Source organism: uncultured Abyssibacter sp. (genome assembly GCF_964000955.1).
Taxonomy (GTDB): domain Bacteria; phylum Pseudomonadota; class Gammaproteobacteria; order Nevskiales; family OUC007; genus Abyssibacter.
Window position 1 is genome coordinate 1 of sequence record NZ_CAXFCL010000218.1, and the last position, 45,737, is coordinate 45,737.

The window sequence follows — 45,737 nt, forward strand, 5'->3', positions numbered from 1 at the left end:
CATGTCCCAGGTCGGCAGCAACGCGCAGGGAATGAAGCGACCCGGGTGCGATCCGCACCACTCGTCGATGTGCCAGTCGTTGTAGGCGCGCATGTGCTTGAGCGCCAGCGCCTTGTCGGGTGCCTTGTGGAAACGCCCGCCGTCAAAACCGGGGAAGCTGCCGAAGTTCAGCGACGCGGCGATGCCATTGACATTCATGTCGTCGACCCGGGCGCTGTGATCGTAAACGCCCTTGCGGAGCTGATCGAAGGAGGTCGGCTCCATGCCGTATTCCTCCGGCGGGCGCCCGACAACGGCGTTCAGCCCCACCGATGGCATTTTCATGCCCTGGTATTCCCAGTAGTTGGTGCCGCTTTCGGTTGTCATCAGGGTCGGTGCGGTGGCGAGGTCTTCGCCAGACAGGTGTTGCTTGAACATGTCCGGCGGCTCGCTGATGTGATCGTCGACGCTGATGATCACCATGTCATTCATCTTCATGGGTCTCTCCTTCTACGCTACGCGGCTTGGATCGGAAAACCGCAAAGTGATTGTGTTCCCGGGCCGCTCACGGGGCGTACCGGGGTTCTTCGAGCGGCTGAGCCGCAATCCGGGTGAAATCCCGGATCTCGCCGACGCGTCGGGCGCGCCGGGCGCGATCGGGCTGAAAGGTGAAACAGGTCGGCGGCATCCTGGAGGCATCGGACTGCTGCTCCATCGGCCGGGTCCGGCCATGCGCGATCATGTTGCCCCAGCGCAGCAGCCGCGCCGGCTCACGCAGCGACGGCTCCTGCGCGTCGATCCAGCGTCCAAGCTTGTCCAGGCGGGTGCCGGCGATGTCCTCGGGCGTGCGGATGTGAAACCCCGCCTCGCTCCAGGCGAGCAAGGCTTCGCCGTCACGACGGATTTCCGCGTGGCGGGCGCCATCGTCCCCGGGATCGGACACCAGAATGTCGTAAACCACCGGCCTGTCGTCGAAGGCATGGGCTGCGCCGAGCACGGCCAAGTCGTAGAGATGCGTGCAGTGCGTGGTCTTGTCGCCATGCCGGGCGAAGTCCGCGAGTGGCACACCGGCGAAGGCCTGTTGCAGGGCGTCGACCGCGCCCGGGCAGGTCGTCCACGGCGCGCGGATCATCTCCGCGTTCACCTGATGGGCAACGCCGCCGGCGTGATGCACGGTCACCGCCATGCAGTGGTAGTCATCTTCCACCGCGGTACGCACGCAGCCGGGCTCCGGCTCGACGCGGAAGCGGCGGCGGAATCCCGGCCTGTCATCCACGGCAGCCATGGGCTCAGTCGTTTGCCAGCAGCAACGCGGTGGCCAGCGGCCCGCCGCCGGAGGTCGCCACGGCAACCCTGGGATTGTTCGAAACCTGTCGTTCGCCGCCCAGACCGCGTAGCTGAGTCACCGCCTCGTGCGCGAAGCCGAAACCATGAAGCCGGCCTCCCGCGATCTGTCCACCCCCGGTGTTCATCGGCAACTCGCCATCCAGGGCGATGCGGTGGCCGCCCTCGATGAAGCGGCCGCCCTCGCCGCGTTCACAGAACCCGAGCCCTTCCAGCCAGGTGATGGCCTGAAAGCTGAACCCGTCGTAGAACTGCACGGTATCCACATCGGCGGGCGTGTAGTCGGTCTGCTTCCAGAGGTCCTCGCCAGTCGGGTAGCAGGACATCCACTCGGCCTGATCCCAGCTGTGGCGTTCCACCGTGCCGGCGAAGGCCGCGATGCGGATCGGCGTGCAGGTCACCTCGTCCACGGCGTCGCCGGCCGAGACGATCAGCACGGTGGACGCGTCGGTGAAGCGATCGCAGTCGTAGAGACAAAGTGGCGTGGAGACCATGCGCGCGGACATGTATTCGTCCAGGGTCAACGGCTTGCGCACCAACGCACGGGGGTTGCGTACCCCGTTGGCACGGTCGTTGAGCGCGATCTGCGCCAGTTGCTCACGGGTCAGGCCATAGCGCTTCACGTGGCGCATGGCGTACTGCGCCGTCCAGTTCGCCGGCGACATCGCATTGAAGGGCGCGAACCACTGCGAATTGCCGTCCACCGTCTTCTTGCGCATCGGCGGGTATTCATCCGGCCGGGACAGTGCCGCGGCCTCGTACACGGTCCGAAAACACAGCACATGGCGCGCCGCGCCGGTCTTCACCGCCATGGCCGCGGCGACGACCGCGCCGAGCTGCGAGGAGATCTCGCCGCCGCCCGCATGCCAGGTCGCCCGGATGCCCAGGGCGTCGATCAACTCGTCCGCACCCACCGGCGAAAAGCCGAGAAAAACCGGTACGCGACCAGGATAGGTCGACACGCCGTCGATCTGGTCGATGCTCAGCCCGGCCTCGTCCAGCGCCTCGCGGACCGCGTCCAGCGTCAGCAGCAGCGGATGGCGTTCCAGCCGGACGCCAACCTCCGACTGACCGATGCCGGTGATATAGGCTTCGGCCATCTCAATCCACCTTCTCGAACAGCGGGTAGTGAATCTCGCCCTGCTGCTCGAAGCTCACGCGAACCTTGTCGCCGATGTCCACGGCATCGGGCTCGCAGCCGATGATGTTGGTCGTCAGGTACACGCCGGGCGCACCGTCGATGGTCACGCGGGCGATCACGAAGGGAACCTCCATGTTCGGCGCCCAGGGCTGGTAGTTCACGGTGAAGGTATCGACCACACCGGTCCCGGCCACGGCTTCCGGCGCCACCCGGTCGGACAGGCAATGCCGGCACACCGGTCGCGGCGGATGAATGAATTCCTTGCAGTCCTGACAACGCATCAGGCGCAGTTCACCGTCGGCTCCACCCGTCCAGAACGGGCGGTTGACGGCATCCAGCTTGGGAACGGGGCGGGTCATGCGGAGCTAGGCCTCCCGGCGCGGATACGATGCGACCTGCGCCATGCGCACAGGCTTTCGGGTGGATCGGATCAGTCGTCGTCCTCGACGATGGTGATGATGCGTTCGGGGCAGGCTCGCGCACCGCGTCGGGCGAGTTTCTCCTCGCCGCCCGGCACATCGATCTCCTCCACCGCGATGTAGCCATCTTCGTCCAACGGGAACAGTTCGGCTGACACCGCCGCGCAGCGCGCATTGCCCACGCAGGCAGCCTTTTCAATTCGGATTTTCATGTCTCACTCCGGTGTTTGAAGCCGAATTTTTCAGCGGCTGGATCTGAGTACCAGCCTGGGCTCGTTTATCGCATATCTCGCACTGCCATACAACAGTGGTGTTCATTAAAGGGCGCGAACCCGTTGCTTGACGCACTAGTCAACAATGGTGACTATAAACGTCCAACAGGCTGTTCCAAGCAGCCGAAAACGACAACGGGACGAGGAGACGAAACGCCCGTGGCGCTCTATACGACCATTCACCTGCACAACGTGACGGCGGGCCAGGATGACGCCTACGCGCAGTGGTTCGATGGCCCGCATCGCGACGGGCTCTCGCGGCTGCGTGGCTTCAGGGGAGCCGACCGCTACGAGGTCACGCCCGAGCAGATCATGCCGGACATCCCGCAGCCCTGGCGGTTCATGAGCGTCTACGACTTCGACCTGCCCGACCCGGCGATCGACGTGCCGGCGCTGGGACCGCTGATCGCCGAGGCCCGCGACACCGGACTGACCGCTGACGACACCACCGAGCGGCTCTACACCTATCGCCTGTTCACCGACTGGAAAATGAGCCCGAACTGGGACGACACCCAGCCGTTCTCCGGGATCAGCCTGATCCTCGGCAACTACGTGATCGGTCGCTACGACGAGTACCAGCAGTGGTACGAGGACGTGCACAGCAACGAGGTGATCAACGTGCCGGGCCATGTCGGCATGAAGCGCGGCGAGCTGTCGGAGCATCAGATCGCGCCGAAGCACTACTGCCCGGGCGACCAGCTGATTCTCTGCGCGCAGCAGAGCGACGACCTCATGTTCACGCTCCGGGATTTCAGCGCCCGCGCCCGCGGCGTCAGTCCCAGTGGCGTGGCGATGCAGCCGCGCAAGGAACAGGCGGGCTCGTTCGCCCGCACCGTGCACTACTTCAGGAAGGTCAGCGGCTCCGACTTCTGGCCGGGCGGCATCGCCTATGCCGGCGATTTGTCGGTTTACCCGCCGCAGGACTGAAGGCCGACCAGCAGGAGGGATTCCGTGTCATCAAGAGTCATCGTGATCACCGGCGCAGGCGTCGGACTGGGCCGCGCGCTGGCGCGACGCTTCGTCGCCGATGGCGAACAGGTCGTGCTGCTGGGCCGCACGGCCGCCAAGGTCGAGGCGGTCGCGGAGGAACTGGGCGAGGCGGCCATGGCGATCGGCTGCGATGTCGCTTCACCGGAATCGGTCAACGCGGCCTTCGCGCTCATCGCCGAACGGCATGGTCGCATCGACGACCTGATCAACAATGCCGCGATCTACGAGCCATTCACGGTCGCGGAAGCGGCTGACGAACAGATTCTGAACATCGTCAACACCAACCTGTCCGGCGCGATCTTCTGCGCCCGCGCCGCCATCGGGCTGCTGAACGCCGGCGGACACATCATCAACGTGAGCAGCGAGTCGGTGGGCATGACGTTCCCGATGCTCAACATCTATGCCGCCGCCAAGGCCGGGCTGGAACGCTTCGGCGAGGGACTGCGCCACGAACTGGAGCCCGACGGCATCCGCGTCACCAATGTCCGCGCCGGCCAGATGTACGAGGAAGGCAAGACCTGGGACATCGACCCGGGCGTCGCCGGACGCTTCATGCAGGCCACCATGGCCGTGGGCCTGAACCTGCGCGAACGTCCGATCTCGCACTACAACTCGGTGACCGACGTGTTCCGCAACCTGCTGGACCTGCCGCCCGACGTGCAGGTCGGCACGATGCACATCGGCGCACGCCGGCCGGCATGAGTACCGGGGCCATGGACGAGCAGGTCGACTTCATCATCGTCGGCAGCGGCGCCGGCTCGATGGCCGCCGCGCTGGTACTGCGCGACGCCGGCAAGCGGGTGCTGATCCTGGAAAAATCCGACCTGGTCGGCGGCACCACCGCCACCTCCGGCGGCGTCATGTGGATTCCGAACAACCGCTTCATGCGGGAGGACGGGATTCCCGATGGCACCGACCAGGCGATCGCCTATCTGGACGCCGTGGTCGGCGATCATGACGACCGCCCGGGCGCCAGCGCCGAACGACGCAAGGCCTACGTCGAACAGTCGCCCCAACTGCTCGACTTTCTGGTCGATCACGGCCTGGCGTTCCGACGTATTCCGTCCTGGCCGGACTACTACGATGCGCCGGGCGCCTCGGTGCCGGGCCGGGCCGTGGTGTCGACGCTGTTCGATATCAAGCAGCTCGGCGAATGGATGGACAAGCTGCGTCCCGGCTTTCTGCCCCTGCCCGCCAATCTGGACGAGGCCATGCAGCTGCCGCTGCTCAAGCGCAGCTGGGCCGCCAAGGGCGTGCTGCTGCGCATCCTCTGGCGCGTCATCGTCGACAAGTTCACCGGCCGCAAGCGCGCGACAGCCGGCCACGCCCTGCAAGGCCAGATGCTGAACGCCGCGCTCAAGGCCGGCGCCGACATCCGACTCAACACCCCGGTCCGGGAACTGATCGTTGAAGACGACCGCGTCAGCGGCGTGGTCGTCGCCACCGCCTCGGGCGACCGCCGCATCGGCGCCGGGCTGGGCGTGCTGATCAATGCCGGCGGGGTTTCCCGCAATCAGGCTCTGCTGGACAAGCACATGCCCGGCATCCAGGCCGACTGGTCCAGCGTTCAGCTCAACGATACCGGCGAGATGATCGAGGAAGGCGCCCGCATCGGCGGAGCGCTTGCGCAGATGGCGGACCGCCTGGGCATGCCCAGTGCCATGCCACCCGGCGTTGACGTGACCGCGATCAAGCCGGGCCTGCAGAACGACATGTGCAAGCCGCACGCGATCGTGGTCGACCAGACCGGCACCCGCTACGCCCGCGAGTCCTGCTCGCATGTGGAGTTCACCCGCCTGATGGTGGAACGCGACCGCGACGTGCCTGCCGTGCCGAGCTGGATGGTCTTCGACAGCCAGTACCTGGGCAAATACATGCTGGCCGGCAGCATGCCCGGACCCAAGAAGCCGCCGGAGTGGTTTGACCAGAAATTCCTGGTCCAGGGCGAGACCCTGGACGAACTGGCCACGGCCTGTGACATGGAACCGGCCACGCTGAACGCCACGGTGGACCGCTTCAACGGCTTCGTCCGCCAGGGGCATGACGACGACTTCCAGCGCGGTGACGCGCCCTACGATCAATGGGTTGGCGATCCGCTCCACGACCCGTCGAAAACGCTGGGCAGCCTCGAGCAGAGACCGTTCTTCGCGGTGCCGTTCTACCCGGGCGACGTCGGCACCTTCGGCGGCCTCGTCACCGATGCCAGCGCGCGGGTGCTCCGCGGCGATGGCTCGGTCATCAACGGGCTCTACGCGACGGGCACCTCGACGGCCTCGGTCATGGGAGCCGTCGAACCCGGCCCGGGCGGCAGCATCGGCCCCTCCATGACCTGGGGTTATGTCGCGGCACGACACGCTCTGAAAAACACCACCTGATCGCCTGCCAGGCGACCCCGAATCACCGGCGACGCAGCCGCCAAACGACAGAGGATTCAGACATGGACACGCTTCCCGAGGGCAAGCTCTACATCAACGGCGACGTCCGCCCCGCTGGCGGCCACGCGACCTACGACAACATCAATCCATGGACCGGCAAGGTCGTGGGCCAGGCCGCCGATGCCACCGCCGAGGATGTGGATCTGGCGATCCAGGCGGCGCGTACCGCCTTTGATGACACCGACTGGTCGCAGGACCCGGCCGCGCGGCTGGAACTGCTCAAGACGTACCGTGACCTGATGGTCGCCAACCGCGACAAGCTGGTCCAGATCGCACGACTGGAGGCCGGCGCGGCGATCGGTGCCGCGGCACGGGCGCAGATCGACGGTGCCCTCAACGGCATGAATGATTTGCTGAACTGTTTCTCCGACGTCACCTGGTCCGAGGATCGCGGCGTCAAGAACGAATACGGCTTCGACACCAAACGCCTGGTGCTGCGTGAGGCGGTTGGCGTCGTCGGCGCGATCACGCCCTGGAACGTGCCGCTTTACGTCAACGTCGGCAAGGTGATCGCCGCCCTGCTCGCCGGCTGCACCGTGGTGCTGAAGCCGGCGCCGGACACGCCGCTGATGGGCGCGATCATGGGCGAGCTGGCGGCGGAGGCCGGTTTCCCGCCCGGCGTGTTCAACGTCGTCACGTCACGCCATGCGGCCATGGCCGGCGAAATGCTGACCCGCGACGAGCGCGTCGACCTGATTTCCTTCACCGGCTCCACCGCGGTGGGCAAGCTGATCATGGAAAACGGCGCGCCGACCCTCAAGCGCGTGTTCCTGGAACTGGGCGGCAAGTCGGCCTACATCGTGCTGGACGACGCCCCCGAGTTCGCCCGCGTGGTCATGGGCTCCATGGTCGTGTTCCACGCCGGCCAGGGTTGCGCCTATCCGACCCGGCTGCTGGTGCCCAGAAGCCGCTACGAGGAAGCGGTGCAGGCCTTGCAGATGGCCTACGCCGGCTTCGCCGACAAGTGGGGCCATTTCGATGAACCGACCTGCATGATGGGTCCGCTGATCTCCAAACGGCAGATGGACCGGGTGCTGAACTACATCGAGATCGGTCAGCAGGAAGGCGCCCGGCTGCTCGCCGGCGGCAAGGCCCGTCCCGACATGGGCGACGGCTATTTTGTCGAACCGACCTGCTTTGTCGACGTCAGCAACGACATGCGCATCGCCCAGGAGGAAATCTTCGGGCCGGTGCTGGTCGTGATTCCCTACGAGGACGACGACGACGCGGTGCGCATCGCCAACGACAGCATCTACGGGCTGGGTGGAGCGGTGTTCGGTGACACGCAGCGTGCCCTGGGCGTGGTCAAGCGCATCCGGGCCGGCGCGCTGAGCGTCAACGGCGGCATGAGCATCACCGGCGACCTGCCGTTCGGCGGCTACAAGCAAAGCGGCATGGGCCGCGAATGGGGTCGCGAGGGCATCGAGGAGTTCACCGAGATCAAGGCCATCGGCATCCGCGCCTCCTGAGCGCCCGCGATGTTTCCACGCATCTTCCTCTTGGTCATGGCCGCGGGCTGGACGCCATTCGGCGTCTACTGCCTGCTGTTTCCGGAAGCGCTGGCCGGCATCTCCGGCGTTCAGGCATCCGGCACGATGGCGATCACGGAGCTGCGTGCGATGTACGGCGGCGTGCAGACCGCCATCGGCTTGTCGGCCCTGCTCGGCGGCCTGCGCGTCATCCGCATGGACCAGGCCCTGCTGGTGCAGGTGGTCGCATTGGGAGGCCTGGGCATCGCCCGGCTGGGCACCGCCGTCGTATCCGGCGACTGGAGTGCCTACACGCTGGGCGCGCTGGGCTTCGAATGGGTCACGCTGCTGCTGTCACTCGCCGCCCTGCGAAGGGTGGCGCAAACCGCCTGAATCGACGCCGAGGCGATCAGGCCGCCGTCAGCTCGCCGAGCCGGGCCACGGCGGCATTGCGCAACTCCGCGGTCTTGACCTTCTCGTTGCCGGTCAGCGCGAAGTCCTCCTCGGCGAAGAACAGCACCTTGCGCGGCACCTTGAAGCTGGCCAGGCGTTCCTTGAGATAAGCGACCACCGCCGCCTCGTCCAGCGTCTCGCCGTCCACCGGCACGATGCAGGACACGACCATCTCGCTGAGCGTGGGATGCGGCACGCCGACGGTCTGCGCGCGCTTCACGCCGGGATAGGTCGCGATCACCGTGTCGACCTCCTCCGGGGAGACATTGGCGCCGCCGGTCTTGATGATGTCGTTGAGGCGGCCTTCCCAGAACAGCCGACCTTCGGCGTCGACGTAGCCACCGTCTCCGGTGCGGAAGTAGCCCTCGTCGTCAAAGGTTTCCTCCACGGTCTTGCCCAGGTAGCCCAGCATCATCGTCGGGCCCTTGATGCACAACTCGCCGCGCTCACCAACGGGCATTGGCGCGCCGGTGCGCGGATCGACGATCTTCATCAGATTGCCCGGCAGCGCACCGCCAAAGCTGCCGGCGTAGCGTTCGGCGGGTGTGTCCGAATCGAACGACGTGCTGATCGTCATCGTCTCGGTGTTGCCGTAGGAATTGGGGAGCTGCCAGTCGCTGTCCACCGTCGGGTGCTCCATCATCAGCTCGCCCTTGGTGATGTAGCGCAGGCTGGACAGGTCGGTCTCCGCCCAGTTCGGCGCGGCCTGCAACCGGGCCCATTGATGCGGCCGGCCGTTGACCAGCGTCACCCGTTCGGCCTCCATCAGCCGCAATGCGGATTCCGCCTCGAAGGTCGCCTGCAGAATCACCGCGCCGCCGGTGGACAACGCGGTGCCGACGATCATCGTCACGTTGCCCGACCAGAAGAAACCGTTTCCGGTCCAGCTACGCGCGGGTTCGCGCACGCAAAGCACTCGCGGCCAGCGCCACCACTGGATGGTGAATGCCCGCTGCGCATGCAGAATGCCCTTGGGCAGGCTGGTCGTGCCGGACGAAAAGAACAACCCGCCGATGTCGCCCGGCGACACGCTGTCGGCCCGGGCCTCGACCAGCGCGGTCGGCACGTCCGCCCCGGTCGGGACAAAGGCCTCCCAGGTCTCGATCGCGCCGGTCGGCGGCGGTGAATGTTCACCGGCATGCGTCGCCGGGCGCAGTTCGACCAGCCGTTCGAGATAGGGAAAGCTGGTCGACCGCAGCGCGCCCGGCGCCGCGTCGGCGATCGCCGGCTCCAGCTCCCGGAGCATCGCGGCGAAATCCTTTTTCAGCACCTGACGATCGAACAGCAGCACCGAGATGTTCGACACCGTCAGCAGATGCTTCAGCTCGTCGGTCGTCGAGAAGGTGCTCAGCGCCACCGAACAACCGCCGGCCATGGCTGTGCCGAACAACGCGGCCAGATATTCCGGGCGGTTGACCATCAGGATGCCGACGCGGCTGTCCTTGCCAACACCGGCGGCGATCAGCGCCTTCGCCACGGCCAGGGACTGCTCCCACAGCTCCCGATACGTCCACCGTACGACGCCGTCCGGGCCGTGCATCACCACGGCCTCGCGGTCGGCGTATCGCCCGGTGACCTCCCGCAGATAGCCGGGGATGGTCAGCGCGCCCTGGCCTGGCTCGTCCTCCAGCGGGATGCCGCGGACGATGGACAATTCCGTTGCCTGCATGGCGCGGGCGTCAGTAAGGCAGCTCGACGTCGGCGGTGCCCTTGAGGATGACCTCGCCGGTCTGCGTCGTCATCGCCACCTGCACGCGGACCACCGGCACGCCGAACGGCGACTTGTCGATCTTCTCCACGATCTCGCCGTCGACATAAGTGACATCACCCTCGAAGGCCGGGCTGCGGAACTGCGTCTTCGAATGCCAGACGAAGCCGTTGTGGCCGGCCCAGTAGGCGACATAGTCGACATGCCAGGCGTTCATCGACGCACCGTAGCCGTACATGCCACCCATGCCGATGTTGGAGGCCTTCTCCAGATTCAGGTGACCACTGGACGGACCGTGGTAGAGCCCGTCGCCCATCCGCGGGTCGATCTTGCGGGCGTCGTGATCGTAGGTCATGTCCTCGGCGAAGCCGGCGTCTTCCTTGGCCGGATCGTAGGCATCCTCCGGCACGTTCCAGCGCCAGGTGCCCCAGATGTTCTGACGGAAGGCGCGGTACTCGGTCACGAAGGTGGTGATCGTATGCGGGCCGATGACGCGACGCGGCAGCTTGTCGCCGACCTTCACGTCACCGTAGGCGGGCGAATGACCCTCGCGATTGGACAGAATCCACTCGTAGCGGAGCTTGTGAATCTCGGCCAGTTCATCCTTGTCCCAGCGTTTGGGCGAGGCCTTCTCCTTGCCGTAGACAGCCCGCTTGTTCGCCTCCTCGCGCAGGTAGCGAATCGCCGTCGCGCGCTCCCGCGCCACCAGCACACCATTCTGGTTGCGATGCTCGGTGTCACCGCGGGTGAACACCGTGGGACCGGCGAAGCTGGTGTCCTTGACGTCGTAACCGTCGAAGCGACGCTTCTGGAACAGCTTGTCTCCGGGACGGACCGGCGCGCCGTAAAACCACCACTCCTCGCCGCCGAAGATCAGGTGCGAGCCAGGAATCTTGCCGACGCAGGCCGGATGACAGCCATGACCATAGTCCATGGCCACGGCGAAGGACTGCGGCGCGACAATGCCGCCGAACCTGGAGTTGCGAGCAAACTCCTCGTCCCAGTGGATGGGATTCGCGTAGTCCATCGCCATGACCCAACGACGGATGTCGGTGGCGTTGCAGGGGTCCCACAACTCGGCGAACACGACCGGCTTGCCAACCCACTTGTCCAGATCGCTGAGATCAAGTTCGACCTTGTCGTCCACTGCTGCATCGGACATCACGTTTCCCCTCTTGTTGTCACCGGCCTGCGATCGGACCGGCCTTATTTGTTGACGTTGACTACCACGCGGCCACGCACCTTGCCGGCCATCAGGTCCTGAGCCTTGGCAATGGCGTCACCCAGACCGATTTCATCGGCGGCGATCAGATCCAGTGCGGCGGCATCCAGGTCACGGGCGAGCCGCTCCCAGGCCTTCAGGCGACGCGCCTTGGGCGCCATCACGCTGTCGACACCCAGCAGCGACACGCCGCGCAGGATGAAAGGCATGACCGTGGCCGGCAGATCCGGACCCTGCGCCAGACCGCAGCAGGCGATCGCGCCGCAGTACTTGGTTTGCGCCAGCGCGTTGGCCAGCGTGTGGCTGCCGACTGAATCGACGACACCGGCCCAGCGTTCCTTCTGGAACGGCTTGCCCTTTTCGGACAGTTCGGCGCGATCGATGATGTCGGTGGCGCCCAGCTGCTTGAGGTAGTCGCCTTCCGACGCCTTGCCAGTGGCCGCGACGACGGTGAAACCGGCCTTGGCCAGCAAGGCCACCGCGACACTGCCCACACCACCGGTGGCGCCGGTGACCAGCACCTCGCCCTGATCCGGCGTGACGCCAAAGTTGACCAGCGCGTCCACGCAAAGCGCGGCCGTGTAGCCGGCCGTGCCGATGGCCATCGCCTGGCGCGGTTCGAACGCGGCCGGCAGCGGCACCAGCCAGTCGCCCTTGAGCCTGGACTTCTGCGCCAGCCCGCCCCAGTGGGTTTCGCCGACACCCCAGCCGTTGAGCACGACGGTGTCGCCGGCCTTGTAGTCACCGTGGCTGCTGTCGGTCACGGTGCCGACCAGATCAATCCCCGGCACCATCGGAAAGCGCCGAACCACGGGAGAGCTCCCGGTGATCGCCAGTCCGTCCTTGAAATTCAGCGTCGAGTAGGCGACGTCGATGGCGACGTCACCCTCCGGCAACTGCGACTCGTCGACCTGTGTCAGCTCGACGGACTGTCCTTCGTCATTCTTGTCGATCAGGATTGCAGAAAACATGCTCTCGCCCCTTGTTGTCTGCGAAATGTCCTCGCCGGCATCGACGGCCGGCGAGATGAGAAAACCTTAGTGCCGTGGTGACGACGGCATCCCGGCAACCGCCGCGACCCCGTCGACAATTGGCGCATGCGCCGCGATGCTCAATGCTCGGCGGTCTGCGCGTAACGGATATCGACCTGTTCCGTTGCCGGGAAGTGACTCGGCCCGACGTAGCGGACCAGCCTGGGTTCCGGCTCGGTCCGGTAGTAGTAGGCGTTGTCCGGCATCAGCTTGCGCATCACCCAGGACGTGGGCTGCAGCTTGATGATCGAGACCCGCTCGCCGTCCAGCGTCTGCTCGCCGTCGTGGACCAGTTCCATGTCCAGGCTCTTGCCGAGCTGCCCCACGAACATCTCGAACTCGTAACCGCCGTCCCGGATCTCTTCCCAGTGCGTACGCGTGAGCGCATCCAGCACCGCGGGGTGGAATTCGTTGGCCGACCAGTCGAAGCGATCTTCCTCGAAGTCCTTGGAGGCCTTGGCCCGGCGGCGCATCGTGAACTGCTCGTCGCCGGACTCGATGTACTCCTCCAGACCGACCGGCGTGTTGACCTTGCTGTACTCGGTGATGCGCAGCGTGTTCGGGTCGTAGACGACGCGCTCGGTCTGGACGACATCACCGTCCATGTTCCGGAACACCATCTCGCGCACGGTCAGGCCCTCGTCCTCGTCGATGCGCAGCTCGCCCACATGGGTCTGCGCGCCGCCCTCGGGTTCGGATATCGAGAACGTCTGGCTGTCAGCCATGGCGATGGCGCTGCTGGACAGCAGCAGCCCGGCGATCACTCCAGCACCAAATAATTTATTTTGTCCGGACATATGGGTCTCCGTCAGCCCTCAAGACTAGCTGAATTGACATGTTGCCAGCTCCAGTTCATCTGAGACCCTTCGACGGCCCAGATGTTCGTTGAGCTGTGCCCGCTTGAGGTACAGATGACAGGGATGTTCGGCCGTCATGCCGATGCCGCCATGGAGCTGAACGGCCTCCTCGGCCGCTTCGGTGTACGCGGCGGTGGCCAACAGTTTCGCCTCGCGTGCCAGCAGCGCCGCCTGCGGCTGACCAAAGCCCGACTCCGCCTGATTCAGCGTGTCGGCGAACAATGCCTCGGCCGCGGCGATATGCGCCTTGAGGTCGGCGCAGCGGTGCTTGAGCGCCTGAAACAGCGCCAGCGGGCGCCCGAACTGCTTGCGCTCGGTCAGGTAGTTCACCGTGCTCTCCAGCGCCGCCGTCGCGCCGCCGATCGCGTCCGCCGCAAGCAGGAAATCGCGCAGTGTCTCGATGCGGCAAACCAGGGTTTCGGCCGCCGCGCCCTGCGCCAGCCGCCACCCCGAATCGATGTTCACGTCAGTGAACGTGATATCGAACAACCGGCGTGTTTCGTCCCAGGTCGGCCGCGCCTTCAGCGCTCCGGCCGAGGTCGGCACCAGCAAAACATCTGAATTTGTCCAGACCAGAATGTCGCTGGCCCGGTCGACGGACCAGACCGCCCGGACCGTGCCCGAAAGCCTTCCATCGTCGCTGATCTCGATGTCCGGCGGGACCAGCGGCGCGGTCGCGAGCGCTTCCGTCAGCAACAGCGGCAGGCGCTCCAGCAGCGGCGATTCTCCGGCCGCGACCAGTGCATCGATGACCAGCGTCGCCGCCGGATACCGTGCGGCGGACAGGCTGCGTCCCAGTTCCTGCTGAATCACGCAGACGGCCGCAGGACCCAGGCCCAGCCCGTCCAGCGATTCGGGCACGCCGGCCAGCAGCCAGCCCAGATCGACGACCTGGGTCCAGATCGTCTCCTCGGCGGTGCCCGGACCCAGCGAATCCAGCACGCTGCGGGTCGAGTCGGTCAGTTCGGTGAGTAGCTCGCTCATGCGCCTTTCTGCCAACGCCAGTCCCGGGGTTCGCGCGGCATCTGCAACATTCGCTCGGCGATGATGTTGCGCTGAATCTCGTCGCTGCCTCCGGCGATGGACCAGTTGTAGGAGTTCATGAAGTCCACGGCCCAGTTGCCGGTCTCCTGACTGCCGCCGCGGGTGAATTCCTCCATGGTCTGGCCGTCCAGTCCGCTGATCTGCTGACCCAGACGCACGAACTCGCGCAAGGTGCGTGCGTAGTACAGCTTGACGATGGACGCGTCGCCGACGACCTCCTCGCCGGAAATCCGCTTCTGCAGGTAGCCATCCGCCAGCGCGCAGGCCGCATGCACCTGCGGGATCAGCCGGCCAAAGGCGGCGCGCAGCACCGGATCGTCGGCGCAGCCCCTGGCCCGCATCACTTCGCCGATGCGTCCCAGCGAGTGGCGCATGCGCTGGGTCAGCTCGACCAGGGTCAGACCGCGCTCGGAGGCCAGCGTCGCCTGCGCCACCGCCCAGCCCTGGCCCTCCTCGCCGACGCGATCCTCGACCGGAATCTCCACATCGTCGAGGAAGATTTCCGCGAACTCGTCATCGCCGGTGATCTGCGAGATCGGCCGAACCGACACGCCCTTGCTGCGCATGTCCATCAGGAAATAGGTGATGCCGGCCTGCGGTCGCCCGTCGCTGCTGGTCCGGGCCAGCAGCAGGCAGCGATCCGCATACTGCGCCATCGTCGACCAGGTCTTCTGGCCGTTGATCACGTAAACATCGCCCCGGCGTTCGGCCCGGGTACGCAGTGACGCGAGATCGGACCCGGCGTTCGGCTCGGAAAAACCCTGGCACCAGACATCCCCCTTGAGAATGCCGGGCAGGAAGCGCTGCTGCTGATCGGCGCTACCGCATTCCATCAGCGTGCAGGCGGCGTGGTACAGCGCGACGAAGTACAGGATCAGCCGTGGCGCGTCGGCGCGGGCAACCTCCTCGTAGATGATCTTCTGTTCGGCCAGCGAGCGACCGCCGCCGGGCCAGCGCTCGGGCCAGTGGGGCGTCGCGTAACCGGCCTCGACCAGTTTGAAGAACCAGTCCCGCTGAGCGGCGACGAACGCGTCCTGATCGCAGCCGGTCATGGCCTCTCGCCAGCCGGCGGGCACGTTGTTCTCAAGCCAGGACCGCACCTCGGTCCGCAACTGCTCGCTCACAGACTCACCTCGATGTCGTCACCCTCCACACGCACATCATAAGTCTCGATGGGTTCGGTGGCCGGCAGGTCCAGCGCCTCGCCGGTGGCCAGATCGAACCGGGCGCCATGAACCGGGCAGGTGATCTTGCCGTGACGGACACGTCCACCGTGCAGCAGCTTGTACTGATGCGAGCAGATGTTGGACACGGCGAAGATCCGGTCCTTGTAGTTGCACAGCAGCACGGGCTTGCCGTCCAGCTTGACGACCTTCTTGCTCCCCGGCGGCAGGTCCGCGAGCTTGAGCACGGGAGAGAATGTGTCGGTCATGCAATGCGTCCTTGTACCAGGGCCATCCGCGAACGGCTCACGTCACGCGCGGTGCGCCACCCGACCCGGTTGTCGGAACGATCCGGATGGGGGGATGAACGAACAAGCGGCCGGACAATGCCGGCCGCTTGCCAAACTCGGTGTCGAACGGAGCTACCCCGCAACGTACTTGTCGACCGCGTTCTCGAAGTGCCGCACGCGGATTTCCTGGTAGTTGCCCAGCGTGATGCTCTTCTTGGCGCTGGCCTCGATGCCTTCCTGCTGCAGGCGCAGGTTGTCCGTGTCCTGGTCGAGAATCTGACCAAAGCCGGGGTCCATGCCCTCGGCTTCGGTGAACGACTGGTCATCGCCCAGATGGATCGGTTCGGCCGGCTCCGGACGCTCACCTTCACGCGGAACAGGGCGCAGGAAGAACACCTCGTACAGGCTCTTGCGATGGTCCGTCGGGTCCGGCCGGAACCGGTACACCATCGGCAGCGAAATGCCGGGGAACAGGAAGGTGTTGGGGAATACCGTGTAGGAGAAGCAGTCCAGCAGCTCGGAATCGGACACGTGTGACAGGTCAGCGTTGGCGGCCTGCTCGAACATGTTGCGGAAGATCTTGGCGACCGCGCCTCGAGCCTTCTCGCCATCCTCCAGCTTGATCTTGGTGTCGCCCATCGCGGAGCTGTCGCCCAGGGTGAACTGATCGACGATGTCCTGTTCGCTGATCTCGCCGTACAGATGCGGGCTGACCACCCCCAGCGTCGAGATGAAGCGATCGACATGATCGCCATAGAAATCGTACTGGGAGTTGGCATCACCGTTGGACGGCGCCACCTGTGGGTGCGTGTCGATGACGTGATAGGCCTCCATGAAGGCCTCCATGGTCAGCTTCCAGTTCGCCGGCAAACGCTTGGACACATGCAACGTGATGTAGCGGTTTTCCAGCTTCCACGCCTTGATATGCGACAGCGCCTCGGGACCGAGATAGTCCTCCAGCGAGGGCGCCTCCGGATCCATGTTGATGAACACGAAACCGCCCAGCGTGGCCACCCGCGCCTGCGGCAGCGAGAATTTCTCCGAATCGACATGGGGAAAATCCCAGTCGCAGGTTGAGCTCTTGTGCGTGCCGTCCAGGTTCCAGGTCCAGCCGTGGAAACTGCACTTGAACTCGCAGGCGCTGCCCTCGGTGCCGGAGGCACGCAGCTTGGTGCCACGATGCAGGCAGGCGTTGTAGTAGGCGCGGATGTCGTCCTCGCCAACGCGGGTGATGATGAAGGAGTAACGACCCAGGTCGTAGACGTGGTAGTCACCGACCTCCGGGATGTGTTCCTCGCGGCAGGCGAACTGCCAGGTCTTGGTCCACAGCGTGTCGAATTCCCGCTTGGCGAAGGCCGGGTCGGTGTAACGATCGGTGGAGATGTCCTCGTCACCGAGAAACTCGTAGGACTCCGACCGTACCCAGGCCGGGGCCGGTACCGTGTCGTCCGCGATGATCTCCTGCGTCGTCGGCGCGCCCGGGCAGCGGGCACCGCCGCGCTTGAGCACATCGTCCAGTTTGATGGGAGCGTCTACGTCGTTCATGGCTGTCTCCTGAATGGCTCGTCGAGGCTCACGCGGCCAGCGCGGCGCGGGGCTCGATGGTGTTCTTGTAGACCTCGCCGCCCTTCATGATCAGGCGCAGGCGGCTGTGGTCGGTCATGATTTCGATGTCCTTCAGCGGATCGCCGTCCACCAGCAGCAGGTCGGCGAGCATGCCCTCGCCAATCGTTCCCAGGTCGCCCTGGCTGCGCATTACCAACCCGCCGTTGCGGGTGGCGCAGGCCAACGCATCCGCCGGGCTGTAGCCGTAGTAGTCGACGAAGAACTTCAGATCACGGGCGTTGGTGCCGTTCGGGCTCCAGCTGAAGCCGTAGTCGCCGCCGATGAGATGGCGGATGCCGCGCTCACGCAGCGCCGTATGGGTCTTGCAGGATTCCTCCAGCAAGCCCGGGATGCCCATGAACCCGCCAACCTCGGCGGTGAGCCCGGCCGGCGCGGCTTCGTTGTTGACGATGGTGTGAAACAGGCTGACGGTGGGCGACACGAACACGCGGTCCTTCGCCCCCTCGAACAGCTCCAGCAATTCCTCGTCGGAATACTCGACATGGAACAGCACGTCCACTCCGGCACGCAGGCACATCTTGCTGCCCTCGATCGACCGCGTGTGGGCATTGACCTTGCGCCCGTAGGCATGCGCCGTGTCCACCGCCATCTTGACCTCCTCGAAGGTCATCGGCGTGGTGTGCCCCGGCGTGTTCGGATAGAACGGATCGCCCGACACGTCGAGCTTGATGTTGTCGCAACCTTCGCGACAGCAGAGTCGCACGGCCTTCCGCATTTCCTCGGGGCCGTCGACGATGATGGACGGGCCGTTGCGCGGATTGTGCAGGCGGCTTTCGTCGCCCATCGCGCCGGTGACGGAAATCTCCAGCGAACCGGCGCGGATACGCGGCCCCGGGAGGCGACCGGCGTCGACCTCGTTGCGCACCGCCACGCCCAGACGCAGCTTGGCCTCGGAGGCGCCGTAGGCACTGGTGAAACCGGCGTCCAGCAGCGACTTGGCCACCCGGGCCGTCAGCAACGTGTGTTCCTCGGGGGGCGGCGCGATCAGATCCTCGGTGGAATTGACCGCCTCGAAGGACAGATGGGCATGACCCTCGGTCATGCCGGGCATCAGGGTGGCGCCGTTGGCGTCGATGACCTCGCAATCGGTTCGCGGCAGCTGTCCCGTCTGGTCGGACACGGCGACGATGCGGTCACCCTCGATCAGCACATCACCGGCATACGGCGGCTTGCCGGTCGCATCCCAGATTCTCGCGCCTGCTATCAGCGTCTTGCTCATCGGCAATTTCTCCTCGCTCGCGCAGCTCTGCCGATGAGTATGCCCTTGACTTATATAGGTCAAATGACCCGTCACGCAGCCGTTGTTGCCTGCTCCTGACAAGCGCCTCCGCGCCCGAAAACCAGTCAGTAGACTGCGTGTCGGGAGACAAACGGAGCCAGAACCCATGATCAGAGGCATCCACCACGTCGCGGTTCACGTCCACGACCTCGACCGGATGATGGCGTTTTACAAGGACGCGTTCGGATTCGAGTTGGTGGGCGACGCGTTCGCCTGGGAAGACAACGAATTCATCGACAAGATCGTCGACGTACCGGGCTCCGCCGCACGCGGGGCGATGCTGCGCTGTGGCACCTGCTACATGGAACTGTTCCAGTACAGCCTGCCCGAGCCCAAGGTCACCAAGGGGCTGGACCCCAACGACAAGGGCTACACCCACTTCTGCGTGGATGTGACCGATATCGAGGACGAGTACGAACGACTCAAGGGGCTGGGCATGACCTTCAGCCAGCCTGGGCCGATCGACGTCGGGCACGTCAAGACCATCTACGGGCGTGACCCCGAGGGCAACCTGATCGAAATCCAGCAGACGCAGGAGGCCTGCGATTTTCCGCTGTCCGCGCTGCGCTGAACCGCACCGGTCGCAGGCCGGCACACTCCCTCTGGCCCTGATGCCCTCATGACCAAATCCGCCGTCACGCTCGACGACAAGTACACGCAGACCGGCGGACGCGTGTTCATGAATTCCAACCAGGCGCTGGTGCGCCTGCCACTGGATCAAAGCCGCCGCGACCGTGCCGCCGGGCTGACCACGGCCGGCTATATCTCGGGTTATCGCGGCTCGCCACTGGGCATCTACGACGCCGCATTGTGGAGTGCGCAGAAGCACCTGGATGCCCACGACATTCGCTTCACCCCCGGACTGAACGAGGAACTCGCGGTCAGCGCGATCCGTGGCACCCAGGAGCTGAAGTGGTTCGGCCAGTCCCGCTTCGATGGCATCTTCGGCCTCTGGTACGGCAAGGGCATCGGCGTCGACCGCGCCTGCGAATCACTGAAGCTGGGCAACTTCGAGGGCGCCGCGGCCACGGGTGGTTTTCTCGCCGTGGCCGGTGACGATCACGGCGGCAAGTCCTCCGACAGCGCCCACCAGTCCGAGCACACGCTGATCGCCGCGATGCTGCCGGTGCTGTACCCAGCCACGATCGCCGAGATCATCGAGTTCGGACTGTTCGGCTGGGCGCTGTCGCGATTCAGCGGCTGCTACGTCGGACTCAAGACCATCACCGACACGCTGGACCTGTCGGCCACCGTGGAACTGCCTGACGCCTTCCGGCCCTACGTCCTGCCGGACGACTTTCCGCTGCCGCCGGGCGGCCTGAATCTCAAGCCCAACCTGCCCCCGCTGGTGGAAGAGGACATGCTGGTCAACCACCGGTTGCCGGCGGCCCAGGCCTTTGCCCGTGTCAATGATTTCGACCGCGTGGTCATCGATGGCCCCGAGCGCAATCTCGCCATCGTTTCCGCCGGCAAGGCCTACCTGGACGTGCGCCAGGCACTGGCCGATCTGGGCCTGGACGACGAACGCTGCGCCCGGCTCGGCCTCCGCCTGTACAAGCCGGCGATGATCTGGCCGCTGGAGGGCGAACGCCTCGCCGCGTTCGCCGCGGGCAGCCGGGCCGTGCTGGTGATCGAGGAAAAGCGGCCGGTGATGGAGGATCAGATCGCCCGGCATCTGTACGCGATCGCCTCGAACCGGCGCCCCGATCTCGCCGGCAAGCGCGACCTGTCCGGCGCCGCGCTGCTGCCGTCCACCGGTGAACTGCGCGTCGCGGACGTACGCCACGCGATCAAGACGCTGCTCGACCAGATTGGCATCCGCGACGAGGCGCTGGAGGCCCGCTACCGGCATTTCGAACAACTGGAATCGCATGCGCTGACACTGGGCAGCGACGCCAACCGGCCCGCCTATTTCTGCTCCGGCTGCCCGCACAACACCAGCACCAAGCTGCCCGAGGGTTCGATGGCCATGGGCGGGATTGGCTGCCACGGCCTCGCCGCGGTGGTCATGGACCGCGACACCATGCAATTCATGCCCATGGGTCATGAAGGCTCGCCGTGGTTGTCCGTCAGCCAGTTCGTCGATCGCCCGCACATGTTCCAGAACATGGGCGACGGCACCTATTCGCACTCCGGCATCCTGTCGATCCGCGCCGCCGTCGCGGCCAAGGCCAACATCACCTACAAGGTGCTGTACAACGACGCCGTCGCCATGACCGGCGGTCAGCCGGTGGAGATGGGCATCACGCCGCTGGACATGGTCAACCAGTTGCTGTCCGAGGGTGTGCGCCCCGTGCGCCTGGTCTCCGATCACCCCGAGCAATACGCCGGCATGGCGCTGCCGAACAACGCAACCGTGCACCATCGCGACGATCTCGATCATCTGCAACGCGAGCTGCGCGAAACCGCCGGCGTTACCGCCATCGTCTACGAGCAGACCTGCGCGGCGGAGAAACGCCGCCGCCGCAAGCGCGGCCTGATGGAGGATCCGGACCAACGCGTGTTCATCAATCCGGATGTCTGCGAAGGCTGCGGCGACTGTTCGGTGCAATCCAACTGCCTCAGCGTGACGCCGCTGGAAACCGAATTCGGCCGCAAGCGGAAGATCGACCAGTCCAGTTGCAACAAGGACTTCAGCTGCCTCAAGGGCTTCTGCCCCTCGTTCGTGACCGTCACCGGCGCCGACATCGCCGTGCACACCAGCGGCGACGCGACGCGACTGGACCAGCTGATCGCCGCCCTGCCCGAACCCGAACAGCCGGCGCTGGGCGAACAGGGTTACAACATCCTGGTATCGGGCATTGGCGGCACCGGCGTGCTGACCATTGGCGCCCTGCTGGGCATGGCCGCCCGCGTCGACGGCAAGGGCGCGACGATTCTCGACATGACCGGCATGGCGCAGAAAGGCGGCGCCGTAACCAGCCACATCCGCATTGGCCCAGACCCGAAAGGCATCTACACCTCCCGACTGTCCGAGGGCATGACCGATCTGCTGATCGCCTGTGACCTCATCGTCGGTTCCGGCGCACCGGTGCTCAAGACCGTCGCACCGGACCGGACGGCCGCCATCGTCAACACCGACGTCGCGCCCACCGGCGAGTTCCAGCGCAACAAGACGCTGGACCTGGGTCACGAACGGCTGCGCCGCGCGGTGCAACAGGCCATCGGCGAGGGCCCGCTGTCCGAACTCAACGCCAGCCAGCTCGCGACCGACCTGACCGGCGACAGCATCGGCACCAACATCCTGATGCTGGGCTACGCGGTGCAGAAAGGGCTGGTGCCCCTGTCGGTTCCGTCGATCCAGGAAGCGATCCGGCTCAACGGCCGCTTCGCCGACAGCAACCTGCGCACCTTCGATCTCGGCCGGCTCGCCGCCCATGACCCCGACGCGCTGGCGCGGGAGATCGCACCCAAGACACCGACGGTTCCGCTGGATACCGTCGACGACGTGCTGCGCAGCCGCACCCGGCTGCTGACGGCCTACCAGAACGACAACTACGCCGCGTCGTATCGCGACTTCGTCGAAACGATCCGCACCGAAGTCGCGGCGAAATCGCTGGACGGCGGCGACCGTTTCGTCCGCGAAGTCGCGCTGACCCTGGCGCGACTGATGGCCTACAAGGACGAATACGAAGTCGCGCGGCTTTACACCGACCCGACCTTCAAGCAGCGGCTGGACGAGCAGTTCTCCGGCAACTACCGGATCAGCTTCCACCTGGCGCCGCCAATGCTGCCTGGCGTCGATGCCTCCGGCCGACCGAAGAAACGGATGTTCGGACCGTGGATGTTCACTACCTTCCGTCTACTCAGCCGGCTCAAGTTCCTGCGCGGCACGGTCTTCGACCCGCTCGGATATTTCGCCGAACGACGGATGGAACGCCGGCTGATCGTCGAGTACCGGTCCCTGATCCGCTCTGTCGTCGACCGGCTGGATGCGGGCAACCTCGCCATCGCCACCGAACTCGCCGAGGAAGCCCGCCACATCGCCGGTTACGGGCCGGTGAAGCTGGATGCGGTGACACACTACCGGGAACGGGAGCGGGCCCTGCTGGAACGATTCAGCGCGAGGGAAGACGCCTCGGAGCAGGCGGCCTGACACCGAGTCAGAACCGGGTCGGCGCCAGTACCTCCGTCCCGTACTTGCTCGCGACCAGCCCCCACGGATCAGCGTAGGGTCCGCGACGCTCCCAGCGACGCTGCGCGCCGAGAAAACCCCGAAACACCGCCCGCACGGCGGGGCCCAGCAACCGGAGCAGCCATCGACGCCGACCCTGCGATTCGGCAAGCCCGGCCAGGGTTTCGTCCCAGCGATGCCGCTGATAGTCCAGCAGCGCCTGCGATTCGCGAGTGTCGAACCAGTCGGTCAGTCCCCAGCCACGGTCGTCCTCCGGATCACCCGGCAGGCTGGCCGACGCACCCAGCCGCCCCAGCCCCAGGGCCTGCATCACGTCGTCCTCCAGGTCGCGCTGGAGCAGCACGCAACTGTCGTCGCCGCCGATGAGCAGGACCTTGCCGTCGATGGCATCCGCGCGTTCCACCGTGTTGGCGAACGCCACGGCGGCATCGCGGACGTCGATCACATGGACCCGGTTGTCACCGGGCGTGGCACGCATCAGCAGGAAGTACTCCGGACCGGCCTTGCCGACAGCGTCGGACGAAATGATCCCGCCCAACCGCAGGATGGCGTGGCGCAGCCCGCTGTCGGCCACCAGCGCCTCGGCGGCCACCTTGTCTTCCCCGTAGCATTCGACCGGGTTGACCGGTGTCCGCGGGGTGATCCGTTCGGGATGACGATAGGGATTGCGCGAGCCGTAGACCGCCGAACTGGAGGCCTCGACGAACAGGGCGTCCCGGGCCCAGTCCAGACAGGCTCGAACGATGTTGCGCGTGCCCTCGACGTTGACCCGTCTGGCCAGCCGCGGATTCAGGTAGCACGGCGGGGAAACGATCGCCGCCAGATGGATGACGACCGAGGGTCTGGTCTCACGCAGGCAGGCATTCACGCCGTCGGCGTCCAGCAGGTCCACGAAGGCCGTCGTCAGGCCGCCGCGACCGGCCAATCGCCGCGCCCAGTCGGCGGCCGTTGCCCGCGTGGCCTCGTTCGGCACGTCCAGCGCCACGACGCGATGCCCGCGGCGCAGCAGCAGTTCGACCAGACGGCGCCCGAGCTGCCCCATCGCGCCGGTCACGAGCACGGTCGTGGATTCAGCGGAAGCCGTCATTGGGCCGACGGGTTCGCCCCCGGCGCCCTACGACTCGCCGTCGCCTGACGATCCGAACCTGGGTTTGCGTTTTTCCTGCAAGGCCCGAACGCCCTCGCGATGATCGGCGGAGCGCACGGTCAGCGCCTCGTAGGCGATGCCGGCGTCCATCACCGTGTTCACGACGCGCTTGAGTTCCAGGTTCAACAGCACCTTGGTCCGGCGAATCGCACCCACCGCACCGGCCAGCAGCTTGTCGCAGAACGCGTCCACCGCCGCGTCGAGTTCGTCGGCGGGCACGCAGTGATTGATCAGACCGATGCGCTCGGCCTCGGCGGCTGGCATCAGCTCGCCAGTGAGCAGGTATTCCTTGGCGCGGGCAAGCCCGACGCGCTGCGGCCAGATCGCCGCACCACCGTCGCCGGCAACCAGACCGACGACGACGTGGGAGTCGCCGATCTTGGCGTGCTCGGCGGCGAACAGCACATCGCAGAACAGCGCCAGCGTGGCGCCCAGCCCGACGGCATGGCCGTTCAGCCGCCCGATCAGCGGCTTGTCCAGGTCCAGCATCGCGAACACGATGCGCTTGGCCAGCCGGACTTCCTCGTCGAACAGATCCGGGTTCGCCGCGTTCTTGGCGATGTGGTCGAGATCGCCACCGGCCGAGAACGCACGGCCGGCGCCGGTCAGCACGACCACGTCGGAGTGCGGATCAGCCGCGGCCTCGACGAACACCTCGGCCAGTTCCTCGTGCATGCGCAGGTTGACCGCGTTGAGGGTGTCAGGCCGGTTCAGCGTGATGGTCAGGCGTCGGCCCTGACGCGTCAGTTCCAGCGTGTCGTAGCGGCGCGGCGGCGCGGCGGCGCCGTCGGTCATGCCACGGCCTCAACGTCGGTGGCCTCGGCAGCCGTGTTCGACCGGCTGGCGACGATATGGTTGACCGCGACGAAGCCGAAGGTCATCGCCGGCCCGATCGTGCCGCCGGCTCCGGGATAAACGTTGCCGAACGGGCTGCCGGAATTGTTGCCGGCGGCGTAAAGGCCCGGGATCGGCTGGCCATTGCCGTCGACGACCCGCGCGCTGGCGTCGCACTTGAGCCCGCCCTTGGTGCCCAGATCACCGACATTGATCGCCACCGCGTAGTACGGCGCCTTGTCGATGGGGCCCAGGCAGGGGTTGGGCGTCACGGTCGGATCACCGAACATCTGGTCGTAGGCGTTGTTGCCGCGACCGAATTCCGGATCCTCGCCCGAGCGCGCATAGGCGTTCATGTTGGCAACGGTCCCCTTCAGCGCATCCACCGGTACGTGAATCTTCTTCGCCAGGGCCTCGATGCTGTCGGCGCGGAAGATGTAGTGATCCCAGTAGTCCGGCGGAATCCGGCTGTCCGGCATCAGCGCGGTGGGCATGAATCCACCCGCGGTGAATTTGCTGCGGAAGGTCGCGTCGAACACCAGCCAGCAGGGCGTGTTCGCGCCCGTCTTGAGTTGATCATCGACCATCGCCTGGCCGAAGTCGTCATAGCTGCAGGCCTCGTCGACGAAGCGCTGGCCGTTGCGGTTGACGCAGACGCTGTGCGGCCGGCCGACATCGAAGGCCGCCTGATGGATTTCCTCGAAGTTCGAGGTCGTCGGCATCGGCATGTGCATGGTGGGAATCCACCAGCCGGCCTGCGTGTGCTCGGTATCCGCACCGATATCCATGCCGGCGATCAGCGCCTCGCCGCGGTTGGCGTCCTCGGGCGTGCTGCTGTGACGGGTCAGGCCCGGCACCGGGAAGAAGCGATCGCGCAGCGCCTGGTTCCACTCGAACCCGCCGGCACAGAGAATCACGCCCTGCTTCGCCTCGATCTCGTAGCCGCGGCCGAAATGGCTGACCCGCACGCCGCTGACGCGACCGTCGGTGACCTTCAACTCGTCCAGACGCGTATCCAGCCGGACTTCGATACCGCGCTGGAAGATCTGCTTGAACAGCTGGCCCATCAGCGCCCCGCCCTGGGTGAAGCGACGATCGCGACGGGTCATGCGGCGGGTGGAGAAATCCGTCCAGTAGCGCCACATGATCTTGAGGATCGCCTTGATCCAGCCCTGGCCCTTGGTCGAGATCGTGAAGAACTCGCCGAGGTCCATGGCGTAGCGGTTCATCAGCTTGAAGCGGGTGAACTGCTCACGCATCAGCGGGAACTTGTCGCCCAGTTCGCGTCCATCCAGCGTGTCGCTGACCAGCGAGCGATCGGCGCGGGCCTGCGGAGCGTCGGTGTAGTAATCCGGCCAGGGCGCCGGAAAGATCGGCACCCCGGTGGACTGGACGAAGCGGACCATCTCCGGCCCGTTGTCCAGATAGGCATGCAGCCGGTCTTCCTGCACGGGCACCTTGATCAGGCTGCGCAGGTATTCCAGCGTCTTGTCCTTGTTGTCGTCGCTCTCGACCAGGCCGTGGTTGGGAATCCACATCACGCCGCCGGACGTGGCCGAGGTGCCGCCGTACTTGTGCGCCTTCTCGATCAGCAGGACGGACAGGCCCTGCTCGTGCGCTCGCAGCGCCGCCGTGGCACCGGCCGCGCCGGAGCCGACGACCACGACATCGTAGGTTTCAGTTGCACTCATCCTTGTCTCCCCCGCCGGTGATCTCCGGCGATGTCGTCCTGCTCTTCGGCTTGCGCGGGCGGCTCAGTACTCGCCCGGCGCGACCTTGACGCGGATACCGTCGGTTTCCGCGTTAAGCTGAATCTGGCAGCAGAGCCGGCTGTTCTCCTGCATGACGTCGTAGACCATTTCCAGGGCCATCTCCTCGACGTCATCCGGCTTGCCCACGGTCGCCTGCCAGGGCTCGTCGACGTAGACGTGGCAGGTGGCGCAGGAACAGGAACCACCGCAATCGCCCAGAATGCCGTCGACACCGTTGTCGCGGGCAATCTCCATCAGCGTCTCGCCTTCTACCGCTTCAATGGTTTTCTCGACGCCGTCGAGCTGCACAAATGTCACTTTCATTGCTTCTATCCCTCCACCGCCAGTGCGCGGGTTCGGGCCTCCATGATCTCTTTCAGATGATTGACTGGGTCTCCGGCGGTGATGCCGCCGTCGACCGGTAAGACGACCCCGGTGACCTGAGCCGCGCGGTCACTGGCGAGATACAGCGCCGCGTTGGCAACGTCAATGGGCTTGCCGTGCCGCTTCAGCGGCATGTTCGAATCCATGACCGGGCTGACCGCCGCCTTGACCCGGGCGACCTGCTCGTCGGTCATGCCCGGCTGCTTGAATGCGGTCAGCTCGGTGCGGATATGGCCGGGTGTGAGGCAACACACCCGCACGCCGTATTCCGCGAAGTCGATGGCAATGGACTTGCTCAGGTGAATCACGGCCGCCTTGGTCGCGCGATAGCTCATCAGCGCATGCCCGGGCAGCACACCGGCGATGGACGCGTTGTTGATGATCACGCCGCCGCCGTTCTCGGCCATGTGCCGGCCGGCGGCCTGCATGCCCACCATCACGCCGAACAGATTGATGCCGACCACGCGCTGGAAGTCGGCCAGATCGTCATTGAGAAAGCGGTCATGCATGTTCCCGGACACGCCGGCGTTGTTGAACATGATGTGCAGCCCGCCGAAATGCTCGATGGCGAAAGCGACCAGTGCCTCCACCTCGTCCTGCTTCGCGACATCGACGCGGCGGAACACGGCGGCATCGCCGAGCTTCTGCGCCAGCGCTTCACCGGCCTCCTCCGCCACGTCGGCGATGACCACCCGGGCGCCTTCCGCCACGAACAGTTCCACGGTCGCCGCGCCGATGCCCCCGGCGCCACCCGTGACGATCGCCACCTTCCCTGTGAGTTCTTGAGCCATGCGGTCCTCGGTGATGAATCCGTTCGAATCAGGCGCGCCGCGACAGGGTCATCGGCAGGCGCTCGAGAGAGCGCGTCGCCACGGTCGGCAGGTAGGTGAGTTCCTCGACGGGAATCGCCAGCTTGATGTTGTCCCAGCGCTTGATGATTTCGCACGCGGCAACCTTGATTTCCATTCGCGCCAGCGACGCGCCGACGCAACGGTGCACGCCAACGCCGAAGGCGACATGTTGCGCGATGTTGCGACGCGTATGGTCGAAATGCCGTGGGCACTCGAACTTGGTTTCGTCATCGTTGCCGGAGGCGTAGAGCACCAGCACATGCGCGTGCTTGGGCAGCTTGGTTCCGCCCAACTCGACCTCCTCGATGGTCATCTTGGCGAGACCGCGCACCGGGGGCTCCAGCCGCAGCAACTCCTCGACGAAACGGTTGAGCGCGCGCTCGTCATCCACGGACGCGCGCAGCGTCTCGGCCACCTCGGGCTGCGTCGCGAGCACGAACAGCAGATTGCCGATCGCGGTCGCCGTGGTGTCGTTGCCGGCGATGATCATCGCCCGCACCAGCGACACCGCCTCGGCGAAGGTCAGCGTGCCGCCGTCGTCGGTCTTGGCATGGACCAGGTCGGAGATCATGTCCTCACGCGGGTTCGCCTCGCGGTCCTTCATCTCCTGAATGATGAAATGCTGGAGTTCGCAGATCAGCTTGGCGTTCTCGATCATCGCCTCGCGGTCCTGCATCTTGGATATCTGCGCGGTCACGGCACCGGACCAGCGCTGGATCTTCTCCGCGTTGAACTGCCCGATGCCGAGCTGCTCGCAGATCACCGAAATGGTCAGCGGCACGGCGAAATCATTGACGCCGTCGACAACCGTCCCGTCCTGGGCGCGGTCCGCCAGCTTCTCGATGAAGCCGACGATGGTCTCGGTAATGGCCGGTTCCAGCGTCGCGACGCGATGCGCCGTGAACGCCTTTTCCAGCAGACGCCGGACCCGCGTATGCGCCGGTGGATCGTCCTTGATCACGTCGGGGAAGAAACCGCCGCCGTCGCGGTCGAGGATCTGCTTGAACTCCTCGAAATAACCGCTGGCGTACATGGCCTCGTAGCCCAGCTTGTCGGAAAAGGTGATCGGATCACGCAGGACGGTGACGACATCCTCGTAACGCGACACCAGCCACATGTTCAGCTTGTCGTCGAAATGCACCGGGTCTTCCCGGCGCAGGGCCTCGTAGTAGGCGTTGGGATGCGCCCGCAGGACCGGATCGGCCATGGTCGCGTCAGCCAGCGAGATCGCGTTGTGGTCGATGGGGCAGCCGCCCTGCGTCTGCCCGGTTTCGCTGATTTGCATGAGTCAGCCTCGAAGGTTTCGGTCGGATTACTGCAGGGTGCAGACGCTGGACGCCACCCGACTCGTGGGTTTGCCGGCCACCGGATGCGGATTGGCGGCGCGGTACTCGCGCGGGCTCAGCTTGAAGACGCGCTTGAACATGCGACTGAAATGCGCCGGCGACTTGAAGCCGACGCCGTAGGCGATCTCGCTGATCGACAGCTGCTGCGAATCACGTGACGTGAGCCAGTTGCTCGCGATCTTCAGACGCTTGTCCCAGACCAGACTGGCGAACGGCGTGCCGTTGCGTTGCAGCAGCAGGGACAAGTAGCGCTCGGAGATGCCACAGCCCTCGGCGACAGTGGCGACGCTGAGCTTGGGATCGGACAGATGCACGTCGATGTATTTGAGGACATCGGCCAGTCGCTGATCCGACAACCGCAGCCGCACCGCGCCGGCGTCGTGACCGCGCAGGACTTCGGCCATGAGCATCAACGCGCTTTCCATCATGTGTTCGGACACAGACGCGGAAAACTCCCGTTCGTACAAGTCCCTGAGGATGTGCTGGGCCGCGGCAAACTCGTCGCCGTGCGCGCCCACGCAGAACCCGGTGCGCAAGTCGTCGATGATGAAACGGCGGAACACATGGGTCGGCAGGATCACGTGAAACACCTCGTGCCGCCCGGTGTCGTCGGTCAGGCACTCGATGGTGAACGGCGTACTCGACTTGGTGATCGCGAAATCACCCGGCCCGGCGATGCTGTGCCCGCGCTGGTGAGAAATGTGCAGCCGCCCGCGCCGGACAAACCAGAGCACCGTGACGTCGACACCATCCTGGCGGATGTGGGACAACGCGCGCCGGAAGAACAGTCGCGAACGGGACCGCAGCAGGGCGATGGAGCAGGAACCGATGTTCTGCTTGTCCGCACGCACGTCCACGAAGGCGCCGCCTTCGATGCTGTAATCCCCCAGGTAGTAGTCCTGATTGTTCGGCCCCTGGTAGGCCGACTGGCATTCGACGTAGTTATGCTTGTCGAACGCGAAGATTGTCTCGGTCATCTTGGGATCTCCTCTCCAAGCGGCTCTTCGGCCGGTTACAGCATGCTCTGAGGGGGCGATGAATCCGTCCCCCCTCGCCGCGCGATCCGATCGACATTTCGCGCAGGGTTTCTCAACTAGCCATTGGCAAACAAAGCACGGATTTCCCGCCGCAGCAGCTTGCCCATCTCGTTGTAGGGCAACACGTCGAGCACGGCGACGCGCTCCGGAACCCGCGAGGACCGCAGCCGGGCCCGAATCAGCTCGCGCAGTTCGTCCTCGGCTGGCGCCACCTGCTCGGGGCGCGCGACCACGGCGATGCCGACGGCCTCTCCCCATTCGGCGGACGGCACGGCCACCGCCGCGGCATCGGCAATCGCCGGATGCCCCAGCAGCACCTCCTCGATCTCGGACGGCGAGATGTTCTCGCCGCCGCGGACAATGACGTCGTCGGCGCGGCCGGCGAGGAACAAATAGCCCTCCCCGTCCAGCCAGCCGGCATCCCGCGTCGGGAACCAGCCGTCGGCATCCAGCGCCTTGCGTTCGCGGTATTCGCCGGACACCTGCTCGCCGCGTACGTAGATTTCGCCCCGCTCGCCAGCCGGCAGCGGCCGGCCTTCCTCGTCGCGAATCTCCAGTTCGATGGTCGGCAGCGGCCGCCCCACCGAGGCCAGTCGCGCCCGTGCGTCGGGATCATCCGATTCGAAGGCCGCGCGGTGCTCCTGCGGCCCCAGCAGGGCGATGGTCGAGCTGGTTTCGGTCAGCCCGTAGGCGTTGGTGAAATCGGTGTCCGGAAACAGCTGGAGCGCCCGTTCGATCAGTTCCAGCGGCATCTTGCCGCCGCCGTAGGCGATGGCCCGCAGGCCTGACAAATCCGGCTTCAGGCCCTCGTCCATGCGGGCGATGATTCGCGCCAGCATGGTCGGCACGACAAAGGTGTTGGTCACGCCTTCGGAGGCCGCCAGTGACAGCCAGGCGTCCGGCTCGAAGGCCGGCAGCAGCGCAATGCGGCGCATGGCGTACACCGAACTGAGCAGCGCCGCGATGCCGGCGATGTGATATGGCGGCACGCTGACCAGCACGGCGTCGTCCGGCGAGGCCGAACAGAACTCCACGGTGCCGAAGATGTATGACGCCAGGTTGGCGTGCCGCAGCAACGCCGCCTTGGGCGCCGAGGTGGTGCCGCTGGTGAAGATCTGCACGGCGATGCCCTCGCCGGCCTCGTCGGCGACCTCGATGTCGCCGGCGGCCGCCTCGGCGGCGGCGACGAAATCGGCCCGCGTGTTCAGGCGATGGCCCGAATCGCCGTCGAGACGCTGAATCCGCTCGACATCACCAATCATGAACGCGGGCGCGATCCGCCCCAGCAGCGCGGCCAGATCGGGATCGGCCAGACGGTAGTTCAGCGGCACGTAGGGAATGCCGGCCATCGCGGCGCCGAACAGCGCCAGCACCGCGGCCTCGCTGCTCTCGTCGAGCAGGCCGACGTGCGAGCAACCGCTGTCGCGGAATAGCACGGCGGCGCCCTTGGAAGCCTTCAGCAGCTCGCCATAGGTCCAGCGACGTCCGTCACAGACCAGCCCGACCCGGTCCGGGTCGGCGTCGGCCGCCATCTGCAGCAGTAGCGAAATATTCATCGGAAGCGGAAAACGTCAGTCGGACGACGGCAGGGTCTTGGCTTCCTTGGGACGCAGGACTTCACCGTCAATGGACAGCGAACCCTTGCCCGCCTTGACGCACAGCAGCTCGACGCGTCCGGCCTCGTCGACATAGCGCTTGCCCATCTGCGTGCCCTCGGCGAAGCCAGCGTCCAGCTCAGCTGGCGCGTCGGGCTTGGCATCCCCCATCGGCGCGCCCCCGCACATCACCGCGACATCGGCGCCGCGAATCACCATGACCTCGGTGTCGCAGGCCGCGCTTTTCAGTCTCGTTCCTGGTTTCATGTTCTTCTCTAGGTAGTCGGACCGGCGTCAGGCGATGGCGCCGCCGGCTTTCAGGCTCTCGATGCGATCCCATTCCAGGCCCATCTCCATCAGCACGATCTCGGTGTGCTCGGAAGCCTGCGGGGCGCGGGTGGTGCTCACGGGTGCGTGGTTGAACTGCACTGGCCCGCGTACCAGCTTCAGCGGCGCGCCGCCGTCCACGGAATCAACCTCGAACAGCATGTCGTTCTCCAGCGCCTGCTCATCGGTGGACAGGTCCAGCAGGCTCTGGATCGGCGCCCACTGACCCTTCATCGTCTTCAGGTGCTGGCGCCAGTACTCGAACGGCTGCTCGGAAAAGGCCTTGGTGATCAGCTCGCTGGCCGCCTCCCAGTTGGTCATCAGCCCCTTGGCGTCCTGGAAGCGCGGATCGTCCGCGGCGTCGGGAATGCCCAGATGCTCGAAGGTGTCGCGAATCAGCGGACCGGGCGTCAGGATGCAGAGATTGATCGTGCCGCCGTCGGAGGTCTTGAAGTTGCCGGTGAACGGGTTGCCGGGATTGCCGCCGGACCGGGGCATGCGGTTGCGCATGATCGTCCCGGCCTCGATGAACTGATCCACCGCCGTGCCCGCCGCCCACCACGCGGTGCTGAGCAGCGAGACATCCAGTTCGATGGCCTCGCCAGTACGCTCGCGATGGAACAGTGCCGCGGAGATGCCGCCGGCGATGTTCATGCCACCAATGGAATCGCCGAAGGCCGGGATGCCCTGCATCAGCGGTCCATCCATCTCGGCCGGGGTCATGTTGTGGCCGATGCCGCTACGCGACCAGAACGCCGTGCCGTCGAAACCGCCGACGTCGCGTTCACGACCCTTGTCACCGTAAGCGCTGCCGCGTGCGTAGATGATGTTCGGATTCACGGCGCGGATGTGCTCGACATCGAACTTCATCTTCTGCCGCTGCGACGGACGGTAATTTGTCAGGAAGACATCCGCGGTCTTGGCCAGCTCGTAGATCACCTCCATGCCTTCCGGCTTGGAAATGTCGACGCCGACGCTGCGTTTGCCGCGGTTGGCGTGCTCCATCATCGTGTGGCGGTTGGGGTCGATCTTCATGCCGCCCAGATTCACGAAGCCGCGCTGGGTGTCGCCACGCTGGGGATGCTCGATCTTGATCACGTCCGCGCCCCAGTCCGCAAGAATGGCTCCCGCGGCCGGCACAAACGTGAATTGAGCCAACTCCAGCACTCTGACGCCCTTCATGACCTGCGTCATGGGTTCTCCTCCGTCGTTTCGTTATTGCGCTGTTGCACGCTATCATAACTAGTCAACACCGTTGTTGCATAGTGGCGCAAGTGACGCCGCGGGCGCATTGCCTGATCGCCCTCGAAAACCAAGAACAAGGAGACCGCATGAAGATCGATTCCACTCTCACCGCCGTCGTGACGGGCGGTGCATCCGGCCTCGGCCTGGCAACCGTGAAAGCCCTGCGCGCCGCCGGTGCCAAGGTGGCGATTTTCGATCTCAGCGAGGAGGTCGGCGAGAAGGCGGCGGCGGAGACCGGCAGCCTGTTCTGCCAGTGCGACGTGCTCTCCGACGACAGTGTCGACGCCGCGTTCGCCAAGGCGCGGGCGGCCCTGGGTCAGGAACGGGCGCTGATCTGCTGCGCCGGCGGTGGCAACGCCATCCCGACGGTCAAGCGCGACAAGAAGACCGGAGAAATCAAGCAGTTCCCGACCGACAAGTTCGAGTTCGTCCTCAGGCTCAACACCGTCGGCACCTTTCGCTGCATCACCCGGTCCGCGGCCGGCATGCTGGAACTGGACCCGATCGATGGCGAGCGCGGCGTGCTGATCAACACGGCATCGGCCGCGGCCACCGAAGGCCAGATCGGCCAGGCCGCCTACTCCGCGGCCAAGGCCGGCATCGTCGGCATGACCCTGACCATCGCCCGTGACCTCGCCCGCGAGGGCGTCCGCTGCAACACCATTCAGCCCGGCGTCTTTCTCACCCCGGCGTTCAGCCGGGCACCGCAGGAGATGATCGATTCACTCGGCAAGATGGTGCCGTTCCCCCCGCGCATGGGCCATCCGGATGAATACGCCAGCATGGCCCTGGAACTGGTTCGCAACACCTACGTCAACGGCGAGACCATCCGCCTGGACGGAGCGATCCGGATGCAGCCGCGCTAGCGACCGGGTTTGCCAGGCGCTTGGCGCCCGGCGCCCGGCGCCCGAGACGGCCGCGATTCGGGTTGGTGACTGGCGCCATCAACCCGACGTTCCCCGGGCCTGATCGACCAGCTCCGCGAACTTCTCGCGGGTGATCTCACCGTCGAGCTCCGCCAGGCTACGCAACACGTCGTCCAGGCTGCGCTTGCCACCACTCTGTTCGCGAATGTCCGCGTCGATGCTGCGCAGCGTGGCGACCGCCTTGGCGGTGATGGGGCCGTGTGAGCGGTCCACCTCCAGGGAATCGGCCTGCCGCCCCCACTCGGCGAGTTCCTCGTGGGCGTCCTCGTAGCGTTCGGTGCTCAGCGTGCCGGAGCGGTGCAACACCTCCAGCGAATAGAATTCGGCCAGCCCCTCGACGATCCAGTCCGCCTTCGGACCACCGCGGGCACTCATCGCGACATGAACCAGCTCGTGAATCATGGTGCTGGTGCCGTTGCCGCTGATCATGGGGCGATCCGCGTGCAGATAAAGCGAGTTGGGCGCCGAGAGTGCCCCACGCCACATGGGGTCATCCGCACTGACAATCAGCAGCCGATCCGGAAACCCGGGAAACAGGTCCTGCATGGTCGGAAGCGTCCAGCGCAAAAAGGCAATCATGTCCATGCGCCGGATACCCTGATCCACGGGCCCGGACACGGTCACCTTCGTGCCACCAATGGTTTCCCGTCGCGTGCCGATCCGCCCCATGACCAACCAGCCGGTCGGGCGATCGACCAGACGGTCCTCGTCATCAACCTTGAACCGGCCGCTGGTGTACTGGGGATACCGGGTCACGACGGACCAGCCCTCCGGCACGTTGATCTCGAGCTTGGCTCGCGACTGCGTCCCGTCCTTGAAATCGGTGCGAACCGGGGGCACCAGATCGTCCGCCCGAAACAAGGCCCAGTCGTCAGTGATGTACCCATCATACCGGCCATTGCTGCGCCGGCTTTCCAGCCGCACGTCGTATTGCAGCCAGGCATCCTCGTCCGGCGGCGTCCACAACACTTCATCGCCCTCGATCAGCAACTCGCCGCTGCTCAGGAATTCGCCGTGGCGATCGCCATCAACGTAGAACCGCATCCAGTTCACCCACTCGGGATTCCTGGTCAGGCTGATCTTCACCGTCGCGACCTTCTCTTCCGGCTTGATCCAGACGGTGTAGAAGAGATTGAAAGCGGGTCTCTCCTCGGCCGGAGTGTCGGGCTTCGACTGGATGAGGGTGCAACCGGCAAGGGTTGCGACGAGCAACAGGAACGAGAGAACGGCACGCATGGAATCAATGCTTCCTGGGTTGGTCTGCCAGCGAGTTGGGAGGGACACCTTACCAACCCCGTTGACTGAAGCGCCGCTGGCCGGATCCCTCGAAACAGATCACCCGCGATCCAGCAGCACCATCCGGCCCGGGGCGCGTATCCTGCCAGCAAGTTCACCGCAATCGAGGACACTGCCATGGCTTTCGACAGCGCCCCGGATGAGCGACCAGACGGCCCGCGCAACGTTTTCGGCGAACCACTGGCCGATTGCAGCCATAACCCCAAGACCGGCTTCTTTCGCGACGGTTGCTGTCGCGGCGATGTTCGCGATATTGGACGACATGTCGTCTGCGTCCGCGTAACCGAGGCCTTTCTGACGTTCTCGGCGGGTCGTGGAAATGACCTTTCCACCCCGCGGCCGGAATTCGGCTTCCCCGGTCTCAAACCCGGCGATCAATGGTGTCTTTGCGCGGCACGCTGGCAGGAGGCCTTCGATGCCGGCTGCGCCCCGCGGGTCGTGCTAGCCGCGACGGATATGCTGGCGTTGCAGACCTGCCGGCTCGTCGACCTCAAATCGCTTGCGGTGGACATTTCATGACGGCGAAGCGATTGCCGACCCGCCGGCTCGCCTTGCTGCTGATCGGGGGTCTGATCACGTTCGGCTCGGCGGCCTCGCCTCCACAACCGGGTGAATTCCCGCCCCCACTCGATGGCACCGATCAGCATGGCGTGGCTGCCGACCTCGCGGCCATGCGTGGACATGTGGTGGTCCTGACGTTCTGGGCGTCGTGGTGCGGCCCCTGTCTCAACGAGATGTCCATGCTCGCCCGCCTCCAGGGTGTGGCGGATGAGCGCGAGCTGGATCTGTCGGTCGTCTCGGTGAACTACAAGGAGGACGTCCGTCGCTTCAAGGCACTCGCCCAAGCGCTCTCCGAGCTGCCGTTGCGGCTGGTGCAGGACGCCGATGGCAGCAATGCCGGCAAATACGAGGTTGACCGGATCCCCAACATGTTCCTGATCGGTCGGGACGGCCGGATCGTCAGCCACCATGTGGGCTACACCGACAGGGCGCTCGACGGCCTGCTGGCAGAGATCACGGCCGAATTGCAGAAACCCGTGGTGGATGCGATGTAGGCTAGCAATCCGGCGACGGCCGGGCAGCTTCCGCGAAACAAGGGCACACGAGACGGCCCGATGGAGACGACATGACAGAATCCGTAGCGACCTTCTGCCGAATCTGTGAACCCTCCTGCGGCCTGAGAGCCGAGGTGGAGAACGGCGAACTCCGCAGCCTGAAACCCGACCGCGAGCACCCGGTCACCGGCGGTTTCGCCTGCCACAAGGGACTGCGATTCGCCGAGGTCCATGCCGACCCGGACCGGCTCAACCAGCCGATGCGGCGAGTGGGCGACCGGTTCGAACCCTGCGACTGGGACACCGCGCTTGGCGAGCTGGGAGACCGTCTCGGCGACATCGTCAAACGCCATGGTCCACGCTCCGTGGCCGCCTACATCGGCAACCCCGCGGCATTCAGTACGCTGGCCACCCCTGCCATGTTGCAGTTGATGAAGGCGATCGGCAGTGATCGCTTGTTCAACTCCGGCACGCAGGACTGCTCCAACAAGTTCGCCGGAGCCGAGGGGGTATTCGGCACGGCGACGCTGCACCCCGTGCCCGATCTGGAGCGCACGGACTACGCGCTGATCTTCGGCGAGAACCCCGCGGTCTCGCACATGAGCTTCATCTCCATCCCGCATCCGATGGCGGTGCTGAAGGCCGCCCGCCAGCGCGGCGCGACCATCCGATTCGTGAACCCGCGCCGGATCGAATCCGCCACGCCGGGCACCGGTGACGTGTTGCAGATTCGCCCCGACACCGATGCGTACCTGATGGCGGCCCTGCTGCACGAAATCGACGCGGCCGGCCTGTTCGACGAAGCGGTTGTCGAGGCGCACGGAAAGCATGTCGACGGCCTGCGGGCGTTCATTGCCGACTACCCCGCTGATGTGGTGGCACCGGTCGTGGGACTGCCGGCTGACGAGATCCGGGAGACCGCCCTGGCCTTCGCCCGCGCGCCGTCCGCCTGCGTGCACATGAGCACCGGCGTCAACATGGGACGGCAGGGCACGCTTTGCTACTGGCTGCTGCAGATGCTCAGCTTCGTCACCGGCAACCTGGATCGCCCTGGCGGCAACCGCTACGCGCCCGGCTTCTATCCGGCCACGAAGGCCGGACGCGTGCGTCAGCCCGACCCGTTCTTCGAAAGCGAATTCGGACCGCTTCGGCACATCTTCGGTGCCCTGCCGGGCAATCTGCTCGCGGACATGATCGAAGCCCGTGAGCAGCCCATACGGGCACTGATCGTGATGGCCGGCAACCCGCTGCTATCGGTCGCGGGCGAGGAACGTCTGCGCGCCGCCTTCGACCAGCTCGACCTGCTGATCGTGATCGACCTGTTCCGCAACGCCACCGGCGAACACGCGCACTTCCTGCTACCCAGCGCCGACATGCTGGAGCGGGAAGACATCAACATGTGCGGCCTGGGCATGCAGCACAGGCCGTTCGTGCAGTACACACCCGCGGTGGTTCCACCACGACACCAGCGTCGGGAGGAGTGGTGGATTCTCGGCAAGATCGCGGAGGCAATGGGCATCGCGCCGCTGCCGCCGGATGCCGAACGGACAAAATTCGATCGGCTGGAACACATGCTCGCGACCAGCGACCTGACGCTGGAGCGGCTCCGGTCGGCGCCGCACGGCGTCGCCGAATTGCCACCTCCGGAGCCCGGTCACTTCTATGACACCTGGATCCAGACCGACGACCAGCGGGTGGACTGCTGCCCGCCGATCTTCGCCGCGCCGATTGATCGCGCCCGCGACATCTTTGATGAACTGCGGAGCGAAGCGCCGGACCAGCTCAAGCTGATCAGTCTGCGCACGCCCTACATGCACAACAGCTGGTTTCAGAACGCGCCCTCGCTCAAGCGCAAGGCGCAGCTTGAGAATCCGGTGCATGTAAGCCCGGACGACGCCGACCGACTCGGGCTTGCGGAGGGCCAGCCGGCCAGCCTCAGCAATCACTGGGGGCGCCTGGACTGCGTCGTGCGACTGGACGAGACCCTGCGACCCGGCGTGGTCGCGATGACACATGGCTGGGGCAACCAGAAAACACCCGGCATGCGGGTGGCGCAGCGACACCCTGGCGTGAACGTCAACCGGCTGCTACCCAGCGGACCGGGCAGCTACGAGCGCATCAGCAACCAGGCACACATGACCGGCATCCCCGTTCAGCTATCGGCGCGCCAGGGTATAGAGCGCCCCGGATGATCCAGGTTGCGCCAGTCACCCGGCGCCAGGCCATCCAGTTCCCAGGGTCCAATACGAACGCGCACCAGACGCAAGGTGGGCAGGCCGACGGCCGCCGTCATTCTTCGCACCTGACGATTGCGGCCCTCCCGGATGGTCAGCGCCAGCCAGGTAGTGGGGATGGACTTGCGGAATCGAACCGGCGGATTCCGCGGCCAGAGTTCGGGCTCATCAATCCGCGCAACGGTCGCGGGTCGGGTCGGCCCATCCTTCAGATCGGGGCCGGCAGCCAACCGGGCGAGCTGATCGTCCGAGGGCTCACCCTCCACCTGCACCCAGTAGGTCTTCGCCAGCTTGTGCGCCGGATCGGCGATACGGGCCTGCAGGCGCCCATCATTCGTGAGCAGCAATAACCCCTCGCTGTCCTTGTCCAGCCGCCCTGCTGGATACACATCACGCAAGTCGATGTGGTCTTTCAACGTCTGGCGGCCGTCCGCATCAGAGAACTGACTCAGCACTCCGAAGGGCTTGTTGAACGCGATCAACTGACCGGTGCCCGGCCGGCCTGGCCGCGCCCGAGCATTTCGCCTGGGTCTGCTGGGACTCGCCATGATGAGAACAGAGATGAAACCGGTCAGAACCGGATGTCGGATCAGACCGCAGGTTAAACCCGGTCCGCCCGCCCCGCCCATTCCGAGCGGGTGTCACGATCCGCCGCCCGGGAGGGCGTCGAAGTTTAATCCGACTCCAGCCGCACCTTCGCCATGAAGATGGATTCGCCGGGTACGCGGGTATTGGCCAGGGCCTGCGCGAGTTCATCGTGGCTGACCAGTTGCGACCCAGTCATTCGCAGCTTGACGAACTTGTCCTCGGCGATCGACAGGCAGGTCACTGACGACGCCTGGTCCTGCTCGGTCACGCTGACCATCGCATCGAAACAGAGCACGTCGCGCCCGTCGACGCTGCTGATCTGATCGGGCTGAAACGTCGGCAGCGGCCAATCGGCTTCCCGGGCGATCAACGTGATGATCTTGCGGACGCGTTCGGCCTCGTCGGCAAGAATGGAGGACGCATCAGCCCAGTCGGTTTCCCGGATCGGGTACGCAAACAGGTCGAGCGTCACGTCGGCGAACGTGGGATGCTCATAGGAATAGGACGCACCGTCGAACGGATGCGGGAAGATCACCAGTTCGGTCCGCGCGAACGAACCGATCCGTTCCGGCGGATGCCACTCCGCCGAGTAGTCGCTCGCCTTCAGCGTCCTGCCCACGAACTCAGGTTCGAAGACGCCGTCATCGCTCGCGTCGACCAGCAACCGGGACATCACGTCGTTGGCGACTCGCATGTCCGCCTTCTTGAACCCTGGCCCAGTCAGCAGGCCGCCCGAACGGGCATATTCGACATCATATTGGTATCGCGCGAGTTCCAAGCCATTCCATGCGACCACCACATCGGCCACCGAATCAGCGGTCTCCCGGAACGGGATCAACAGCAGCGTGCCTCCAGCTAGGATAGCGTTGGCCATGTCCTTCATGTCCGATTCCTGAAGCCGCACGACGGAGATGGAGACCGAGTACGGGACGTCACGATTCGCGACCTCCACAGCCTGAAAGCTCCCCGCGGACTCGAGGGCAGACCGGTAATGGGTCAGGTCAACATCGTGCCGGATACAGTCGAAAAAGATCTCCCCATCCCTTTCTTCGCAGAGCTCCACCACTTCCTCGCTCGGCCGCGTGCGAAAGATGGACACAGCAGGCCATTGTTCGGCTTGCACACCGGCGGGAGGTTGAAGCGGCTCTGGGGGATTGGAAGCACAAGCGCTCAACAACAGTCCAACACCGCCAATCAGTAAATTTCTCATGAATAGACATAACTCGAGAAGAACGCCAAGCCGCGGGGCAGGACGGAATTAAACGCACTTATATGGCCAAATCATAACGCCACACCTGCCTTGTTGAATGAGCGCCGATGCTGGCCGGTGACCCCAGACCGATCAATGACAATTGCTCCCAACAGCTGGCTTATCGATCTTCGCGCCGTTGATTTCGAGCGACACGGCATTCTCAATTTTACACCCCATGACGGAAAGGCCCGACTCCGATGCAACTGGCGCCCTCACCATTTTCAACGCCAGCTACTGCACCGGAAACGATACAAAGACGCTACGAGCCCGCTGGCTCCGTCAAATCGCAACCACCGACCGCACCGAGGAGTATCTGTTGGCGGCCGAACAACAAGCAGCAATGAGATAGTTCCGTGCTGGATTGCTACGCGGTTTAGCTTCATCGCAATAAATAGCGGACTGCTTCGGAAGTACTAGTTCCCGGAAACGTTGCCCAACTCCTTACCACGGCAACCCGGAACACTCGCCGGGAATAATCCTCGCTCGGCCTGCCAACCGGCCTGAAATGAGCTAAACACGCAGCTTGGCGTTGCCGCCCCCCGTCACCTTGGGGTCTAATCAAATCAACGCCGAGCACATGCGAGGACCGTCAGGTCATCGATATCGCGGCGAAGGGAACCTCTGCGCCAGAAGCAGACCGGGGATTTACACCAAGAATCGGGGAAAACCAACTTGAACAGCCGTTACCGTCGCCTGCGCGTGCCAGTCCGGGTGACGGTGATATCCATCCTGCTGATGGCAACGGCGCTCACGGCCGGAGTCGCACTCGGTCTGCAATATCTGTTCGCGACCGGGATGGCGCGGGACACGGCGCGGGCGCAGTTTCAGGCCAATGCCGCCGAGATCGGTCGTCTGCTCGCGGACGCCGAAGCCGATGCCACTCAGACCGTGCGTCTGCTGGCCGCGCAGTTGCGACACCTCACCGCCAGCGGTGCGGCGGATGACGACATCCCGAGCCTGCTGATCGCGCTGCTGAAATCCGAGCCGCTGGTGTCCGGCCTGACCGCCGCCTTTGACAGCGGAGAACGGGTCACCGTGGTGCGTCTGGACAGCGCCAGCGTGCTGCGTGACACGCTGAAAGCCCGACCTGACGAGGCCTGGTTCGTTCGCCGCCACGACGTCAGGGGCGCTCGCGATGCCTATCTCGATGACGCGGGGGAAACCCGCCGTACGACGGCACCTGCGGCGGCACCTCCGTCCAGCCTGCTGCCCTGGCGAAACCACGCATCCGAAGCCGTCGTCACCGCAACGCCCCCGCATCTGCTGACCGACCTGATGATCTCGGGGAGGGCCTACGCCCTGCGACTGCCGGACAGCGCGACCGTCATCGCCGCGCTGGTCGCCGGAGCCACGCTGTCCGACAGTCTGGTCGAGCAGATGACCGGCGACGGTGACGTGTTCCTCTACCAGCCCACCGGTGAGCTGGTCGCGTCAAACCACCGCCGACGGACACCCACAATGCCCACCCCGTTGCCCAGGGTCTCGTGGACACCAGAGGAACAAGCCCTGATCCGGGCGCATCCGCGTCTGACGGTGACCAACGAACTTGACTGGCCTCCCGTGGACTTTGCCGCCGAAGGCGAACCGGCGGGCTACAGCGTCGATATCCTGCACGTGCTCTCCGCCGTCACCGGGATCGAACTGCGCTTTGCGAACGGACACAGCTGGTCGCGACTGGTGGAGCTGTTCCGACAGGGTGACATCGATGTGCTGCAACCGGTTTATCGGTCTCCGGCGACCGAGGCGTATGGCCTGTTCACCCAACCCTTCGCGACCCTGCCCTATTCGCTGATCACGCGGCCGGGCCAACCCGCGATCCGGGACATCCGCGAGCTCGCCGGACAACGGCTCGCGATCCCCGGCGGCTGGTCGATTACCCGGTTCGTCGCCGCGCAATTTCCCGCGCAGGACATCATTGAGGTCGGCAACGCCCGTGAGCTGTTCACGGCCGTTCTCGATGGCCGGGCCGACGCGGGGCTGGATAACACGGCCGTCCTGAAATACATCGCGGCGCAGTACTTCATCGACGACGTCAAGTACCACGACAACCTGCAGTTCGGCGGACTCACGCCGCCCAGCGACCTGCGCCTGGTATTCTCGGAGAACAACGTCGCCCTGCGTGATCTCTTCGACAAGGCGATCGCGGCGCTGCCCCCCGCGTTGTTGCAGACACTGGATGAGCGCTGGCTGACGGGAACAGCCGCAGTCAGCCGTGAGGGTGGCGCCGTGCCCTACGCGGAGCTGCTTCGCCTGCCTCGTCAGGCGGGCGCCCTGGACAAGCTGCATGCGGTCAAGCTCGGGGGCGAAAAACGCTTCATCTACCTGACCCGCGTCGGGCAGGACTACTTCGCCGCCGTGGTGCCGCACCGCGCCGTACTCGCGCCGGCGATGCACCGGGTGCGGCTGTCCATCGCCGCGAGCCTGGGCTTCCTGTTGCTGCTCATCCCGCTCGCCTGGCTGCTGGGGTCGCCCGTGGTCGACGCGATTCGTCAGCTCGAAGAGGAAAACGACAAGATTCGCGCCCGCGACTTCAAGAGCGTGCGTCGCCGGTTCAGCCGCATCGCGGAAATCGATCGGCTCTCCCGCTCCATTTACGACATGGCCGGATCGATTCACCAGCACGAACAGGCACAGCAGGACCTGATGGATTCCTTCATCCGGCTGATCGGCCAGGCGATCGACGACAAGTCGCCGTACACGGCCGGTCACTGCGAGCGTGTGCCCGAGCTGGCGATGATGCTGGCCGAACGGGCCGAAGCCTCCCGGGCACCGGCATTCCGCGACTTTGCATTCGGCTCCGACGAGGCCTGGCGCGAGTTCAGGGTGGCGGCATGGCTGCATGATTGCGGCAAGATCACCACGCCGGAGCACGTGGTCGACAAGGGCTCCAAGCTGGAGACGATCTACAACCGCATTCACGAAATCCGGACCCGCTTCGAGGTCTTGCTGCGCGACGCCGAACTTCGGTACTGGCAACGCCGCGTCGAAAACCCCGACGACGAACCGGCGCTACGCGAAGCTCGGGACACCGAACAGGCTGCGATCAAGGACGATTTCGCCTTTGTCGCGCGCATGAATGTCGGTGGTGAGTTCCTGACCGACGAACACAAGAAGCGCCTGCTGCGTATCGCCAAGAGGCGGTGGACTCGGCACCTGTCCAATCGCATCGGTCTGTCGCCACTGGAGGAGAACCGTCTGATCGGCAACGAGCCCGCGCTGCCGGTCAGCGAACCGATCCTGATCGACCGCCCGGAGCATCGGATTCCGCGCCACCACTCCACGGACTTCGACCCCAGGCTGGGAATCAGGATGGACATTCCAGAATGGCTTTATGACCACGGCGAAGTCCACAACCTGCTCATTGCGCGCGGCACGCTGACACCGGAAGAACGTTACAAGATCAACGAGCACATCATCGCGACCATCCGCATGCTGGACGAGTTGCCGTTGCCCGACGAGCTGGCGCGAGTGCCGCGCTACGCCTCGACGCACCATGAGACCATGAAGGGCACCGGCTATCCCAGACGCCTGAACCGCGACGAGTTGTCGGTCCCCGAGCGCATCATGGTGCTGGCCGATGTCTTCGAGGCGCTCACCGCCGCCGACCGCCCCTACAAGAAGGCCAAGCCGGTCAGCGTGGCCATCGACATCCTCCACAAGATGGTGGAGGACGATCACGTCGACGCGGATGTCTTCGAACTGTTTCTCTCGTCCGGCGTGTACCTGGACTATGCCCGACGATTCCTCCCGACCGATCAGGCCGACGCCGTCGATGTACACAAATACCTGAGAGCGTCCAAAGCCGCCTGAGCGACGTCAGGCCCAGGCACGGGTGGCTTCATGATGACAATGTCCTGATCCGGCCACTTTGCGGGATGATCTTCTGTTAGCGTCCGTTCTTGCTGGGGTGGACAACGCAGAAAGGACACGCAATGAGCAACCAGGTTACGAATCGGTTCCGACAGAGATTGTCGGCCATTGGACGCAACGGATTGATCCTGGGCATGGCGACCGCCATGTTGGCCGCATGCAGTGAATCGCCCGAGTCGCTGGAGGCGCCGGTCGACAGCACTTCGGTGGTGGACAGCCTTCAGGACACCGGTCCCAAGCCGTATATCGTCCAGCTGAACGAGGGCATTCTCGGCCTCCAGCTGGTGGGGCAGATCGTGGAGTCGACGCTGTCGCTGATCGGAGCGGACCCGGCCTACCACACCTACGACACCGTGCTGAAAGGATTCGCGGCCGTACTGACGGACGAGCAGGTCGCGGCGCTGGAACGCATGCCGCTGGTCGCCTCCATTACCCCGGACGAGCTGGTCTCGGTCTCGGCAACCCAGGCCTCCCCTATCTATGGGCTGGATCGCATCGACGAGCTGTCACTGCCGATGGATGGTGAATACAGCTATCCGGACAGCGCGGGCGCCGGGGTGCATGTCTATGTGCTCGACACAGGGATCAACCCCGACCACGTGGAGTTCGCGGGGCGCGTGGGTGCTGGCCGCAACTTCGTGAACGACGGTCCCATCGGGCTCGACTCCCTGCTCATACTCAGTCTCGCGGGAATCTGGGAACTGCTCGGCTACCAGCCGGATCCGGACGCCTGGCAGGACTGCAACGGCCACGGAACGCATGTCTCCGGAACCGCAGTCGGCACCACCTATGGAGTCGCCAAGCAGGCGACGGTGCACCCGATCCGCGTTCTGGGTTGCGCGGGAAGCGGCGCCTTCTCCGGCATCATCGCCGGGATGGAATGGGTCGCCGAGAACGCCGAGCGACCTGCCGTCGTCAACATGAGCCTCGGCGGCGGTTCCAATGCAGCGGTTGATGCCGCCGCGAACGCGCTGTTCGACGCGGGCATCCTGCCCGTGGTCGCGGCGGGCAACGACAACGCCGATGCCTGCGGCCATTCGCCGGCAGCGGCGGTCAACGCGTTCACGGTCGGATCGACGGACTCCGCCGACGACGAGTCCAGCTTCTCCAACCACGGAACCTGTGTCGACATCTTCGCGCCG

General features: G+C 65.3%; 40 protein-coding genes and 1 pseudogene. 13 read left to right on the forward strand and 28 right to left on the reverse strand.

Annotation, left to right across the window (positions count from 1 at the left end):
• From ABNS06_RS10610 to ABNS06_RS10630, 5 genes are all read right to left on the reverse strand, one after another.
• Positions 1–477: hypothetical protein (locus ABNS06_RS10610; protein WP_348674548.1), on the reverse strand; the 477-nt coding region annotated here is incomplete at its 3' end.
• A 67-nt stretch (positions 478–544) separates the two neighbouring features.
• Positions 545–1,264, reverse strand: coding sequence for a hypothetical protein (locus ABNS06_RS10615; protein ID WP_348674549.1), 720 nt, complete (start codon positions 1,262–1,264; stop codon positions 545–547).
• Positions 1,265–1,268: 4 nt separating this feature from the next.
• Entirely contained in the window at positions 1,269–2,423 is a 1,155-nt protein-coding gene (locus ABNS06_RS10620) for a thiolase family protein (protein WP_348674550.1), read from the reverse strand.
• Between the two features lies 1 nt (position 2,424).
• Positions 2,425–2,823, reverse strand: coding sequence for an OB-fold domain-containing protein (locus ABNS06_RS10625; protein ID WP_348674552.1), 399 nt, complete (start codon positions 2,821–2,823; stop codon positions 2,425–2,427).
• Between the two features lie 71 nt (positions 2,824–2,894).
• The gene (locus ABNS06_RS10630) at positions 2,895–3,095 is read right to left on the reverse strand and encodes a ferredoxin (RefSeq protein WP_348674554.1); all 201 of its coding nucleotides are present in this window, start codon (positions 3,093–3,095) and stop codon (positions 2,895–2,897) included.
• A 219-nt stretch (positions 3,096–3,314) separates the two neighbouring features.
• Between ABNS06_RS10630 and ABNS06_RS10635 the strand changes: the two genes are divergently transcribed.
• From ABNS06_RS10635 to ABNS06_RS10655, 5 genes are all read left to right on the forward strand, one after another.
• A complete protein-coding gene (locus ABNS06_RS10635; protein WP_348674556.1) occupies positions 3,315–4,082 on the forward strand; it encodes a hypothetical protein in 768 nt (255 codons plus the stop codon).
• Between the two features lie 24 nt (positions 4,083–4,106).
• Positions 4,107–4,847: an SDR family NAD(P)-dependent oxidoreductase gene (locus tag ABNS06_RS10640; protein ID WP_348674558.1), complete on the forward strand. Its 741-nt coding sequence runs from the start codon at positions 4,107–4,109 to the stop codon at positions 4,845–4,847.
• Positions 4,844–6,520, forward strand: a complete 1,677-nt coding sequence (locus ABNS06_RS10645; RefSeq protein ID WP_348674560.1) for an FAD-binding protein — start codon at positions 4,844–4,846, stop codon at positions 6,518–6,520. Before ABNS06_RS10640 ends, ABNS06_RS10645 begins: the two co-directional genes overlap by 4 nt.
• 62 nt (positions 6,521–6,582) lie before the next feature.
• Positions 6,583–8,049: an aldehyde dehydrogenase family protein gene (locus ABNS06_RS10650; protein ID WP_348674562.1), complete on the forward strand. Its 1,467-nt coding sequence runs from the start codon at positions 6,583–6,585 to the stop codon at positions 8,047–8,049.
• 9 nt (positions 8,050–8,058) lie between these two features.
• Positions 8,059–8,442 (forward strand): DUF4345 family protein, encoded by a 384-nt coding sequence (locus ABNS06_RS10655; RefSeq protein WP_348674564.1) that lies wholly within the window; start codon positions 8,059–8,061, stop codon positions 8,440–8,442.
• Between the two features lie 16 nt (positions 8,443–8,458).
• Here the strand turns inward: ABNS06_RS10655 and ABNS06_RS10660 are convergent, their stop codons facing one another.
• From ABNS06_RS10660 to ABNS06_RS10700, 9 genes are all read right to left on the reverse strand, one after another.
• Complete coding sequence (locus tag ABNS06_RS10660; RefSeq protein WP_348674566.1) at positions 8,459–10,171, reverse strand: class I adenylate-forming enzyme family protein; 1,713 nt, start codon at positions 10,169–10,171, stop codon at positions 8,459–8,461.
• 10 nt (positions 10,172–10,181) lie between these two features.
• Positions 10,182–11,372, reverse strand: a complete 1,191-nt coding sequence (locus tag ABNS06_RS10665) for a MaoC family dehydratase N-terminal domain-containing protein (RefSeq protein ID WP_348674567.1) — start codon at positions 11,370–11,372, stop codon at positions 10,182–10,184.
• Positions 11,373–11,416: 44 nt separating this feature from the next.
• Positions 11,417–12,403 (reverse strand): MDR family oxidoreductase, encoded by a 987-nt coding sequence (locus ABNS06_RS10670; RefSeq protein ID WP_348674569.1) that lies wholly within the window; start codon positions 12,401–12,403, stop codon positions 11,417–11,419.
• Positions 12,404–12,543: 140 nt separating this feature from the next.
• Positions 12,544–13,260 carry a hypothetical protein gene (locus ABNS06_RS10675; protein ID WP_348674570.1) on the reverse strand — a complete coding sequence of 239 codons (717 nt, stop codon included), beginning with the start codon at positions 13,258–13,260 and terminating at the stop codon, positions 12,544–12,546.
• Positions 13,261–13,284: 24 nt separating this feature from the next.
• Positions 13,285–14,304, reverse strand: a complete 1,020-nt coding sequence (locus ABNS06_RS10680; RefSeq protein WP_348674572.1) for an acyl-CoA dehydrogenase family protein — start codon at positions 14,302–14,304, stop codon at positions 13,285–13,287.
• Positions 14,301–15,488, reverse strand: coding sequence for an acyl-CoA dehydrogenase family protein (locus tag ABNS06_RS10685; protein WP_348674574.1), 1,188 nt, complete (start codon positions 15,486–15,488; stop codon positions 14,301–14,303). The genes ABNS06_RS10680 and ABNS06_RS10685 overlap by 4 nt, the downstream gene beginning before the upstream one ends.
• A complete protein-coding gene (locus tag ABNS06_RS10690) occupies positions 15,485–15,796 on the reverse strand; it encodes a non-heme iron oxygenase ferredoxin subunit (RefSeq protein WP_348674576.1) in 312 nt (103 codons plus the stop codon). The genes ABNS06_RS10685 and ABNS06_RS10690 overlap by 4 nt, the downstream gene beginning before the upstream one ends.
• A gap of 153 nt (positions 15,797–15,949) precedes the next feature.
• Positions 15,950–17,362 (reverse strand): aromatic ring-hydroxylating dioxygenase subunit alpha, encoded by a 1,413-nt coding sequence (locus tag ABNS06_RS10695; RefSeq protein ID WP_348674578.1) that lies wholly within the window; start codon positions 17,360–17,362, stop codon positions 15,950–15,952.
• A gap of 28 nt (positions 17,363–17,390) precedes the next feature.
• The gene (locus tag ABNS06_RS10700; RefSeq protein WP_348674580.1) at positions 17,391–18,662 is read right to left on the reverse strand and encodes an amidohydrolase family protein; all 1,272 of its coding nucleotides are present in this window, start codon (positions 18,660–18,662) and stop codon (positions 17,391–17,393) included.
• A gap of 166 nt (positions 18,663–18,828) precedes the next feature.
• Between ABNS06_RS10700 and ABNS06_RS10705 the strand changes: the two genes are divergently transcribed.
• Positions 18,829–19,293 (forward strand): VOC family protein, encoded by a 465-nt coding sequence (locus tag ABNS06_RS10705; RefSeq protein ID WP_348674581.1) that lies wholly within the window; start codon positions 18,829–18,831, stop codon positions 19,291–19,293.
• 42 nt (positions 19,294–19,335) lie between these two features.
• A pseudogene (locus tag ABNS06_RS10710) lies at positions 19,336–22,818 on the forward strand (indolepyruvate ferredoxin oxidoreductase family protein); the annotation flags it as partial.
• A gap of 7 nt (positions 22,819–22,825) precedes the next feature.
• Here ABNS06_RS10710 and ABNS06_RS10715 read toward each other — a convergent pair.
• From ABNS06_RS10715 to ABNS06_RS10760, 10 genes are all read right to left on the reverse strand, one after another.
• On the reverse strand, positions 22,826–23,944 hold the full coding sequence (locus tag ABNS06_RS10715; RefSeq protein ID WP_348674583.1) for an NAD-dependent epimerase/dehydratase family protein: 1,119 nt from the start codon (positions 23,942–23,944) through the stop codon (positions 22,826–22,828).
• 27 nt (positions 23,945–23,971) lie between these two features.
• A complete protein-coding gene (locus ABNS06_RS10720; RefSeq protein ID WP_348674584.1) occupies positions 23,972–24,799 on the reverse strand; it encodes an enoyl-CoA hydratase-related protein in 828 nt (275 codons plus the stop codon).
• Complete coding sequence (locus tag ABNS06_RS10725; protein WP_348674586.1) at positions 24,796–26,529, reverse strand: FAD-dependent oxidoreductase; 1,734 nt, start codon at positions 26,527–26,529, stop codon at positions 24,796–24,798. Before ABNS06_RS10725 ends, ABNS06_RS10720 begins: the two co-directional genes overlap by 4 nt.
• 63 nt (positions 26,530–26,592) lie before the next feature.
• Positions 26,593–26,913 carry a 2Fe-2S iron-sulfur cluster-binding protein gene (locus tag ABNS06_RS10730; RefSeq protein WP_348674588.1) on the reverse strand — a complete coding sequence of 107 codons (321 nt, stop codon included), beginning with the start codon at positions 26,911–26,913 and terminating at the stop codon, positions 26,593–26,595.
• A gap of 5 nt (positions 26,914–26,918) precedes the next feature.
• Positions 26,919–27,764: a glucose 1-dehydrogenase gene (locus ABNS06_RS10735; RefSeq protein ID WP_348674590.1), complete on the reverse strand. Its 846-nt coding sequence runs from the start codon at positions 27,762–27,764 to the stop codon at positions 26,919–26,921.
• Between the two features lie 28 nt (positions 27,765–27,792).
• Positions 27,793–29,109: a cytochrome P450 gene (locus ABNS06_RS10740; protein WP_348674591.1), complete on the reverse strand. Its 1,317-nt coding sequence runs from the start codon at positions 29,107–29,109 to the stop codon at positions 27,793–27,795.
• A 27-nt stretch (positions 29,110–29,136) separates the two neighbouring features.
• Positions 29,137–30,147, reverse strand: coding sequence for an AraC family transcriptional regulator (locus ABNS06_RS10745; RefSeq protein WP_348674593.1), 1,011 nt, complete (start codon positions 30,145–30,147; stop codon positions 29,137–29,139).
• A gap of 116 nt (positions 30,148–30,263) precedes the next feature.
• A complete protein-coding gene (locus tag ABNS06_RS10750; protein ID WP_348674594.1) occupies positions 30,264–31,763 on the reverse strand; it encodes a class I adenylate-forming enzyme family protein in 1,500 nt (499 codons plus the stop codon).
• A gap of 15 nt (positions 31,764–31,778) precedes the next feature.
• Positions 31,779–32,069, reverse strand: a complete 291-nt coding sequence (locus ABNS06_RS10755) for a hypothetical protein (RefSeq protein ID WP_348674595.1) — start codon at positions 32,067–32,069, stop codon at positions 31,779–31,781.
• Positions 32,070–32,096: 27 nt separating this feature from the next.
• Positions 32,097–33,323 carry a CoA transferase gene (locus ABNS06_RS10760; protein ID WP_348674596.1) on the reverse strand — a complete coding sequence of 409 codons (1,227 nt, stop codon included), beginning with the start codon at positions 33,321–33,323 and terminating at the stop codon, positions 32,097–32,099.
• Between the two features lie 137 nt (positions 33,324–33,460).
• On the opposite strand from ABNS06_RS10760, the gene ABNS06_RS10765 reads away from it, so the two are divergent.
• A complete protein-coding gene (locus tag ABNS06_RS10765; protein ID WP_348674597.1) occupies positions 33,461–34,240 on the forward strand; it encodes an SDR family NAD(P)-dependent oxidoreductase in 780 nt (259 codons plus the stop codon).
• Between the two features lie 78 nt (positions 34,241–34,318).
• Here ABNS06_RS10765 and ABNS06_RS10770 read toward each other — a convergent pair whose 3' ends face one another.
• Both ABNS06_RS10770 and ABNS06_RS10775 read right to left on the reverse strand, forming a co-directional pair.
• Positions 34,319–35,536 (reverse strand): hypothetical protein, encoded by a 1,218-nt coding sequence (locus tag ABNS06_RS10770; protein WP_348674598.1) that lies wholly within the window; start codon positions 35,534–35,536, stop codon positions 34,319–34,321.
• 99 nt (positions 35,537–35,635) lie between these two features.
• Positions 35,636–35,860 carry a hypothetical protein gene (locus ABNS06_RS10775; protein WP_348674606.1) on the reverse strand — a complete coding sequence of 75 codons (225 nt, stop codon included), beginning with the start codon at positions 35,858–35,860 and terminating at the stop codon, positions 35,636–35,638.
• Between ABNS06_RS10775 and ABNS06_RS10780 the strand changes: the two genes are divergently transcribed.
• The 3 genes from ABNS06_RS10780 to ABNS06_RS10790 all read left to right on the forward strand — a co-directional run bounded on the left by ABNS06_RS10780 (position 35,777) and on the right by ABNS06_RS10790 (position 38,843).
• A complete protein-coding gene (locus tag ABNS06_RS10780; protein ID WP_348674604.1) occupies positions 35,777–36,115 on the forward strand; it encodes a DUF2237 domain-containing protein in 339 nt (112 codons plus the stop codon). The genes ABNS06_RS10775 and ABNS06_RS10780 overlap by 84 nt on opposite strands.
• Entirely contained in the window at positions 36,112–36,651 is a 540-nt protein-coding gene (locus ABNS06_RS10785; protein WP_348674599.1) for a TlpA disulfide reductase family protein, read from the forward strand. The genes ABNS06_RS10780 and ABNS06_RS10785 overlap by 4 nt, the downstream gene beginning before the upstream one ends.
• A gap of 71 nt (positions 36,652–36,722) precedes the next feature.
• Complete coding sequence (locus tag ABNS06_RS10790; RefSeq protein ID WP_348674600.1) at positions 36,723–38,843, forward strand: molybdopterin-dependent oxidoreductase; 2,121 nt, start codon at positions 36,723–36,725, stop codon at positions 38,841–38,843.
• Here ABNS06_RS10790 and ABNS06_RS10795 read toward each other — a convergent pair.
• Positions 38,804–39,364 carry a pseudouridine synthase gene (locus ABNS06_RS10795; protein ID WP_348674605.1) on the reverse strand — a complete coding sequence of 187 codons (561 nt, stop codon included), beginning with the start codon at positions 39,362–39,364 and terminating at the stop codon, positions 38,804–38,806. The genes ABNS06_RS10790 and ABNS06_RS10795 overlap by 40 nt on opposite strands.
• A gap of 194 nt (positions 39,365–39,558) precedes the next feature.
• Positions 39,559–40,683 carry a hypothetical protein gene (locus ABNS06_RS10800; RefSeq protein ID WP_348674601.1) on the reverse strand — a complete coding sequence of 375 codons (1,125 nt, stop codon included), beginning with the start codon at positions 40,681–40,683 and terminating at the stop codon, positions 39,559–39,561.
• A 714-nt stretch (positions 40,684–41,397) separates the two neighbouring features.
• Here ABNS06_RS10800 and ABNS06_RS10805 point away from each other — a divergent pair.
• Both ABNS06_RS10805 and ABNS06_RS10810 read left to right on the forward strand, forming a co-directional pair.
• Positions 41,398–44,535: an HD domain-containing phosphohydrolase gene (locus ABNS06_RS10805; RefSeq protein ID WP_348674602.1), complete on the forward strand. Its 3,138-nt coding sequence runs from the start codon at positions 41,398–41,400 to the stop codon at positions 44,533–44,535.
• A gap of 122 nt (positions 44,536–44,657) precedes the next feature.
• Positions 44,658–45,737 (forward strand): S8 family peptidase (locus ABNS06_RS10810; RefSeq protein WP_348674603.1); only part of this gene is annotated, 1,080 nt, incomplete at its 3' end.

Coding starts and splice junctions, on each gene's coding strand:
- ABNS06_RS10615 (WP_348674549.1), bottom strand. CDS start 1,264: ATGGCTGCCGTGGATGACAGGCCGGGATTCCGCCGCCGCTTCCGCGTC.
- ABNS06_RS10620 (WP_348674550.1), bottom strand. CDS start 2,423: ATGGCCGAAGCCTATATCACCGGCATCGGTCAGTCGGAGGTTGGCGTC.
- ABNS06_RS10625 (WP_348674552.1), bottom strand. CDS start 2,823: ATGACCCGCCCCGTTCCCAAGCTGGATGCCGTCAACCGCCCGTTCTGG.
- ABNS06_RS10630 (WP_348674554.1), bottom strand. CDS start 3,095: ATGAAAATCCGAATTGAAAAGGCTGCCTGCGTGGGCAATGCGCGCTGC.
- ABNS06_RS10645 (WP_348674560.1), top strand. CDS start 4,844: ATGAGTACCGGGGCCATGGACGAGCAGGTCGACTTCATCATCGTCGGC.
- ABNS06_RS10650 (WP_348674562.1), top strand. CDS start 6,583: ATGGACACGCTTCCCGAGGGCAAGCTCTACATCAACGGCGACGTCCGC.
- ABNS06_RS10655 (WP_348674564.1), top strand. CDS start 8,059: ATGTTTCCACGCATCTTCCTCTTGGTCATGGCCGCGGGCTGGACGCCA.
- ABNS06_RS10660 (WP_348674566.1), bottom strand. CDS start 10,171: ATGCAGGCAACGGAATTGTCCATCGTCCGCGGCATCCCGCTGGAGGAC.
- ABNS06_RS10665 (WP_348674567.1), bottom strand. CDS start 11,372: ATGTCCGATGCAGCAGTGGACGACAAGGTCGAACTTGATCTCAGCGAT.
- ABNS06_RS10670 (WP_348674569.1), bottom strand. CDS start 12,403: ATGTTTTCTGCAATCCTGATCGACAAGAATGACGAAGGACAGTCCGTC.
- ABNS06_RS10675 (WP_348674570.1), bottom strand. CDS start 13,260: ATGTCCGGACAAAATAAATTATTTGGTGCTGGAGTGATCGCCGGGCTG.
- ABNS06_RS10680 (WP_348674572.1), bottom strand. CDS start 14,304: ATGAGCGAGCTACTCACCGAACTGACCGACTCGACCCGCAGCGTGCTG.
- ABNS06_RS10690 (WP_348674576.1), bottom strand. CDS start 15,796: ATGACCGACACATTCTCTCCCGTGCTCAAGCTCGCGGACCTGCCGCCG.
- ABNS06_RS10695 (WP_348674578.1), bottom strand. CDS start 17,362: ATGAACGACGTAGACGCTCCCATCAAACTGGACGATGTGCTCAAGCGC.
- ABNS06_RS10700 (WP_348674580.1), bottom strand. CDS start 18,662: ATGAGCAAGACGCTGATAGCAGGCGCGAGAATCTGGGATGCGACCGGC.
- ABNS06_RS10705 (WP_348674581.1), top strand. CDS start 18,829: ATGATCAGAGGCATCCACCACGTCGCGGTTCACGTCCACGACCTCGAC.
- ABNS06_RS10715 (WP_348674583.1), bottom strand. CDS start 23,944: ATGACGGCTTCCGCTGAATCCACGACCGTGCTCGTGACCGGCGCGATG.
- ABNS06_RS10720 (WP_348674584.1), bottom strand. CDS start 24,799: ATGACCGACGGCGCCGCCGCGCCGCCGCGCCGCTACGACACGCTGGAA.
- ABNS06_RS10725 (WP_348674586.1), bottom strand. CDS start 26,529: ATGAGTGCAACTGAAACCTACGATGTCGTGGTCGTCGGCTCCGGCGCG.
- ABNS06_RS10730 (WP_348674588.1), bottom strand. CDS start 26,913: ATGAAAGTGACATTTGTGCAGCTCGACGGCGTCGAGAAAACCATTGAA.
- ABNS06_RS10735 (WP_348674590.1), bottom strand. CDS start 27,764: ATGGCTCAAGAACTCACAGGGAAGGTGGCGATCGTCACGGGTGGCGCC.
- ABNS06_RS10740 (WP_348674591.1), bottom strand. CDS start 29,109: ATGCAAATCAGCGAAACCGGGCAGACGCAGGGCGGCTGCCCCATCGAC.
- ABNS06_RS10745 (WP_348674593.1), bottom strand. CDS start 30,147: ATGACCGAGACAATCTTCGCGTTCGACAAGCATAACTACGTCGAATGC.
- ABNS06_RS10750 (WP_348674594.1), bottom strand. CDS start 31,763: ATGAATATTTCGCTACTGCTGCAGATGGCGGCCGACGCCGACCCGGAC.
- ABNS06_RS10755 (WP_348674595.1), bottom strand. CDS start 32,069: ATGAAACCAGGAACGAGACTGAAAAGCGCGGCCTGCGACACCGAGGTC.
- ABNS06_RS10760 (WP_348674596.1), bottom strand. CDS start 33,323: ATGACGCAGGTCATGAAGGGCGTCAGAGTGCTGGAGTTGGCTCAATTC.
- ABNS06_RS10765 (WP_348674597.1), top strand. CDS start 33,461: ATGAAGATCGATTCCACTCTCACCGCCGTCGTGACGGGCGGTGCATCC.
- ABNS06_RS10770 (WP_348674598.1), bottom strand. CDS start 35,536: ATGCGTGCCGTTCTCTCGTTCCTGTTGCTCGTCGCAACCCTTGCCGGT.
- ABNS06_RS10775 (WP_348674606.1), bottom strand. CDS start 35,860: ATGTCGTCCAATATCGCGAACATCGCCGCGACAGCAACCGTCGCGAAA.
- ABNS06_RS10785 (WP_348674599.1), top strand. CDS start 36,112: ATGACGGCGAAGCGATTGCCGACCCGCCGGCTCGCCTTGCTGCTGATC.
- ABNS06_RS10790 (WP_348674600.1), top strand. CDS start 36,723: ATGACAGAATCCGTAGCGACCTTCTGCCGAATCTGTGAACCCTCCTGC.
- ABNS06_RS10800 (WP_348674601.1), bottom strand. CDS start 40,683: ATGAGAAATTTACTGATTGGCGGTGTTGGACTGTTGTTGAGCGCTTGT.